This window comes from Chamaesiphon sp. (assembly GCF_041738855.1).
Classification (GTDB): domain Bacteria; phylum Cyanobacteriota; class Cyanobacteriia; order Cyanobacteriales; family Chamaesiphonaceae; genus Chamaesiphon.
Map to the genome: position 1 here is coordinate 1 of NZ_JBGSPA010000206.1, position 57,671 is coordinate 57,671.

Consider the following 57,671-nt stretch of genomic DNA (forward strand, 5'->3'; position numbering starts at 1 on the left):
CTAATCCCTCGGCAAAGCCGAGGAGCGCGAGCCGCTGTCTTGTCTCGCTAATCCCTCGGCAAAGCCGAGGAGCGCGAGCCGCTGTCTTGTCTCGCTAATCCCTCGGCAAAGCCGAGGAGCGCGAGCCGCTGTCTTGACTCAAACGCTGAGCACGAGGAAACCTCGGCGTGATTTGGGTCGCTGCTTGGTGCGCTAAAGCCTCAAGCCTAAAACTTCAGTATCTTAGCAACCGTCTGCACATCCTTATCGCCACGTCCCGAACAATTGATGACAATTTTGGGACTACCAGCGAGTTGCGGGCAGAGTGTTTCGAGATATGCGATCGCGTGAGAGGTTTCGAGAGCGGGGATAATCCCCTCTAGCTTGGATAATAACTGAAATGCGACCAGAGCTTGAGCGTCGGTGACACTATAGTATTCAGCTCGTCCCAAATCTTTGAGATAGCTATGTTCTGGTCCTACTCCAGGATAGTCCAATCCAGCACTGATCGAATGGGCTTCGGTGACTTGTCCATCATTGTCTTGCAATAGATAACTCATCGCCCCATGTAGTACCCCAGGGCGACCTTTGGTGAGTGTGGCAGCATGTTTGTCAGTATCGACGCCTTCGCCAGCCGCTTCGACACCTATCAGGCGGACACTTGGCTCTTTGACAAATTCATGAAATAGTCCCATCGCATTGGAACCACCACCGATACAAGCTAGCAGAATATTTGGTAAACCGCCCCATTTCTCGATCGCTTGGGCGCGTGTTTCTACGCCGATAATCGCATGAAAATCGCGGACGATCATCGGGTAAGGATGCGGGCCAGCCACCGATCCGAGGATGTAGTGGGTGGTCTCGACATTGGTAACCCAATCCCGAATTGCTTCGGAAGTCGCATCTTTGAGTGTGCCAGTTCCGGCAGCGACCGGACGCACTTCTGCACCTAGTAGCTGCATCCGAAACACATTTAGTTCCTGACGTTTCATATCTTCAACGCCCATGAAAATGACGCAATCTAGCCCAAATCGCGCACAGACTGTCGCTGTAGCTACGCCATGCTGTCCCGCGCCCGTCTCGGCAATTACTCGCTGTTTGCCCATCCGTTTGGCAAGGAGCACTTGAGCCAAGGCGTTATTGATCTTGTGGGCACCAGTGTGATTGAGGTCTTCGCGTTTGAGGTAAATCTGGGCACCAGTGCCATCTGGGCGCGCATAACGTGCAGTGAGGCGTTCGGCAAAATAGAGGGGGCTGGGTCTGCCTACATAGTCGCGGAGCAGTCCGTTGAGTTGCTGGTGGAATTCAGGATCTTGAGTGTGGCGACGGTACTCGGCTTCAAACTCCAGCAAAGCTGGCATCAGTGTTTCTGGGACGTACTTCCCCCCAAACTTGCCAAACCGACCGAGATTGTCTGGCTGTTGAAGCGGTAACTGACGATTTTGGCTGGGTGAGAGGGGCGTCTGAGTCATAAGGTTGGGTAGTGGGGATCTGCTGAGGCGTTTACTAGCTAGGCGACTGCGATCGAGACTATGGTCATCGACCTCAATCGACTATTATACTCTTGCTCACTCGTCCCGATCCACGATCGCCAAGAGGACGATCTAAATTTAGATCGTCCTCTCATGACTACTTATTGTCGATCCAATCGGTAGCGAGTGTCGATCTTGACTATTGGAGCCATTTGGAGCAGCTACTTGTCAAGATTTCCCGCATCAATTGGCGATCGTCGATTTCGACCCACTACAGTGACGATTTAGCGATAGTAACGGTAGTCGCGATGATAGTTGCGGTGACCGTAGCCATAGTAGCGATCGCGAGGATAGTAGAAGCGCGACCGCCAGCGGGCTTCACGTTCGCGATGCCATTCCAACCGTCGTCGAAAACGTTCTCTTTCCCAGTCGGAGTAGTAACCTCGATCGCGATATCGAGGGCCGATTTTGAAGATAACTTGAGCGTGCAGATCTCCGGCTGGCTTGGCGATGGTTGCAGCCTTGCTAGTCGCAGCCATCGCTGAAGTTGTAGGAAAGATTGCTACTGCGGTCAGCAATCCAATTGCTAAAGACGTAAGTTTTGACATATATAAATCACCCTATGGTCACGTAAAATGCTTTGTCAAATTAATAGGCTGAATATCATCTGTATAAGTAGATTAATCTCAGTTTATCGCAACCTCGCTCGCATCATCATCCATCCAAAGTCCTAGTTTCGATCGATCCCACTCCATCGAAAGTCATTATCTATTTAATACCAAAGCATGACTATAGTCATACTACCATTTAAATCCAACCATACGTCAGATTTGGGATAAATATTTAGGGTCGATCTCACCTATTCCTTTCTCAGTAATAAATTAGATGACGATCGGGGAAGGTGAATGGTGAATGGTGTAGTTGCTAAGTAATTTATTGCTCTCGGGTTAGCTATTTTTAGGTATGAAGGGAGTAAATTCTCGACTTATCTACGGAGTCAGTTAGCTGGAGCAATCATCCCTGATTTAGCTCATCTCCAACATCCGCTGCATCGGACGCAAAGCTGCTAAGCGGACATCTTCAGGCATGGTGATTTCTGGAGAGCGATTCTTCATTGACAGATACAACTTTTCCAAAGTATTCAATCGCATGTGCGGACATTCATTGCAAGCACAACTATTCATGGGTGGTGCAGGAATAAACTCTTTTTGAGGTTGAGCTTTTTGCATCTGATGAATGATTCCTGGCTCGGTGGCGATAATAAATTGGGTGCTGGGACTCTGCGCCGTATATTTCAATAACGCGCTCGTCGAACCAATAAAGTCTGCATGTTGCAATACTGATTCTTCACATTCTGGATGCGCGATGATTTCCGCAGCGGGATAAGTTACTTTTAATTGCACTAGCTTCTTCTCTGAAAAAGTTTCATGCACCATACAACTTCCTTGCCACAATACCAGTTCTCGCTCGGCTTGCTGCATCACGTATCTACCGAGATTGCGATCGGGTGCGAAAATAATCCCCTGTGCGAGTGGGATCTGCTTGACAATTTTGACAGCATTGGAACTCGTACAAATAATATCGCTGAGAGCCTTGATTTGAGCCGTACAATTGATATAAGAAATCACGATATGGTCTGGATATCTAGCTTTAAATGCTGCAAACTTATCTGGCGGACAACTATCAGCCAGCGAACATCCTGCTGCCAAATCTGGCAGTAGCACTAACTTATTTGGGTTCAGGATCTTGGCAGTCTCCGCCATAAAGTGAACGCCAGCAAAGACGATGACATCAGCATCGGTACTCGCTGCTTTGCGGGATAACTCCAATGAGTCCCCAATAAAATCTGCTACGTCCTGAATCTCAGAGTCCTGATAATAATGTGCCAGAATGACGGCATTGAGCGATTTTTTTAATTCCTGAATTGCTGCGACAACATCAACAGGAAGGCGATCGAGATTGGCAGTCGGACGGGCGGTGACAAACATTTGGGTAGTGGGGATGGAGATAGTGGGGACGCTCTCAATACTTCTCGTTTAAGAACTGCTAGCGACTGTGTCTTGTCGTTTTTTTATTCGGAGGGAACCCTAGACATAAAAACGCCGCTAAACCCTCGGGGAACCCGTAGACGTTGGCGTTGGCGTAGCCTGCCGTAGGCATACGAAGCTCGGCGTGTCGTTGCCGTAGGCATAAACGGAGCGCAAGCCGCAAGTCGCCGCTAGTGATGCAAAGTCCGCCCACGCGGACTAATTAGTTTTTAGATTAACCGAGAAGTATTGGGGACGCTCTATCTTAATTATAGTAAATTTCACCAAAATACCAAGCAATTGACTCCGCGATTGCCGACATGTCTGGTGCATCATGGCTGAAGCGACTCGACTCATCCGCGCTACCGCTCTCGATACCCCTCTTCTGTCACTCTAGTCAGAGCAAAATGAATGAACGCTAAATAAACCCAAAGAATTAAAGGCATGAGAACAGAGATCGACAAAGGCAATCAACGTATTAAAACGTCAGTGTCTCGTTCCGAGAGGCTACGCCAACGGGATAAGAAGAGCCTAGAGACTGGAAGTCTCTGTTCATGGTGCAAAGTCCGCCTTCGCGGACTGAGAAAATAGTCCGCGAAGGCGGACTTTGTACCGTTAGCCCCGATTTCAATCGGCGGCGGTGGAATGAAGCCAATATCCTTAACCCGAACTGACGTTATTAAAACTGATTTTGAATTTTATCCAGCCTAACAATTCGTGGCAGCTTTTTCTCTACTGGTGCCTGTTTATACTTTCCAAACATCCTCTTACATTCTGACCTAACGGTAGAATAGGAGCCACAGGTTTTAATGTGGCCAGCTTTAAGTATCTAATGTGGCCAAGTTCACCTTCAATTCACATGGATGTTAGGGATTGAGGATATATCGATCGCTAGAATTTGAATGAGACTTTGGGCTTCAAGGACACATTTATCCTGGAGACTTCAATCTTGAACTGATGTGATAGTATAAAAAGGCACATCTTTAGGTAACTAATAGTGTCGATTGACTCTACATCTAGCTATCGAGTACAGAAATCGGCAGTAAATCAGAGCGCGAAAACAAGAGCGAAACTGGCTAATGTCAATCGCTTGGTAGCAGTCGCTGAGTCTCAAGTCAGCTATCGAGTCGAGCCAGTTCCCCCAGGATGTCCGCAGCTACCCACAGATCTGCAACTGCGATCGTACCAACAGCAAGCGGTTTCTAATTGGTTCAAAAATCAAGGTCGCGGTACTCTCAAGATGGCGACAGGCAGTGGTAAGACCATTACCGCACTCGCGATCGCTCATCAACTATATCAACAAATCGGACTACAAGTCCTTGTCGTCATCTGCCCATTTCGGCACCTCGTCACCCAATGGGGGCGAGAGTGTGAAAAATTCAACCTTCAGCCGATTCTCGCCTGTGAAAGCATCCATAAATGGCAGAGTAAATTTTCCTATCAACTCGCCAGGATTCATACCGGACAACAAAAATTTCTAACGATCGTCACTACCAATGAAACCCTAATTACACCTGGATTTCAATCGCAGCTCAAATATTTACCCGATCGCACCCTGATGATCGGCGATGAGGTGCACAACCTCGGGGCGAAAAAACGCGAATCTAGCCTCCCGCGCAATGTTGGCTTACGCCTCGCACTCTCTGCGACCCCAGAACGCCACTATGACGACATTGGCACTCAAAACATCCTCGACTACTTCGGAGACATCTTACAGCCCGAATTTACGCTCAAAGATGCGATCGCTTGTGGTGCCCTCGTGCATTATCTATACTATCCGATCTTGGTCGAACTGACTCCAGATGAGAGCGATCGCTACCTCAAACTCACTCGCGCCATCAGTCGCAAACTCCTCTACAACTCTCAAAATCGTCGTAGCCAGGACGAATTCGACACCCCAGATCTGACACCATTGCTGATGCAACGCGCGCGGCTTATCGGTGCTGCCGCCAACAAGCTCGTCGCCCTCAAAACCTTGATGCAAGCGCGATTGGATACCAGTCACACCCTATTCTACTGTGGCGATGGGAGTAGCGACAGTACTCAACAACTTACCGCCGTCACCCACCTCCTGGGTACCGAACTCGGCTATCGTGTCAATACCTACACCGCCGCCACATCGCTACCAGAGCGAGAACAACTCCGCCATCAATTTGAATCCGGCGAACTTCAGGGACTAGTCGCCATCCGCTGCTTGGACGAAGGGATCGATATCCCCGCCATCAAGCACGCCGTCATCCTCGCCAGTAGCTCCAATCCGCGCCAATTTATCCAACGTCGCGGGCGGATTCTCCGCCCCGCGCTGGGGAAGGATCGTGCTACTCTGTATGATATGGTCGTTTTGCCACCAGAGCTAGATCGAGGCACACTGGCGATCGAGCGCAACCTACTAAAAAAAGAACTGCTCCGACTGATCGAATTTGCCGATCTCGCTGACAATGCTGCCGCAGCCAGAACCCAACTGCTGACGCTGCAAAAACGCTATGGATTGTTGGATATCTAACCTCCGGTGGTTGTCCTCAGTCAGGGATCGGTCGATCGGGAAAAAAATATCAATCTTTATGGTAAGCTACAAAAATCTTTGCAAGTCAGAAAACCTCCAGATTACTCGATCGCTTAATGCTGTCAATCCACACTGGCAAGGAGGTTTAAGCGATCTCAACCTTAGCTACTTTAATCGGCAAGATGTTGATTTCTACCCAAAAATTAAGATTTCAGACAAGATCGTCATCATGTACGATCGGTCACAGCACCTTTTCACTGTGCGAAGAGATGATTGACTAGAGCGAAAACTGCATGACTCGTTGCAATTTTACTCGATCGCAGCGGGAATAATAACTATATATTTAGAGCCATATTGCTAAGTAATGAAAGAGATTATTGATAAGCAAAGAATAGCGGTAATTGGAGCCGGAGGCCATGCAAAAGTTGTAGCATCTACACTTATGGCAGTCGGGCACAAAGTGATTGGATTTTATGATGACGACCCGCAAAAATGGGGTGAGTCGATCTTTGGAGTGCCAATCATCGGGCCGATTAGCGATTTAAACCGTGCCAACTGCGATGGCGCAATTATTGGGCTAGGTGATAATCACGTCAGGAAGCAGGTGGCGACGACAATGGATCTCAACTGGATTACCGTCATTCATCCCTTCGCATGGGTTCACCCAGAAGTGCCACTGGGAGCGGGAACGATTGTTTGTGCTGGGGCAATCGTCCAGCCTAGTGCCATCATTGGTGCTCATGTCATCCTCAACACCAAAGCAAGTGTCGATCATGATTGCATTGTCGGTGATTATGTGCATATTGCGGTCGCGCATCTCGCCGGAGGAGCATCAGTTGATGAAGGCGTATTTCTCGCGCTGGGGAGTACCGTATTGCCTGGTTTGAATGTCGGCGCATGGGCGCATCTCGGTGCGGGAGCAGTAGCCACTAAAAACATTCCGGCTGGCTGTATCGCCGTCGGTAGCCCCGCTCGGACGATCAAAAGCGCAGTGGAAGCAGCCTAGTCATTTAATTATGTATCAGCCCAAAATCCACCCAAAATCCTCAAATAAGCAGATAACTCATGGCTAAAGTTGTGATTTTCGGTAGTAGCGAGATTGCCGAAATGGTTCATTTCTATCTAACACATGATTCCGAGCATGAGGTAGTGGCATTTACAGTTGATGAAAACTATCTCAAAGCAGATAGTTTTTATGGCTTACCAATGGTTCCCTATGAAAAACTCGAACAGTATTATCCACCCGATCGCTACCATTTATTCATCGCAATTAGTTATCAAAAAGTAAATAAGTTGCGGGCGCAGAAGTATTTAGATGCGAAGTCGAGGGGATATAGCTTTGTTTCTTATATCAGTTCCAGAGCATGTTATTACAACACGCCAGTGGGTGAGAATTGTTGTATTTTGGAAAATAATGTGATCCAACCTTTTAGCTCGATCGGGAATAATTGTCTGCTGTTGGGACCAAATCAGATCGCCCACCACTGTGTCATCAAGGATCATTGCTTTGTGGCGGCTAATGTCTCGATGGGCGGTGGTGTAGTTATTGGTGAGTACAGTTTCATCGGTTTAAATGCTACCATCCGAAATTACATCAAAATCGGTAAAGAAAACATCATTGGGGCGGGATCGCTCATTCTTGCAGACACGGAAGATCGAGCAGTGTACTCGCCTGGAGGCACCCTCAAAATGGAAGTCCCCAGCAACTTGATTAGAATTTAACTAAGTTGGGTCTGGTGAAATCTATGTCCACTCGCGAGGGGAAACTCTCAAAATGAACGTTCCCAGCAATTCGATCGGAAGTTAAATTAAGTTGAGTCGTGTGAAATCTATGTCCAGTCTTTCCTGTTATGTTGTCGGTGATGGTGTGGTGGTGGTAAGTTGCCTCGAAGTATTATTGCAACAAGGGTGGCAAGTGCTAGGCATCTATTCCGCAGATGGTTCATTGCAAGAGTGGTCTCAAGCACATGACATCTTTTATGCTGCCGATCGATCGACTTTTCAGGCACAGATTCTCAGTAGTGAATATGATTATCTATTTAGCATCAACAATACCCACTGGATCATTCCTGAAAGTGTCGTGACACAGGCGCGCGGCACAGCGATCAATTATCATGACTCGCCACTGCCCAAGTATGCGGGATTGTATGCAACTGCGTGGGCAATCCAGCATGGTGAAACTCACCATGCTGTCACCTGGCATGAAGTTGTCGATGAGATCGATGCAGGTCGGATTTTTCATCAGAAAGTCGTGCCAATTTTGGCGGATGACACATCATTGAGTCTGAATACGCGCTGCTTTGAGGCGGCGGTTGAGTCATTTACCGAACTGATCGGTCGATTGGCGACAGGCTCGATCGAGCCTTACGAGCAAGATCTATCGCAACGCACTTATTTTGGGCCGAGCCATCGTCCCGATGCCTCTTCGCTCTTGTCATTTGAGGTTACTAGTCACGAGATTTGGACGCTAGCGCGATCGCTGGACTTCGGGCACACGCGCAATCCCTTGGGGATGGTCAAAATTTGGTTGCCAGGTGGCGTTATCGTGGTCGAGTCAGCACGGATCGTCACCACTGCCTACGGGACTCCAGGGCGAGTACTGAAACTAGATGCAGATGGATTGTGTATTGCGACGGCAGATGGCGCGATCGAGTTTAGGCGGATGAGTACGATCGATGGTCGAGAGCTGTCAGTAGAACGCGCGATCGAAGACTATGGCATCCGTGTCGGTGGCATCTTGCCAAAACTAGATCCAGATCTCACAGCCGCAATCAGTCAGCGGAATGCCGATATCTGTCGGCACGAACAAGTATGGGCAAAACGGGCAGAGCAACTTGCACCCTTCGAGCATCCTTACTTAACCAATCTCTACGGGAGCGGTAGTCGCCACCAGGCAGCAATTTCTCGCCAGCCGCTCGATCTAAATAATCACCAAGTAGCAGCAACATCCCTACTATCGATGTTTGCCGCCTACTGTGCGCGCCTCTCGCCCGAGCCAAATTTCGATCTGGGGTTACAGACTGAGGCACAGCGGAGCGTTGCCCCCCAAATTTTTGCTCAACGGGTACCATTTCGGGTCAAGGTACAAGCAGGGGAATCATTCAGTCAGTTTCAGATCCGACTAGCAACAGCCCTAGAGCGGACAGCGCGACTGGGAAGTTTTAGACAGACACTATTGAGGCGTTATCTCGAACTGCGAGACAATCCGCTCAGTCGCGCCTTGCCTGTGGCAATTGTGTCGGCACCTAGTCCCGATCGACTAGATTGGCAGAATTTGAATGCCACAATGGCATTGGTTGCTTATGAGGATGGCAGTGCGCCAGAATTAGTCCATGCAGGCTCGCTCGCGCCAGGACAAAGTAGCGCGATCGTCAGCCAGCTCGAAAATCTCATCGCAGCATGTGTCGATCGACCAGAACAGCCGCTAGAGCGATTACCATTGCTTTCTAGTATCCAACAGCAGCAACTGGCGATCGATTGGAATCAGACTGCAACGCCAGTTCCCGATCTCTGCATCCATCAGTTAGTCGAGCAGCAAGTGGCTCGGACTCCCGAGCAGATCGCCGTTGCCTGTTGCGGGGAAGAACTGACTTATCAAGAATTAAACGAACGCGCCAATCAACTAGCTCACTACCTGCGACGCCACGGGATCGGGCCAGATGCCCTAGTAGGATTGTATCTAGAACGCTCTGTATCGATGATGGTGGGGCTATTGGCAATTCATAAAGCTGGTGGCGGCTATCTACCGTTAGACCCCGATTTCCCCGCAGATCGACTCGCCTTCATGTTGGCAGATTCCCAGGCGACGACAATTATCACCCAGGAGCAGCTCATTCCCAAATTGGCGATCGATGCTAGTGTGCGGACGGTCGCGATCGATAGTGAGTGGGACGAAATTGCCCGCCAACCGATCTCCAATCCTGAGAGCGGAGTAATGCCCGCGAATTTGAGCTACATCATCTATACCTCTGGCTCGACGGGGAAACCCAAGGGGGTAATGGTAGAGCATCGCAATGTGGTCAACTTCTGCACGGGGATGGATGCCAGGATCGACCATCAGCCGCCAGGAGTCTGGCTGGCAGTTACTAGCCTATCGTTTGATATTTCAGTCCTCGAATTATTTTGGACGCTAGCACGAGGCTTTAAGGTCGTTATCTACAACGCCAAAGCAGCACGATCGATCGCGCCCTCAGGGGCGACGGTGCGCCACCGCACCAAGCCCGTCGATTTTAGTCTGTTTTACTTCTCTAGTCACGAGCAAGGAGCCGATACTACAGACAAATATCGACTACTATTTGCAGCCACCGAATTCGCCGATCGCCAGGGCTTTAAAGCGGTATGGACTCCCGAGCGTCACTTTCATGCTTTCGGGGGCTTGTTCCCCAATGCAGCGGTGACTAGTGCCGCGATCGCCGCGCGGACAAACCAGATTCAGATTCGGGCGGGAAGCTGTGTCGCGCCCTTACACAGCTCGATTCGGATTGCCGAAGACTGGGCGGTGGTTGACAATATGTCGGGCGGACGAGTCGGGATCTCCTTCGCGGCTGGTTGGCAACCCAATGATTTTGTGCTGCGACCAGAAACCTATGCCAACCGCAAGGAAATGATGTTCGAGCAGATCGAACAGGTACAAGCACTCTGGCGGGGTGAAAGTATCAGCTATCCCAATGGCAAGGGCGAACTGGTAGCCGTACAAACCCTACCGCGCCCCATTCAGTCCAAATTGCCGATTTGGGTGACCGCAGCGGGCAATCCTGAAACATTCCAGATGGCTGGCGCAAAGGGCTTTAATATCTTGACGCACTTGCTGGGGCAGAGTCTGGATGACTTGGCTAGCAAAATTGCCATTTATCGTCAGGCATGGGCCGAAAATCACCATCCCGGACAGGGGACGGTCACATTGATGATCCATACTTTCGTCGGCGAAAATGATGCCGCAGTGCGGGAAATTGTCCGCCAACCGATGCGTCAATATCTGGCGAGTTCGCTGGATCTGATCCGCTTGGCAACTTGGGAATTCCCCACTTTCAAGCAGCAGACTACCGATGAAAGTGGGAAGTTTTCAGTAGATCATCTGTCCGAGCAAGCTCTCGATGAGCTGTTGGATTTCTCCTTCGAGCGATACTATGAGACTAGTGGTCTGTTTGGTACGGTCGAAACCTGCCTCAAGATGGTCGAGCGGATTATGGACGTGGATGTGGATGAGATCGCCTGTCTGATCGACTATGGGGTCGATACCGATCTGGTATTGTCGCAACTGCCACTACTCGATCGCGTCAAGGTCGAATCTCAGGCTCGCTCTACCACCGCCATTGCCGCCCAGGATCATTCATTCTCAGGATCGATCGATCGCCACCAAGTTACTCACCTCCAATGCACTCCGTCGATGGCAAGTCTGCTCCTTGCCGATCCCGATACCCGTCAGGCACTCAGCCAGATACAGACGATGATGGTGGGTGGAGAAGCCTTGAATGAATCCCTTGCCGTCCAGCTCCAGCGACTGATATCGGGTCAAATTCACAATATGTATGGCCCGACCGAAACGACAATTTGGTCTACCACTTATCCACTCGATCGGGTCGATGGGATCGTACCATTGGGACGACCGATCGCCAATACCGAACTATATATCTTGGACAAATACGACCAGCCCGTTCCGGTTGGCATCGCTGGCGAACTGCTCATTGGCGGCAAAGGCGTAACGCGTGGATATTTGAATCGGTCGGGCTTAACCCAAGAACGGTTTATTGCCAATCCATTTAGTACCGATCCCAGCGCGCGGCTCTACCGGACTGGTGACCTAGTTCGGTATCGAAGCGATGGCAATCTGGAATTTTTGGGACGGATCGACTTCCAGGTCAAAGTGCGCGGCTATCGGATCGAACTGGGCGAAATCGAGACGATTCTGAGCCGACATGAGGCAGTCTCAGCAGCGACGATCGTCGTGCGCGAAGATATCCCTGGCGACAAGCGGCTAGTCGCCTATGTCATCCCCCAACCAGGACAGGAACCGACAACTGCCACCATGCGGGCATATTTACGCTCCCAACTGCCTGAATATATGGTGCCCTCTAATTTTGTCCTGCTCCAATCATTCCCTCTGACTCCAAATCAGAAAGTCGATCGCCAAGCACTGCCAATTCCTACCTTGACAGCACCACCTGTCGCAGCACCACCAGCCCCACCAGCCTCAATCCCAGCAACCTTGCCGATCCCACGGGTCAGCAACTCTAAAGATAGCACCGAGCAACATTTACGGGAAATTTGGCAAAAAGTGCTTCAGATTCCAGTAGTGCAGGGCGAAGACAACTTCTTCGATATCGGGGGTAACTCACTTGTAGCTGTGGCATTAATTAGCGAAATTCGCTCGAAGTTTGAAGTGAAACTACCTTTAATTAGTTTATTTCGCTCTCCAACTGTCGTCGGTCTGGCTCAGGAAATCACCGAATTTAAAAATTAGCAAATAGGAGCTGTTTAAGTGGAATTATCGTGGCAGATTCTCAAAGATTTGGAGGAGAAATATGGAGAATGTTTCTATCTATTAGATCTCGATCGCTTCAAAAATAACTATTGCGGATTCTTGGATTGCTTTCGATCGATCTATCCAAATACTAATATTGGGTATTCCTACAAGACCAACTATATTCCCCAGCTCTGTAAATCGGCTTATGAGCTAGGTGGGTATGCCGAAGTCGTCTCTCAAATGGAATATGACTTAGCCACACTCCTGGGCGTACCAACATCGAGAATTATCTTTAATGGGCCAATGAAACGTCCACAGGAGCTAGCCAAAGCTGTCTTAGCTGGTTCGATCGTCAATTTGGACTCACTCCAAGAGGTACAAACGATAGTTGAATTAGCTAAAAGGTTACCAGAACACCAAATAAATGTCGGCGCGAGATGTAATTTTGATATCGATTCAGATCGGATTTCACGATTTGGTTTAGATGTCGAAAATGGCGATCTAGATTATATATTTAAAACTTTTAAAGAACTAGGTAATTGCCAAGTAATCGGATTGCACTGTCATTTCAATACCGAACAAAGAAGCTTGGAATCTTATGCTCTCAGAACCAAGAAAATTATTGCGCTCAACGATCGTTATTTTCCAGACCAACCGCCAAAATTTATCGATGTTGGCGGTGGCTTCTTTGGGCACATGACCGAAAATCTCCGCTCACAATTTAACTTTTATATCCCTACCTACCAAGAATATGCTGATGTAATTGCCACCCAACTCAGCCAAAGATTTGCTGGAGATTTGCAGCCAGAACTGATCGTCGAGCCTGGAGTCGCACTCGTTGCCAATGTGATGAAGTTTGTCGGCAAAGTAGTCGGACTCAAAACCATGAGATCCCGACATTTGGCGTTGATTACAGGTAGTATCCATACCGTTAAGCCCAGTAAACAGTTACCATTGACAGTGTATAAAAACGAACTCGATGATACACTAGTTGCTTCAAATACGCCGATCGATTTGGTGGGATATACCTGTATGGAACATGATTGCTTGTACCCAGCCTACCCCACGGCGGTCAGTGTCGGTGACTACACGGTGTTTGATAATGTCGGAGCTTATTCGATCGTGTTCAAGCCACCATTTATCTGGCCGAGTCCGCCAATCGTCAGCTATAGCTCAACCACCAACAGCTACGAGCTAGCTAGAAGACAAGAGACAACTCAGGATGTGTTTGCTACTTACGAACTTTAACTACTACTCATTGAGATGAATATATTACTAAGCTGTTCTGGCTCTCGCAACTATCTGATTAATTTTTTTAAAACAGCAATCTCCGGTCATAAACAGGTATTTGTCTGTGATTCCAACCCCGATGCTGTATCGCTCCAAGAAGGAGATCGATCGTTTATCGTGCCAGCTACAACCGATAGTGGCTATTTCGATCGATTGTTGGATATCTGCGAACAAAATCAGATCGGGTTGTTAATCTCTCTCAATGATTTGGAACTACCACTATTGGCACAACAACGCGATCGATTTTTGAAGATCGGTACCGTACCGATTATTTCCGATCCAGCGACGATCGATATTTGTTTTGATAAGTGGAAGACATTTGAGTTTCTCAACCACCATCAGATCCCCTGCCCCAAAACTTACCTGTCATTGGAAGCTGCGCGCAAGGCGATTGCTAGTGGGGAGCTGGCGTTTCCATTGGTAGTCAAACCGAGATGGGGTACTGCCTCGATTGGGATTGAATATCCCCAAGATGATGAGGAACTAGAATTAGCTTATCGATTAGTTCAAAAGCGGCTGACTAGGACAATTTTAGCTGATATTAGTGCGATCGATGCCGATCGCTGCGTCCTCATTCAAGAATGCATTATCGGTACAGAATACGGACTAGATATTCTCAATAACCTTGAGGGTGAATACATCGCTACCTCCGCCAAGCGTAAGCTCTCAATGCGTGGCGGTGAGACAGATCGAGCGATTACCATTAGCAGTCCTGAACTCACCCACATCGGTGAACAAATCGGTCGTACGCTCCAGCATATCGGTAATCTCGATTGTGATGTCTTTGGTGATACCCAGGGTTATTATTATGTCCTGGAAATGAATCCTCGCTTTGGTGGCGGTTATCCATTTTCTCACGTAGCTGGAACTAATTTTCCCGCAGCGTTGGTGGCTTGGGTCAAAGGACAATCTCCCGATCCCAATTGGTTTACAGTCACACCCAATGTGATGAGTTCAAAATGCGCCCGTTTGGTCATTCACAAGCCGCATTACAATATTGAATCTGCTCCTGTCCAAACCGCCCTCCATCCCGAACCCTGTATAATTGAAGGATAAACCCAGATTGTACCTGTAAGAATACATTGTCCCTGTTCCAACTGTGGCTATATTTGACCCCGCCTCTGGCTGGTGCTGTTGTCGGCTATTTTACCAATGATGTCGCGATCAAGATGCTATTTCGTCCCTATACGGCGAAATATATTGGTAAATACCAGCTGCCGTTTACGCCTGGATTGATTCCTAGCAATCAGGAACGATTGGCGTCGCGGATTTCTGATACGATTATGGGTTCGCTGCTGACACCAGTGGAGCTACAAAAGATCGCCAAGCGATTGCTGGAGGTAGAGCGGGTCCAAGCTGCGATTACGTGGCTGCTACAACTAGCTCTAGATCGGATTCAGTCAGATAAGGAACAGAAAACAGTCAAAGTCCTCGCCAATATTCTCAAAGACTTGTTGGGCGAATCTTTTCCGCGTTGGTTGAGAGTTTTGGCACGCAAACCGGATTTTTTGGAGCCACAAATCAACCAGATCTTCGATCGCTTAGTGTTGGAATTCGAGCTGACAGAGGGACAAGCCGCACAACTCGCCGATTGGGCGATCGATGTGATCTTACCACCAGAAGTATTGCGATTGGCGATCGTCGATTTTTTGACCGATCGGAATATTCAAGTCATTGATGAAGGCTTGCGCGAACAAAGTAGTGGTACTTATTGGGTAGTCGCCAATCTCTTTGGGGTCAAAAATGCACTCAGTCGGTTTCGCACCTTCTGTTTGGACGATCGCGACAAAGCCAATAAAATTATTTCCCAACTGATTGTCACTCTCAATATCCGCAATCGCGTTCGTGAATTGTTACGCGATCTTTCACTCCAAAATCTCCCCGTCTCCACTGTCAAGCAACTCAGAAAAACGATCGGCAGCAGCATTCGCAGTTATATTCAGACCAAAGGTGTCGAACTGATTCAAGGCTTGACAGATTCGGTTGATTGGGATGGAATTGCCAATGTGGCGATCGGTCGGCTGCGAAATTCCACGATTTTGACGTCATCTTTGGATGTCGTCAGTGCCGAACTAGCGATTATTATCGATCGCTATCTGGAGCGCGATCTCGAACAAATTGTTACGCAAGTAATTCCGATCTTAAATATCGACCAAGTGATTATCGATCGGGTGAAAGCGACTTCTCCCGCCGAACTAGAGGCGGGAATTCAAGGGATTGTCAAAAGCGAACTTCAAGGCATCGTCAATCTCGGCGGTGTCCTCGGCTTTTTGGTTGGTTTAATGCAGACAGGCTTCCTCTGGTTTCAGAATTAGGCTTTAGGCTTTAGGCTTTAGGTTTTTGTTACGCCCAAACCCTAGAAAATCCCCCAAACCCCCTTAAAAAGGGGGCTAAGAAGGGGGATTCAGATCTACGGTCGAGTACAAATAATCTTTTCAGGCATCCTCTCAAGCCTAAAGCCTAAAACCTAATTTCGGAGAACATTAACATCCTGACTTGCGTCTGAGTTCCCAAGGCAGCCGAGTCAACCCCAACTCAAATCTTGCCGAGATGACATATCGACCACTCATCTAGCAGCTCAGCTCAACGCGATCGTCAGATTTTGAAGATCCTTTGCGGAAATCGAGTAGCAGGCTGTGAAGATAAACTAATCTAGTGTGGAAAAAGTTTTACCAGCCACTTGTAAAGGGAGTTAAATAGCAACTCATGCCTAGTGTAAAAACTCGAACGATCGCTCAACCCAGATATACAGGTGATATGGTGCGTACCTATCTCCATGAAATCGGTCGCGTTCCATTGCTCACTCACGAGCAAGAGATTTGCTACGGTAAGCAAGTGCAGCAAATGATGCTCCTCCAAGGCGTCAAAAATCGCCTAGAGCAATCCCTAGATCGTCCACCGACGATGACAGAGTGGGCGAGTGCTGCGGCAGTCACAGCAGCCGAAATCGAGCAAGTACTGCGATCGGGACATCAAGCCAAGCAGAAAATGATCGAAGCCAATCTGCGCTTGGTAGTCGCGATCGCCAAGAAGTACCAAAAGCGCAACCTCGAATTTCTGGATCTGATTCAGGAAGGTTCGCTGGGCTTGGAACGGGGCGTAGAGAAATTCGACCCCAGTCGCGGCTACAAGTTCTCCACTTATGCTTACTGGTGGATTCGGCAAGCCATCACTCGGGCGATCGCTCAACAAGGTCGATCGATCCGATTGCCGATTCACATCACCGAAAAGCTCAACAAAATCAAAAAAACTCAACGGGAGTTGTCCCAACAACTCGGACGGAGTGCGACATCAGCCGAGATTGCCGTCGCCCTCCAACTAGAACCCGCGCAGATTCGCGACTATCTCAATATTTCCCGCCAACCGATCTCGCTCGATGTCAAAGTTGGCGACAGGCAAGATACCGAACTCTCGGAGCTGCTCGAAGACGGGGGAATATCGCCCGAGAAATTCACCGCCCAAGAATCGCTCCGTCAAGAACTCAAATCCACTCTTGAAGAACTTACCCGTCAACAACGAGATGTGATTAATTTACGCTTTGGTTTGGAAGGTGGGGCGGAGCTATCGCTGGCAAAGGTGGGCGAAATCCTCAATCTCAGTCGCGAACGCGTCCGTCAACTAGAGCACCAAGCTCTATCGCACTTCCGCCGTCGTCACAGCAGTTTTCGCGACTATGTAGCGAGTTAGACAGCACAGCGATTAAAATCGCCGCTAGTGCTGCAAAGTCCGCCTACGCGGACTGAGATCTAGAGTGTCTTAACCGATGTGGCGACTGCTATACTTACAAAAACCCCGACCTTGTGAGAGAGATCGGGGTTTTGTTCGATGGCAACCGCCACTGTGCTTACTATCGCACAGCGATTGAAATCGCTGCTAATGCTGCCAAGTCCGCCTGCGCGGACTAATATCGACTATTCCGCGCAGGCGGACTTGGCGACACTAGCAGAGACTTTAGTCTCTAAGCAGTTCGGGTTCAGAACTGACACCCGATTAGTGTCACCGATCGCGCCGATATTTATCGCTGTCTCGATCGACGCTCGGATAATTCGGGGATATTCGGTGTAGCTTCTTGGCGTCCGCGTTCTGGACGGAATAGTTGTGATGGAGTGGCGCGATCGAAGACTGGTTGCCGATCGATCTCCGGTCGTTCGTGACGGGAGCGATGCTCCGATGGCGCGGTATAGATGGATCGGGGAGTGGTAATGGTTAGTTGTCGTTCGCGACGCTCTGGCATGGTGATGAGACTGGGATTGAATTGGGGACTGACTGGAGTGGTAATGGTTACTTGTCGTTCGCGACGCTCTAGCATGGTAGCGCTGGGTCGAGGATTCACATTATTGGTAGCTTTATCGATCGTCCGCTCTTGGATGATAATCGTGCGGGGTGCGCCGTCACCACGACGCCGATGACTGGGAGCGACCTGAATAATCGGGCTATGATAAATGTTGATAACTGAAGGTCGATTGCGGTATCGACCCACATGGAAGGGATCGAAAAAAATTCCCGTGTTGTAGTAAACTACGGCACCACTCCGATAATAACCGCCGATATAGTACGGACTATAGATAATAGTGGGACTGTAGTAGGAGATCGCAACTCGATAGTCTTTGTGGGCGTACTGAGGATCGAGCAATACCGATCGCTCGTAGTCAGATGTCGCTGCCTGACGATCGCCTAATTCCCACTCGATCGCCCCGCGATTGTAATAAGCACTAGCATACTCAGGATCGAGTGCAATGGCGCGAGTATAATCATTAATGGCACCTCGCTTGTCGCCCAAGTCGGCGCGAACTACCCCGCGACTGTAATAAGCCGCACTGTATTCAGGATCGATCGCAATTGCCCGATTGTAGTCGTCCAAAGCACCTCGGCGATCGCTCAATTCGTAACGGGTAGCACCGCGATTGTAGAAAGCTGCGGCAAATCGGGGCGAAATCGCGATCGCCCGATCGTAATCAGCAATCGCACCATGTTTATCGCCGATTTCATATCTAGCCGCGCCGCGATTATTATAAGCTTGGGCATAGTTGGGGTCGATCGCGATCGCCCGATCGAAATCCGCGATCGCCCCTCGTGGATCTCTTAATACCGAGCGAACCACGCCGCGATTGACGTATGCCAGTGCATAGCGTGGATGGAGTTGGATCGCCCGATCGTAATCTGCTAATGCACCCTGATTGTCGCCACTTTGATATTTACGCACTCCCGCCGCTAAAAATTTCGCGGCGGCAGAGACTTGACTACCTTTGACCTCCGCAGCTATTGTCGCAGGTTGAACCAACGCAATAATCACAATTCCCAATCCAGCGGCGATCGATCTATTCATGATGTCTAGTAGTGATGGATATAGTGCTCAAAAACCGCAGCTCCAGCGGAGAGATCGGGATAAGAGTTCCACTCCGATGAGAGTTGCTCAGGCATTGGTTTGGTACACTTAACTTGACTACAATCTTGTCGTCCTCGTTTCCGTATTTTCGCTAGCTCCGATCTGACTGTGACCATCGCCAGAATTTACGGCAAGCACAATTCGCCATCGACGATCGACTATTTTTCTTGTCGATCGCTAATTTAAGATCGTAAAATGGATGTACAGATGGGTGAAATGTTCATATTTAACGGTTTGACACAATTGGATGTGCGACGCTCATAAGTAAATCGACATTATTTTGGTGAGAGGTAGGATCGTGTTTGAAATGGTGAGCTATAAAAAGTTTCGTGACACGCCGAGTGTCCGCTTTTTTGATATTACTGTCCCCGAATCCAATGTGCGGGATTTGGTAGTCCATCAAGGTCCTGCGGTCAGTCCCCCTGATAGCAACGAAGGCTACTGGCAATTTTATCTACATCCTCATCAAGAGGACAATCTGCTAGCGATCTCAGGTGGGAGGACATTCTATTTGGTCAACTTTACTTGGAACTATCCATATCATATTGTGCGGTTGGAGACCGATCGCGAGATTTTGCGAATTCCCAGAGGGACATTCCATCGCTCTGTTTCCGATCGAAATGGCTCGACGGTGATGAATCAAGCGGTAAGGGACATTGAGGCGACGGTAGAGAGTGAGTTTCGCGTCTACAATAGTGGCAAGATTCCGCGCTTATTGCGGGTGACATCGACTTCGGCACCATTGCCAAAGCTACACGGTTTTCAGTGGTGACAGTAGTAAGTGATGATGCGGACGATCGAGCTAGGTAGCCGAGGTTATCTAGCTGTGATGATGACTTTACTTGGATGGGGTCAAAGGTTCACCAAAGCAAAGAGCGATACTAATGGTAGTTCTATAAATACTAGAGCTGGCTATTTGACGATCGATAATTGGTGACAATCCAAACCATATAGTATTGTAGTTCGCTGGCGGCGGCGTGCGATCGGCGTCACCAAATACTCAGGTGCTAAGTGTTTGGTGAGATGAGTGTTGTTGGCAAATCCACACCGGAGAGCGATCTCTCCAATAGTAAAGTCACAGCGACGCAGTAGCTCTTGAGCGCGCTGGATGCGTTGGGCGATGACATACTGATAGATGGATATTCCTATCAATTTTTTGAACAGGTGACAGAGCTAATATTGACTATAACCACCGATCTTGGCTAGTTCAGCTAGATTGAGATCGTCATGGAGCCGATCGTTGATATACTCGATGACGCGATCTAGATTTTGGTTGGGCATGCAGATCGCCGCCCATAAGCTTGGGAGCGATCGTGCCATGATTTTTCAACAGCCGGACGGGGAAACTAGCTGCCAAAGACTGGGTATAAAGAGTACCCATACTCCTACCTTCGATCGCATCATGTTTGATTGCCATGCCGAGATGATATAGCGATCGATCTTCAGTCTGATGCTGCGGAATTAATTCAACTCGTTGGCTACTAAGCAGATTTTCAGCAAGTCGATCGAGAAACTGAGGATTGACAAACATAATAGTCACATCGATCGAAGTATGCCAAGCTCCCCAACGATCGACTCCCGCCGGAATGATGCCAATACGGTTCGGTTAGCTAGCGACTGAAGTCGCTGCTAGTGATGCAAAGTCCGCCTACGCGGACTAATATACGATCGATGATTTATTAACCGAACCGTATTGGGAATGATGCCACCTTCGCCATGCCCAAAGTTAGTTGGTGCCATCTGCTACACATCCGATCGATCTTAAATATTCTACACACTCCACAATAATCCCCGATGTTAAAAGCTGTCTGGTTGACTAATGTTGATAGTCAAGTGATGAATGCTCATGCCAATCTAGCGGAGGGATTGCAGCGGTTGGCAGCGTTGGGATTTAATACGATTTATCCGGCGGTGTGGCAACGTGGGTACACATTATATCCAAGTGCAGTCGCTCAGGAGTTGACGGGAGCCTCGGTATTACCAAATAGTCCATTCGAGGGGCGAGATTTATTAGCCGAAATAATTGAGCTGGCGGAACCGTTGGCAATGCGGGTGATTCCGTGGTTTGAATATGGATTGATGGTACCGCCACAGTCAGCATTGGCGCGTCAATATCCAGATTTACTCAGTTGTGACAAATCTGGAAACTTACAGAGAAATGTCAACGGGAAGCCAGATCCGCAGGTATGGTTAAATCCTTGTCACGATCGAGTCCAGCGATTCATTGCCGATCTGATTGTGGATGTTGTCGATCGATATCCCGTGACAGGTATCCAATTAGACGACCATTTCGCCTTTCCAGTGGAGCTAGGTTACGACCGATTTACACAGCAGTTATTTCAACAGGATCGTTGCGCTGATGTCAACTGGAATGATTGGAGAGCGGGACAGTTGACAGCGTTATTAACAGATATTGTTAGTTCGTTAAAATCAATTCGGCGCGATTGCATCGTGTCGATTTCTCCTAACCCATTGAGCTTTTCCAAGAGTCGTTATTTGGTAGATTGGCAGCAGTGGGCGGAGTTAGGTTTAATTGATGAGTTGGTACTGCAAGTTTATCGCGACAGGTTGGATATATTTAGTCACGAACTTACCAAGCCAGAAGTCAGAGCGATCCAGACCAAAATCCCGACCCTAATTGGAATTTTAACCGGATTGAAGACCCGCCCGATCGCGACTGAAACGATCGCTCAACAAGTTGCTATGATTGGTGCCAAAGGATTTGGCGGTTATGCTTGTTTCTTTTATGAAACTCTGTTCGATCGACAACTATCGCCAATATTAGTAAGTAGAAACCAACAGCAATTAATCGAGATCTTTAGAGATAGACAATTGACGATCGATAATTGCGACTCGATCGGTTAAAATCCTGGTAGGCGAGTTTTAGTCGGTACGATCGACGATCCATCAACGTACTAGCTCAACTGTAAAAAACGCGACTATATCCTACATCGAAACTCATGCAACTAGCTCCCTTTGGTTCCTGGATATCACCGATTACGGCTGAGGCGATCGTCGCTGATAGTATTGGACTGGGTTCCATCGTCCTCGACGGGACAGATATCTATTGGTTGGAGTCTCGTCCTCAAGCAGCAGGACGGAGCGTTATCGTTAGGCGCACCAAAGATGGGACGACTACCGACATCACTCCGCCGGAATATAATGTCCGCAGTCGCGTGCATGAGTATGGTGGCGCACCCTATACCGTTGTCGATGGACGGGTTTATTTCAGCAACCATCGCGATAATTGTCTCTATATCCAGGATCTCACCGCCGCCGATCCCACGGTAGTGCGACAACTCACCCACGATCCCAAAAAAAGATATGCGGACTTGAGTGTCGATCCGCAGCGTCAGCGGCTGATCTGCGTCCAAGAAGAGCATGACTCAGCAGACTTCGAGGCATTAAATACGATCGTCAGTATTAGTTTGACTCAACCAAACGATGTTCAGGTGCTAGCTGGGGGATGTGATTTTTATGCCTCACCACGCCTGAATACCGATGGTACCAAACTAGCTTGGTTGAGTTGGAATCACCCCAATCTCCCCTGGGACGGTACCAATCTCCAAATGGCGACATTGAGTGTTGACGGCTACCCGTCAGCACCCACTCTGATTGCAGGTGGTGCCCATGAGGCCATCTTTCAGCCGCAATGGTCTGAAGATGATACTTTATATTTTGTCAGCAATCGGACAGGCTGGGGGAATATCTATCGCTGGCGCGATCGCCAAGTCACGGCTGTATGTGAGTTGGCGGCTGAGTTTGGGCTACCACAATGGGTATTTGGGATGTCTACTTATGCCATCACTGGCAATCGGCGGATTGTCTGTACTTACAGTCAGCTCGGCGTCTGGTATCTAGCATCGCTCAATACAGTCAGCGGACATCTGACTCGTCTCAACGTCCCCTACACCGACATTAGCAACGTTCGCGCGGCGGGAAATTTGGTCGTCTGCTGTGCGGCTTCAGCAACCCAGACAAATGAAATCATCGCGATCGATCTCCACACCGAATCCCGCGAAGTACTCCAACGCTCCAGCCAACTGGCGATCGATCCTGGCTATCTATCCACCCCTGAGTCGATCGAGTTTCCCACTACCGACGGAAACACTGCTTATGCGTTTTATTATCCACCGACCAATCACGATTATCAACCATTACTTGGCGAAAACCCGCCATTGCTCGTCAAAAGTCACGGTGGTCCCACCGCCGCCACTTCCAACCAACTCAGCCTCAAGACTCAATATTGGACGAGTCGCGGTTTTGCTGTCGTCGATGTCAACTATGGTGGGAGTACTGGCTATGGCAAAGCCTATCAGCAGCGGCTCGATGGCAAGTGGGGGATCGTTGATGTCGATGATTGTACCAATGCCGCACTATATCTGGTCGATCGCGGTTTAGCCGATCCCCAGAGATTGGCGATTTCGGGCGGGAGCGCGGGCGGTTATACGACGCTGGCTGCGCTAACTTTTGGGGACACATTCAAAGCTGGTGCGAGTTATTATGGCGTCAGCGATCTAGCCGCACTCGCCAAGGATACTCACAAATTTGAATCTCGCTATCTCGATCGATTGGTCGCACCCTATCCAGCACAAGCCAATCTTTATCAAGCGCGATCGCCTCTTTATTTTACCGATCGCTTGTCCTGTCCGATCGCTTTCTTCCAAGGATTGGAAGATAAAATCGTCCCTCCCAATCAAGCGGAAATGATGGTAGCCGCCCTCAAATCCAAAGGCATTCCCGTCGCCTATGTCACCTTCCCCACCGAACAACATGGCTTCCGTCAAGCCGAAAATATCCAACGCGCGCTCACTGGTGAGTTTTATTTTTATGCCCAAATCTTCGGCTTCCGACTAGCAGAAGCGATCGCACCAATCGAGATCGCCAATCTCCAGCAGTAGCGATCTGTTGGGTTAAACGCATGTGCAACCCAACATCCACACTAATGTGGTTTTTTTGATGATACGCGACTGGGAATCCCGTCACAGCCACCTGGAATAGTCTTGCGGGAATTGTCACCGCACCAGGTGCAGCAGTATTTTCGCTGTTCTTCAGACATTTCCTGGACGTTGGTAAAATCAGCATTTTCGACTACTGCACCTGTAAACTCACCCGTTGTATAGTTGGGAGTCTCATTGCGACTGCGGGGACTAGCATGTTCGGCACTACCATAAAAAAAGCGCGTCCCTTTGACATCGGCACCAGTCAATCTCGCTTCATAGAGAATGGTACGGGATAAATTGGCTTTGACCAAATCGCAGCCACTGAGATCGGCACGAATGAGATTGGCATCGCTGAGATCTGTCCACCGTAGATCGGTTTGAGTGACATCGGCACCTGCCAACATCACCCCCAAATCGATTACCCGCACTCCATGCAGGCGATCCTCGTCGTAGCCACCATCACCATCCAATATCGCTCTACCGAGCCGGCGATCGCGTCTGAGGGGCGTCAGGAGTTTGGACTGAGAGAGGAAGCGGAGGACTTTGGCTTTCCCCCCTGCATCGATGCTACCGAGCAATGCCGCCGTCCGTCCAGCGGCGAATGCTTGTTCTTGCGGCCAATCTTCCAAGAAACCATCATCATCCAAGACTAGATCGGAAATCCCTTGAAAATAGGTATCGATCGTCTGTTGCTGTGTGAGCACATTTTGTTGGGTAGTCAGGCGATTTTGCTCGATCGTCAGGTCGCGCGAGATAATATATTGTCGCCAAGCGATATATACTGCTAGGATAGCAATCAAAATTTGACCGAATGCGCCACCCCACTCGCCTGACGCACCGACAGCATTCCAATCAATCCGATCGGAAAAACTGCCGACATACTCAAAAAATTCGAGAATCTGGAGTAACCCCACCAACGCAATCAGTACGGTAATCGTGGCAACTAATTGTAATCGTTGTGCGGGCGAGAGTGAATCGAGGAGTTCTTGCCGAACTCCTCGGTAGATAATTGGGAGCGATAATACTAGAGCGATCGCACAACCTACTGTGGCAATCCAGGTGTTATTGAGCCATAATCCGAACACCATAATGGCGATCGCTATCAGATTTCCCCAGATTGTCATGTTCAATGCAAAATCTCTAGCTGGTCAGGTCAAAGTGTCTCGATTTTTTTGCCGATATGATATTATAATAACATTTTTTGTTCGGATTGAAGGAATTATTTTTTAGAAGATGCAGAAAATTATAATTAAGTTGCTAGGTGTGATTTTAGTTGGCGCGATTGGCGGGGCTTACTATATCTGGCAAGAGGCAATAAAGGTGCCAGAAGAATATATTAAAGCTAGCACTGAAACTAAAGCAGATAGTCAATTCCCATTACAGCCTAGTCAAATTACCGAACGTGCAGCTGTCAGTAAAAAGAAAATAACAGCCCCGATCGCATCAGCTCGATCCGGTCAACAAGTGCAAGTCAAACTCAACAGTACAGATCTCAATAATCTCGTAGTAGCCAAGCTGGCAAAGTCCCAACCAACCAAGCAAGTTCCAATTGGAATTAAAGGAATTAGGACTAATATTAAAGATGGCAAAATCTATACAGGTGCAATGGTGAACCTCGACCAACTAGTACGCAATGGCAAGCCAGGTAACCAAACAGCGACATTAACTAAGATAACTAATAAATTAACATTTTTGAAAGGTCGCGATGTTTATATTGGAATTGTTGGAAAACCAACGATTCAAGGTAGTAAGATCGAATTCGATCCAGATACTCAAATCAAAATCGGGAATATGAATTTTACCATTACCCAGCTTGCTGAAAATCTGGGTATATCTCCAGAAAAATTGCAACAAACGATCGATCTCCAGATCCAGCAACAAAATTTTAAAGTCAATCGCATCAATATCGAAAATAATGGACTGGCGATCGAAGGAGCAAAGAAGTAAGTAAGTAATTAACTAATTGCTTAATATCGCACCCCTAAATGAGCAGCTACGTTGATTTAGGATGTGTTAGGCGCAACTGTAACGCACCAGTATTCGCTCTTAACGCTCTGATGTAGGATCGCTATAGTCAATGATATTGGGATCGAAGGAAAAGGTCAAAAATTAGTCAATCTCAGCCGATCGCTCGAAATAGCTAAAACCTAAAACCTCAAGCCTAGAGCCGAAAACCCCAAGCCTCAAGCCGAAAACCTAAAACCCATCTCAAAGAGCGCGAATAGAACTATAATTTGTGGTTGGTAAGATCGTATATATTAACAGGAGTTCACGGTGGAACGGACATTTCTCGCAATCAAACCCGACGGCGTTCAACGTGGCTTAGTTGGCGAAATCATTCGTCGCTTAGAAACCAAAGGCTTCACCCTCGTTGGCTTAAAATTAATGCACCCCAGCCGCGAATTAGCCGAGCAGCACTACGCAGTACACCAAGAAAGACCCTTCTTCGGTGGTTTAGTTGATTTTATGACTTCTGGGCCAGTAGTGGCAATGGTCTGGCAGGGTGATGGTGTAGTTGCAGCTTCTCGACTGGCGATCGGTACTACCAATCCGCTAGTATCGCCGCCAGGTACCATTCGTGGCGATCTTGGCATCAACATCGGACGGAATCTCATTCATGGTTCTGACGCTGTTGAAACCGCTCACAGTGAGATTGCGTTATGGTTTAAAGAAGAAGAATTAGTGGATTGGACACCAACTGTTTCGCCTTGGCTGTCGGAATAGACAACGACTGAAGTCGTCGCTGGGGCTACAAAGTCTGCCTACGCAGACTAAGATTTCCAAATAAGTAGGGTGGGCACTGCCCACCATCTAGGTTAGAGCCAATATCCATCCATTCGCGAGCGTACCGAAGGTAATCGATATCTGCATTTATTTAGGCTTGACATGTTCGGAAATTAAAAAGACACTCGTACCCTAACATCTAAAACCTCAAGCCTCCCCCCACTAGCCGCCACATCATCACCAACACCCTAGATGCAACAGGTTGACTTCACGACATTGACGGCGGCGGTACGGGAGTTACAACTAGATTGGATACCCGCACGCGTCGAGACTGTCTACCAACGCGATCGCTATACCCTCGCACTTGGCTTACGCACGCTCGAAAAAAAAGGCTGGATCGCCATCTCCTGGCATCCTCAAGCCGCCCGGATCGTCCTTACCGATCCCCCACCCCGCATTCCCGATACTTTTACTCTCAGCCAGCAATTACGCTCCGTTTTGGGCGGACTGGCGATGACACAGATGGAGATGCCCACACAGTGGGAACGCTTAGTGCGCCTTGCTTTTGCCCAGAAACCTGGGGCTGATACTCTGTACTATCTGTATGTAGAACCGATCGGTAAATACAGCAATCTCACCCTTACTGATGCCGACAATCTGATTATCGCTACCGCCCATCAAGTCAGCAATAAACAGTCTAGCGTGCGGACGATCGAGACTGGCAGACCTTATGAAATACCGCCCTCATTAACCGATCCAATGCCGAGTTTGGAAGAGTCGCTCGATCGCTGGATCGAGCGTATCAGTCTGATTCCCGACAAGCTCAATCAACGACTCGTCCGTAGTTATCGCGGCGTGAGTACGATCTTGATGAACGAGCTGATTATCACCGCCGGACTAAGTCCGATTCAAACTACCGATACATTAGCTCCCGCAGACTGGGAAAAGTTATTTGAATACTGGCAAATCTGGCTCAAAACCCTCACTCAAGCCGCAGGATATCAATTTCAACCGCATCTGACAACTAACGGCTTCAGTGTCCTGGGATGGGGCAATATTGGTACTCCAGTTGCTACCGTCAATCAAGCAGTTGAGACTTACTATACACAGATACTCGATCGCGAAGCCTTCAACCAGCTCAAGCACCAACTCACCCAGAAGCTCAGCACGATCTTAGCAAAATTACGCCTCAAAGCTAATACCTTCAAAACCAAACTGCAAGAGTCTACAGGTGCCGATGAATATCGCACCAATGCCGACTTATTAATGGCATATCTCCAGGAATGGGAACCAGGGATGAAACAAATCATCCTGAATGATTTTGAGACGGGGGAGCCAGTCAAAATCAAACTTGAACCCGAAAAAAATGCGATCCAAAATGCTCAATTCCTCTACAAACGCCACCAGAAACTCAAGCGCGCCAAACTCGCCGTCGATCCATTACTTGCCGAAGTCCAAGCCCAAATCGACTATCTAGAACAAGTCGAAGCTAGCATCCTCCAGACTGAAGAAGATAGCGCAAATAATGTACGAGAAATGCTGCAAACGCTATTAGAAATCAAGAAAGAATTAATCGATACCGGATATTTTCCCGCCGCAGATCGGATCGCCAAAGCCGAACTAGCAGAAACAAAACCTCGCTCTCTCAAAACTCCTAGCGGCTTTGAATTACTAATCGGACGCAACAATCGTCAAAACGATTTACTCACATTTAAAACAGCCACCGAATACGATCTTTGGTTTCATGCTCAGGAAATCGCGGGTAGTCATGGGTTATTAAGAATTACGCCTGGTGCAGTAGCAGAAGAAGCCGATTTACAATTTACCGCTAATGCAGTGGCTTACTATAGTCGCGCCAGACAAAGCCAAGCCGTTCCGGTGGTGTATACAGAAACCAAACATGTGTATAAACCAAAAGGTGCAAAACCAGGAATGGTTATCTACAAGCACGAACAGATTATCTGGGGACATCCGCAGACTCTAGATGCTAGTTTGAGTAATTAATCTAAAATAAAAGTATGGCGGCTCTGCTTGAAAGACTCGATCGTCACTAAATAATCGTCAGGATACATCATGTCTCTAATCGTCGAAACCGATCTCAAAGAAATTCTCACCAGAATAGACCAAAAACTAGATGGTCTCCAAAGAGATGTCACAGAACTAAAAATTAGTGCGACTGAGCTAAAAGGAGATATTAGAACTTTAGATGAAAGACTTAGCGGGCAGATTAATACCCTTGATACTAAAGTCGAGGGACTATCTACTAGGATTCAAAATCAAGAGTTCACATCAAGAGCGATACTAGGTGGCTTACTATTAATCGTTCTTGGTGGTGCTGCAAAAATGTTTAATTTTATGCCATCTGGAAACTGAAATAGGGTATAAGTCTCGATCGAAGCATTCCTAAGATCTAAATTGTGAGGTAGATCGCTCGATTGCTGTCTTTAAGCGATTTGCCAAGGTGATAATATCATCTTGACGGGCGATTGCAATCATCCGATTTCGCGACTAAATACTCGATCGATTCAAACACGACGGAAACAGATAAGCACGATCCAAATTGCTTCGGATCGTGCTTATCTCTAAATTAGCCGATCGAATGGCTTTAACGGCAAGTACGGTACTTGATGTGATAAACCAAACCACGATGAGCGAGATCGAAAGAATCTACAGTCGCAGAACCCTTGCCACGGGCAGCCATTGAAGCATTGACTCGCATGTTGGTGCTATCACCACAAGCAGACCAAACGTCAGCAACAGTAGCTAAACTATCACGAACGTTGTAATTATTTTCACCATTAAAAGTTCTTTGAAATACTGGGCCGCGATTGCCAGCGAAGAAGTATTCTGCGCGGAGAGTGCCTTGAGTAGCCGGAGCTACATAGCCCCGATAATCGGCATCATATAGCGAAATTTGAAAGCCTTGGGGGACTTTGATGGGAATGCTCAGATTACAACTTTTCCGACTTTGACTGGCATCGTTGCCCATAGCGATAAATTTATCGAACAAAATGCTCAATTCTTGACCGTCAGGACTCACGCTGACACTTGCAGATTGGGCGGGGCAGCCATTGCCACCATAGTTGGCACCCATAATTTCCACTTTATCGCCAGCAACAGCTGGGGAGATGGGCATAGTCGCTAATGTGGATAAAATCAGTAATGCTTTGATAAATTTCATAATCCCGTCCAAAAGTGAAGATAGTTTGTGTTAAGGTAATAAAAATTGTGCGCGATCGCTAAAGACTAAATCTTTAGACAATCCACAATTTAGGACAGATTTTGCTTGCAACAAAATTGTGTCAACAGAAGATAGAAGACATCAGCCTCAAGCTGAGACTATTGCTTTTACAATTGGGTTCAACGATGTAAAAGCTTTTGTTTTTTCCATGTATACCAGTTAGATGTAAATTGAGTTTCAGAGGTTCCCCATTTTTAAAATAAGTATCCAGTCATCTGAAAAATAGCTCCAAAATGGCTGAGGTGTAAGAAGTGGTTAGTGGTGATGAGTACCACCCCCCGAACGGCGTGAGATTGGCGATCGAGTGAAGCTCATTCGGTTATTACCGATCGAGTCGATCGCGCGAACCTTTATAATTGAGGATGCTAGTTGTGGACGCTTCAAAAACTGAGATGGTAAATTTAAATCCTACTTCTTCCTTTAGTATTTCCATGCACCTGGAAGTGCCCAATCGAGCTGGTATGCTGGCGAGTATCGCTCAGAGTATCGCTTCTGTCGGTGGCAATATCAGCACGCTGGATATTACCGAGCAAACGCGGGTGCTATCGCAGATCGATGTGACGGTTGATGCGACTAGTACCGAACATGGAGACCAGATCGTCGAAGTTGTCAAGTCGATTCCGGAAGTACGCCTGACAAGCACATGCGATCGGACGATGCAGCTCCATCGCGGCGGTAAAATTCGGATGGAGAGTAAGATTCCGCTGACGCGTCAGTCAGATCTGGCGATGGCATATACACCAGGGGTGGGACGCGTATGTATGGCAATCGCCAAGGAACCCGAACGAGTTTATGAGCTAACGATCAAGTGTAATACAGTGGCGATCGTCACTGATGGGAGCGCAGTATTGGGATTGGGCAATCTGGGTGCAGCCGCTTCGATGCCTGTGATGGAAGGCAAAGCGATGTTATTTAAAGAATTTGCGGGACTCGATGCGTTCCCGATCTGTCTGGATACCCAAGATACCGAAGAAATCATCAAAACTGTCAAACATCTCGCGCCTGTATTTGGCGGGATCAATCTCGAAGATATTGCCGCGCCGCGTTGTTTTGAGATCGAAGCACGGCTACGGGCAGAATTGGATATTCCCGTGTTTCATGACGATCAACATGGTACCGCGATCGTCACCCTTGCAGCTCTATTAAACTCGCTCAAACTGGTCAAAAAATCCCTCGATACCGTCAAAGTTACCATCAATGGCGCGGGTGCTGCTGGCATTGCGATCGCCAAATTGTTCACTACTGCCGGAGTCAACCATATCTGTATCTGCGATTCCAAAGGGATTATCTCCCATAGCCGCACCGATCTCAATCCTGAAAAACTAGAATTTGCCGTCGAGCAAACTGGCACCCTCGCCGATGCGATGGTGGGTGCCGATGTCTTCCTCGGTGTCAGCGCACCTGGAGTAGTCAGCGTTGAGATGGTGCAGTCGATGGCAAAAGATGCAATCGTCTTTGCGATGGCGAATCCGATTCCTGAAATCCAACCAGAACTAGTCAGCAACGACGTAGCCGTCATGGCAACTGGACGCAGCGACTATCCCAACCAAATCAATAACGTCCTAGCCTTCCCCGGCGTCTTCCGAGGCGCGATCGATTGCCGTGCCAATCAGATTACCATCAATATGTGTCTCGAAGCCGCCAAAGCGATCGCCTCACTCATCAATCCCAACGAACTCAATCGCGAATACATCGTCCCCTCCGTCTTCGACAAACGCGTCGCTACCGCCGTCGCCTCCGCAGTCCAAAAAGCCGCCAGAGAGGAGGGGATTGCCAAGTATTAGGCTTTAGGCTTTAGGCTTTAGGCGATCGATCGCGACCCCAAAACCTCAAGGCTACTCGTATCGTTTTCCATCGAGATCGATCGAGACCTTGACTAATTATGAGAGAATGATAACTCATCACTTTGTCTTTGCCGATTGAGGTAGATTGGATGAGTAGAAATACAACTCGATCGACTCAAAGACAGCGCACTTCATCAATTTTCAGTAGCTGAGGTTTTTAAAAAACATGCAAGTAGGCGATCGCGTTCGTGTCAAGACATCTGTAGTTATTTATCATCACCCCAAACATCGCAGTCAAGCGATCGATATCCTCAACCAAGAAGGGACGATCGATAAAATTGCCACCGAATGGAAAGGTCGCCCCATCAGTGCCAATTTTCCGCTGATTGTCAAGTTCGATAATGATAAGCTACGCGCGCACATGCGGGAAGAAGAGTTGGAAGTGATTTGAGCAGCATTCGGTATGCTCGGTTCGATCGATCGTTGCCCTCAACCCAGATGCTAGTAAGAGTAATTCATGAATTGCTCCTACTAGCGCAAGAGTCATCAGTTATTCAATTTTCACCATCTACCATCTACTCAGGTTGCCAGGAAAAGAATAATCACCAATTCTCGACCAAACCATGAGTTATCTGGGCGATCCACTGTTTTCCAAAATGGTGCGGTACACTATAGGATGATATGACCAGCAGCACGAGCGTGGGAGGAAGTTGCTTTGGATGAGTTACGAACGGCTTTAGAATTGGCTACCGAAGACGAACTACAGCAACTAACGAGGATCCTCTTTAGCCGTAAGTTTAACCCCTTAGACTACGTTCGCACCCCAGATCTAGTAGAGATTCAGAGTCAGGATCGGGATCTGTGGCTAGACTCGATCGAGGATCGGTTTCGATTCTTGGCGGCTGACGGCATTACAGTTTTACAAGGACGCACACAGGGAGTCAGCTATCGTCAAACATTGGTGCAAGTGTGTCGATATCTGAAAGTTCCCTATTCCAAGGAGCTAAGTACCACAGAGATCGAATCCGAGGTATTCCTGCATCTGATGGGCAAAAGTTGGCACAAGTTACCGTCTGGAGATCGGGACGCACTCACAGTCAGAGTCCAGAAATCCTTAGCCACTACCCGTTTCGACCAGCCTTTACCCGCACACATTCAACACGATCCGATTAAATTAATTTTAAAAGGTAGTAGCGCGATCGTCGTTAGTTCGGCGATTAAACCATTAGTACTCCATCAAATCGCTCGTCAATTTGCCTTTCACTTTGCTAGCTACGAAGTTGCCAAACAAACGCTAATTCGGGGCGGACTGGCGGCTAGTAGCCAGTTGCAAAGCTATATCTCACTCTACATGGCAAAACGCGGCATGATGCTCTCCACGACCCAGCAAGTGGCTGTGCGTGGTGTATTTGCTGTTTTAGGACCAGCGATGTGGGGCTGGTTTTTTGCCGATCTTGGCTGGCGATCGATTTCGACCAACTACGGGCGCATCATCCCCACAATTGTGGCATTGGCTCAAATCAGATTGACTCGATCTGATGATTGGGAACCAGCTTATAGTTGATATCCAACATCTATGTAGATTTGTCGGTTGGGTAGAGCAAGGCGAGACCCAACGCACCATATAGGTTGGGTAGAGCGAAGCTCTACCCAACCTACGCCAGTGGTTTAACTCTCGTTCCTAGCTTAATTGCGTAATCCGATTGAAGGCGCGATCTACATCCTGCCATAATTGACGATTGTGAGGATCGACCTTGAGAGCTTTCTTGAGATAGATCCGCGCTTTGTCAAACTCTCTGCGATGCACCAATTGATGCCCGTATTGCGAATAAATAATCCCTTGCCACTGACAGATCTGGCGATCGTCTGGGGCATGATGCGCCAAACCTTCGATTAAAACGATCGCTTTCAAAAATTGTTGTTGCTTTAGTAATGACTGCAACTCATAATATAATTGCCACTTGAGTTCGTGCTCATTCTTACTTACTGGAGTACTGGCGGCTGGCTGGGGACTAGGGCGATGAGTACTAACTCGGACTGTCGTCGGTGTGGTGGCTGGCGTTGCGGAGGCAGCTGTGTGCGGCTGTGTAGGCGCAGCGATCCCCACGAGCAGCACTTGGTAAGCTTGGTTGAGGGTGATAAAGCGTTGATGTGCTTCGAGATCGTCAGGGTTGAGATCGGGATGCCATTTGCGAGCCAATGAACGGTACGCAGCTTTTAACTCATCGAGTGATGCTCCCCTGCTGATGCCCAGTAACTCATAGCATTGGTCTAGATTGGTGGTAGATGCAAGCATTTATTTACCAGAACACTAGGATTGTACATTTCAAGTCATACTCGCTAGTATGCCCCGTAATTCGATCTAAGTAGCATACGTATATCTTACACGAAAAACATAGTGTATTCAATTACCGATCGCGATCTCTAAACACCTTGCAGCGTATCACTATCAATCCCAGCCAAATCCACGGCAGCCATATCGCGATCGACCCTGCCCAAGATCGCTATCTCACCCGCGTCCTCCGGCTCCAACCAGGCGATCGATTTCAAGCGATCGATGGAACTGGTAAGCTGTACTTGTGTGCGATCGCCGCGAGTAGTGCTCAGCCTGGTGCAGAAATTATTGAGATCGGGATTCCTGCCGCGCAACGCGATGGCGGATCTTTCCCGCTCATAACGCTGATCTGCGCGCTCCCCAAAGGCAATAACTTTGACGATCTCGTTCGCGCCTGCACCGAGCTAGGTGTCACGACGATCTATCCCGCCATCAGCGATCGTACCCTCCTCAATCCCAGTCCTCAAAAGCTCCAGAGATGGCGCAAAATCGCCCAGGAGGCCGCCGAACAATCCGAGCGACTTACTATTTCGACAATTACCGAACCACAGACACTAGCGACCATTTTTGCCCAACTGCCCACCATTGAAGACTCCGTACAGACTCATAGTGCCCGATATCTATGTGAAGCTAGAGGCACACATCCGCACCTACTAGAGTGCCTACAATCCACCATACCAACCGCCAGTGATATTATCATCGCGATCGGCCCTGAAGGTGGCTGGACACAGGCCGAAATCGAGCTAGCGATCGAGTATGACTTCCGCCTAGTATCTCTCGGACGCCAGATCCTCCGCACCATCACCGCACCAATTGTCGCCCTCGCGATCGTTACCGCCGCCACCAATGCGAATCCGCGTCCCCAAGTCTTGATATAATAGCCAACTTCACACAGTGTGTTTAGGCTTTAGGGGTAGAGGACAGAGGATGAGGGTATTGAATTTGCAACTTAGTACGGTGGTTAAACAGTTGACACTTGACAGTTGACAGTTGATAGCGAAGTTTTTATGACGGGGATTTAAACCCCTGCGCTTTGTTAAGTGATTCATTTTATCAAAAACTTAAAGTCTTCCTACCCCTCTACCCCTTACTATCCTCTAAGCCTAAAACCTAAAACCTAATACCTAAAGCCTAAAGCCTTCCCACCCCCTACCCCCCATTCCCGTGCAGATAAACTTAATAGATCGAGTCAGATTGGGAATTGCGGTATTTGCTGCCAAAACAATTACCGCCACAATTCGCACCTTCAAACTAGGTGCTGCGAGTGTGCTGCCTGGTACGATCGGCAAACGGCTGCATCCGCAGATTCTCACGATGCTATCCCAACAGATTAAATATGGAGTAATAGTCGTCGCTGGCACCAACGGTAAAACCACAACGTCATTATTGTTACGCGATATTTTAGAAAAAGATGGCTGGAAAGTAGTTCACAATCAAGCCGGAGCCAATCTCGTCAATGGTTTAATTACCACATTACTAGAAAACACGAGTTTGACAGGCAAACTCAAAGCAGATTATGGCATTCTCGAAGTCGATGAAAATGTCATCCCGATCGTCATTCCCCAGCTCAAACCCAAATATATCCTCGCCCTGAATTTATTTCGCGATCAACTCGATCGCTATGGCGAAGTAGATACAATTACCTATCGCTGGGGCAAAGCGATCGCGGCACTAGATAGCGATACAATCCTCGTCACCAATGGCGACGATCCAGCTTTGGCGCATTTGGGTCAACAATTAGCCACTGGTGATAAGCCCAAACAAGTCAAATATTTTGGATTGAGCGAACCAGAATTATATCTCGATGAAATCCCTCACGCTGTAGACTCGATCTACTGCCCCAGTTGTGGTACTGCACTAACATACAAGGGTGTTTATCTCTCCCACCAAGGTGACTTTGATTGTCCCAAATGTGACTTTACCAAAAGCAAGCTATCGATCGATAGTAAAGAATGGCCGCAGGTACTCATCGGTGTTTACAACAAATATAATACCCTCGCCGCTGTCACAGTTATGGAATCGATCGGGATTGGTAAACCAGTCATTCTCGACACTATTAGCAACTTCCAAGCTGCCTTCGGTCGATCGGAAGAACTAGTTTATAACGGTAAAAAAGTGCGGATTTTGCTAACCAAAAATCCCGCTAGTATGAACGAAACTATCCGCGCCGTCTCTCAAGTCAATCGATCGGATCGCAGCTCCGTCAGCCTGATGATCCTCAACGATCGCACTCCCGACGGTACCGATGTCTCGTGGATTTGGGATGTCGATACCGAGAAATTTGTCAACTCAGGCGGGACAATCGTCGTCAGTGGCGATCGCGTCTACGACATGGCATTGCGTCTAGAATACAGCAAAACCGACCCTCATAGCGGTGCTAAAATTATCGTCAAAGAAGACCTTAAAGATGCGATCGATACTGCTTTGGAACTAACCTCGCCAAATGATATGCTCCATATCATCCCCACCTACTCCGCCATGCTAGATGTTCGTGAAATTTTAACAGGTAAAAAGATTTTATAATAATTAGCTACGATCTCGCGATCGCAAGTTAGAATCACTCAGAATGTAAAATTAAATGCAATCCAAAATTTTCTGGGGCTGCTTACTATCTACCATTTCCCTATTAACCAATTCTAAAATACTCGCTCAAACACTACCGTTATCACCACAACTGATTCCGTTTAGTTCTAGTGAAGGCGAACAACTCTTGGTCGAGAGTAACGCCAGACAAGATTATTTCCTATTGAGCAATCAATTTGTTACCCAAATCAATCAGGCTTATTGTGGAGTAGCCAGCAGTGTGATGGTATTAAATGCCTTGGGACTACCCGCACCAGAATCCACTCAATATAAACCTTTTAATATATTTACTCAGGAAAATTTTTTCGATCGGGTAGAAACTAAAAAAGTGATATCTCCCGAGCTAGTCTCGCGGCGAGGTATGACATTAGCACAGTTGGGAGACTTGTTAAATAGTCACGGTGCAAAAGTTCAGGTCTATCATGGCGCGGATGTCGATCTAGATCGATTCCGATCGCTCATTGTGCAAAATCTATCAAAACGGGACAATTTTGCGATCGTTAACTACTTGCGAAAAACGATCGGGCAAGAGCGCGGCGGTCATATCTCACCCATCGCCGCTTACAATCAACGTACCGATCGCTTTCTAATTTTAGATGTGTCTCGCTATAAATATCCCCCAGTCTGGGTTAGAGCGGTAGATTTGTGGTATGCAATTAAAACAGTCGATACTGATTCCGGTAAAACCAGAGGCTTTGTCCTCGTAACCAAATAGAAAAATATAGATTAGTGGTTAGGCTTTAGGCTTTAGGTTTTAAGACGCTTGGCGTCCTCTCTATCTACCATCCACTATCCACCATTCACCATCCACCCACACCCCTATGACCCAAGCACTAACACTAAAAATCGGCTGGCTCTATCCTACCCTGATGAGTACCTACGGCGATCGCGGCAACGTCATCGCCATTCAACAACGCGCACAATGGCGGGGTATCAACGTCGCAGTCATCCCTTACGATCGCGATTCCCCTCCCGATCTGATCCACGAAGTCGATATCATCGCAGGTGGCGGTGCCCAAGATCGCCAGCAAGAGATCGTCATGCGCGACCTCGCAGGTGCCAAAGCCATAGCCATCAAAGCTAAACTCGATGCAGGCGCACCTGGCGTATTTACCTGCGGTTCGCCCCAACTCCTCGGCAGATTTTACGAGCCAGGATTGGGCGAAAAAATCGAAGGGATGAACATCATCGATCTTGAAACCAAACATCCTGGGATCGACACCCAACGGTGCATTGGCAACGTCGTATTTGAAATAACTGCTACCCGACTCGCCGCCGAACTTACCCAGCTATTAGGGGGCAAAAAACCCATCATCGTTGGCTTTGAAAACCACGGTGGTAGAACCTATCTCGGCCCCAATGCTGAAGCTCTGGGCAAAGTAATCAAAGGCTATGGCAATAATGCGGAAGATGGTACCGAAGGCGCATTCTATCACAACGCGATCGCCACCTACTCTCACGGCCCACTAATTCCCAAAAACCCCTTCATCGCCGACTGGATGATTAAGACTGCACTCCAAAATAAATACCAAACCGAAATCGATCTCACGCCGCTCGATGATAGTTTAGCCGATCGAGCGCGGGCAGCGATGCTCAAGCGATGGGAAATTAATTGATAACTAGGTTGATGTAGGGTACGTTAGGCGTAAGCCGTAACGCACCACTACTGATATCTTTTCAAGACAGCCTCTCAGTGACTATCTGAATTCAGCAAATTTGAGTCATAGGCTTATTTAGAATTTTTGCCCATGTGATTCCTGTGAATATGAACGCGCGATCGCGCTTTTACCCTGATGCAGCCTAACGACTATCGCATCAATCAGCTCATGCCAAAATACTCATTAGTTATTCCGGTTTACAACGAAGAAAGTACGATCCCTGAGCTATACCACCGAGTTAGTACAGTGATGGATGGGCTTGATGATACCTCAGAAGCGATCTTCATCAATGATGGTAGCCAGGATCGCACTTTACAATTGTTGAGAGAACTGCACGATCGCGATGAGCGAGTGGTATATCTGAGTCTGGCACGTAATTTCGGTCATCAAATTGCTGTCACTGCTGGGTTGAACTACATACGTGGTAAGGCAATTGTCATCCTCGATGCCGACTTGCAAGATCCACCAGAATTAATTCCGGAGCTGATCGCGCTGTGGCGACAGGGATATCATGTCGTCTACGCTCAACGTACCAAAAGAGTCCGCGAAAGCTGGTTTAAACGCCTGTGTGCATACGCGTTTTATCGCATCCTCAAACAACTTGCCAATGTCGATATTCCAACCGATACAGGCGATTTTTGCTTGCTCGATCGCCAGGTGGTAGATTTACTCAATCAGATGCCCGAACGCAATCGGTATCTACGCGGGTTGCGATCGTGGGTAGGTTTCAATCAAATTGCTTTCAAATTCGAGCGCGATTCGCGGTTTGCAGGGGAGGTAAAGTATACATTTGCCAAGAGCTTTGCGCTGGCAATTAATGGTTTGGTTTCGTTTTCGAGTGTGCCGCTGCGGTTGTCTACTTACTTGGGGTTGTTCTCAGCAGTTGTGGCGATCTTGATGGCGATCCTCGTCCTCTACTGGCGGATTTTTACGCCCCACTCGACACTAACGGGGTTTGCGACGATCGCCATCGCGATTTTCTTTCTGGGTGCGGTGCAACTCATTAGTATCGGGATCTTGGGTGAATATATCGGGCGGATCTATGAGGAAGTCAAAAATCGACCGCTGTATACTCTGTCGGAAGTCGGACATCAGAAGCCGCGATCGTCTCAGCCGCCCGATCGATCGCGATCCTCCTCATAAAGGCGGTACCTTCACAGCTACCGCCTTGATATTGAATTCTCCATGGGCGATCCTGACAACTCGATCCCCACTCAGAGTGGCAATTAGTCTGCGTTGACTTCCGGCGAAGACATGGGCAACTCGATCGCTTGTTCGCCCTTGACTGGCATCGCCAAAATTGGGTCGTTCAATGCCACCATCATTGGTGCGGGAGTATTGGCTTTATTGGTGGCAAATTGCATTTGAGGATTGTTGTCGCCAAGTAAGCCACTCAACCAAGTCATCGCCGCGATCGCTGTCGCGGCAATCGCCCCACCACCAATCATCACTAGTTTGCGATTGCGCTGACGATCGAGTTTGGCAAATACGCCTGTAGCTAGAGCATTCGTGGATTGACTGCTCGGTACTGTCAGACGCGGAAATACTTGATGGATTTGTTTGAGCTGCTGGTATTGATGTTGAAATGCGCGATCGTTAGCTAGCCATGTTTCCACTTGCTGGCGTTCGGGCGTAGTTACCTCACCATCTAGATAAGCACTGAGTAACTCGAACCGTTCGTCCAAAACGGCACCAGATCGCTCCTCATCGAAATTGTCTGTCATGTTCCGAGCCTCGATTCTCCTGTGTGTGTCCTGACTTTAGATAATTTTTTGGTGCCAGCCAACCTAACCTTAGACTAACTCTAAATATATTGCTAATATTCCCAGCTAGGCAAGCTTAGTTACGATTCAAAGTAACCTGTCAACTGAGATTGTAGTCCTGCTCTGGCTCTAGCAATTCGCGACTTCACCGTCCCGATCGATACTCCTGTCACATCAGCAATCTCTTCATATGACAAACCCTCGATTTCGCGAAGGACGATCGTGGTGCGAAAAGCTGCGGGAAGATTGGCAATTGCCACTCTCAATTGTTCGTAGAACTCAACCGTACTCATGTGTTCGGAGGGATTGGGCGTATCCGAAGCAATATCCCAATCGATCGAGCCATCCCCAACAGCGATTGGTGCATCTAGCGATAACGGCGGAGCTACCCGCTTGCGCTTGCGTAGCTCATCATAAAACAGATTAGTAGCAATCCGGCTCAACCATCCCCGAAACTTTTCAGGTTCATTCAGGCTTTTGATATTTTTGTACACCCGAATCCACACTTCCTGAGCTAGATCTGCTCGATCTTGCCAGTCTGGAGCCAAGTGATACAAAATCCGATCCACATGAGACTGATGCCGACGCATTAGTTCGGCTAAAGCTGCTCGCTCTGTACGTAATCCAGACTGAGCGAGCAAAATCAGCTCATTGTTCGGTAATTTATCTAATTTAGCTACTTGCACTCTGGTTCGAGGGAGGTTTTCCTCAAGCTGGGACCAAGATATGGAAAGTGATTGACTCATGGTGACAAGGGCTTACGCAAAACATCCTCTCTCTCCATGACAATCATTGAGCCAGTGATGTTCCCAAGTTTGGGTCGGGGAGTGTGAGGTTGGACACTTGATGACACCTCAGCACACCGATCCTCTAGCTCTTGATTTTCAACAGTTCTACATCAAAGATGAGAGTAGCATTGGGAGGGATCGCACCGCCAGCACCGCGCGCGCCATAGCCGAGATCTGCGGGGATAATCAGCTTGCGACGACCACCTGGTTTCATCGTACTGAGTCCTTCATCCCAACCTTTGATGACTTGTCCCTCACCGATTTGGAACTCAAATGGTTGGTTGCGATCGCGAGAACTGTCAAATTTCTTGCCGCTCTCTAGTGTGCCAGTATAGTGAACTGATACAGTTTGCCCCTTGGTGGGTGTATCTCCGGTACCTTCAGCAATCTCGACATACTTTAGTCCCGAAGACGTTGTGACCTGGTTTTCGTTGTTCTCCATGGCGATTAAGTTAGAGGGCGTAGGTGTGGACTGACTGGCAACTGATACCGATCTGGTTTGGCTGTCTGTATCCGCAGTTGCATTTGGGGCAATGACAGCAAACTGAAACACTAGGATTAGAATACCGCATCCGAGCATCAATCCTAAACTGACTAAGATTTCTTTCATACTCACTTTGATTTGAACCACTATCTGATTATAGTCATCGGTGGCTAGTGGGATTGAGTCATCATCTTTGGCGATCGCTACTCAGTGCTAGGTTCAGTGGTGAATTGCGATCGAGACATACCGTTTAAATCTCCGCACCGTATCACTTAGCTGTCAACTGTCAACTGTTTCCTACTTCCATGATTTATTTTCCATCTCGCGGATCTGACGTTCGAGCCTGTCGATCCGTCCGCGCAATTCGTCCATCTCACTCTGACGCGGTACGCCGAGATCCTGCATCGTGTTGCGAATTAGCCGCTGCATCTGAGCTTCAAAGTTCGCTGGATCGAGCTTCATTTGCCCCATCAGGTCATCGACAAATGTCTTCGCTTGGTCGGAGTCGATCTTTCCTTCTTTGACCAGTTGTTCGCTGACTTCGCGGACGCGATCGGCAACTAGGGAAGTCGTGCCGATCCCGATCGTTAAAATTTGTTGCAGCCAGTTATTATTATCCATACTCGGTATTTTTCGTCACTACCCTTATTTTAAGCGGGCGGACGCTGGGCGATCGGGGAGATATCCGAATACGTTCGCAACTATTTAGTAAAATATCTCACCCCAATGTCCTCACACACTGAAGTTATCACCCGCGAGATCGCCTGTTATCGCAATTGGAAAGTCTGCCCATCCCAGTCAGGTGAGTAAATACCAATCTCAAACTGGCTGACTGTCTCCGGCCAGATCCAGCGAATTTCGTTACTAATTTTTTGATGTTTTTGGATCAGACGTTTGTGGACAATCTGATTTGGACACAAGATCTCCAAGCCAGTCACGAGCGAATGCTGTGCCACTTCTCGAAACAGAGCATCATCTAGTAAGGCGCGAGTGCTGCTATTAAATTGACTGTAAAAAAGTCGTAACCTGTCGCCAAAAGTTTCCTCTGTATATAGATCGTCCCAATCCAAGGCTGGGCAAAATAAATAATCTTCTTCTTCTGGTTCCAGAAAATGCATACAAAAGATTTAATGGTGATGCAACAATATTTGGTCTAGAACATATATTTTTGACCTAATATTATTTTCACTGAATTTCGATCGAATTAGATCGGACTTTTGTATGATGTTTAACAGTAATACTAGCGACTTTTATCTGAAAATAGCTCTGATTGAGTCAAGAGCGGGTAATATCTTGGCGATCGGTCGCAAATCTGGCGGCGACAATGCCGCTCAAGAAACCAAATAGGTGTCCTTCCCAAGAAATCCCAGGTACCGACGGTAACACACCCCACAGGACGCTCCCATAGGTAGTACCGACAAATAACGCTACCAGCCCAGAACTCAAGCGGCGATCGAAATAATAGCGCGCTAATAGAAACCCGAGATAACCAAAAATCACCCCGCTAGCACCGATATGTAAGCCACTGGCACCAAAGACCCAAGTTCCCACACCGCCTAACACCGCACAAATGACTGAAACGAGGACAAAGTTGGTAACACTTTGAGCCATAATCAGCCAGCCGAGGATGACAAAGGGGACGGTATTGGCACTCAGGTGATTGAAGTTGGAATGTAAGAATGGTGAAAAGAAAATCCCACGCAAACCGATCGGTTGACGGGGTAAAATCCCGAAGGTGTCGAGTGCGCGCCCAAATACGAATGTATCCAAAACTTCCAATCCCCACATCAAGCCAACGATTGTCCCCAATATCAAAATCTGGGTTCTAATTTCGACAACCACTCCTTTCATATTTTTTACCTAAGTACTCACGACGATCGAGACTAACTACCTTCTCTATGTTAACAATTCCAGATTTATTTAGAGGATGGGTCGATCCGACTCTACCCTCTACCCTACAGCTCTCGCATCATCGAAATCGATCGAGCTTGATAGCCTAGTTGCTGATATAAATCGATCGCGGGTTGATTGGTTGTAAATACCTGGAGACCAATTTGGGTATAGCCTTGAGCTTTCGCCCACGTTTGAGCGTATTCCATCAAGGCGCGACCGATCCCTTGACGACGATGAGTTGGTGCGACGTATATTAGAAAGATATTTGGATGACGAATACCAGTAGCTTGATCGATCGCGATGCCCATCCACAAGCAGGCAACTTTGGTCTGAGCGGTAGTGACAAACCACAGCGGAGTCTCAGAGCTAAAATAGCGATCGACTGTTGATTGAAGATACCGATAATCCTGCTGTGGGGAGGATATTTCCCCATAAGTAAGTTGGAGAAATCTGAGCAGAGTTGCTAGATCGATCGATCGACCAGCGATCAGCTGATATGTGGTTGAATTGGGCAATAAGTAAGTAGTCACATTTAGCGTAGCAATCCTAGATAGTCAAACATTTTATAGCGATCTCGATCGCCGATCGACAGTTGAGAGTCGATCCTACTCATACTGTACCGAACTCCGATCGATATTTGACGATGCCACTACATGCCACCAATGCGTTACTTGCCAACTCCAACACCATAAATGCCTCATCTGGGACTGCATACTCACAACTCAATCCTTTCGCCTTGGCGGACACAAACCCAAATCGTGAATAGTATGTCGGCGAACCTAGTACTACCACCGCGCCAACACCACACCGAGTACACTCTTGCAAACTATACCGAATCAGCACCGAGCCGATACCTTGTCGCTGATAGTTGGGTAATACCGCGACTGGTGCTAATCCCAAGATGATTAGATCTGGAGGACATTCACTAGCAATTTTCACAGGACTGAAGAAAATGTGTCCGACGAGGCGATCGGATCTCACCGCAACAAAGGAAAATGTTGAAGCAACGCCTCGCAATTTATCTACTAAATCTGCTTCGTTATCTCGCCCAAATGCTGCAACATTGAGATCGTGAATGGCTGCTACATCTCGTGCATACTCAGCTCAAACTTCCATAATTAATACATTAAAAGTTAAGTTTCTGACTAGCGATCGCGGGAACCGAGATCTAGTTTGGTACTCTGAAGAAATCCTCAGCTTGAAAGCTACTCCCAAATTTTATGCCATCCTCCACCTCTGAGTTAGCCCAAGTCGGTTCGGAAATTCCCAGTATCTGCGGACGGGAAGCGGAGATTAGTGCTGCTATCAACCATGACGAGCTGGTATTTCTCTCGACTAGCAATCTGCATTTAGCAGACATGACAGCGGGATTTGCGTGTGCGCTACACATGCACCAACCCACGATTCCGGCTGGCGCACAGGGCGAACTCATCGGACATCTGCAATACATGTTCGAGCATCAAGGTGAAGGTGACAATCATAATGCGGGTGTGTTTGCCTGGTGTTATGCACGGATGGGTGAATTTATCCCTGATTTAGTTGCTGCTGGTTGCAACCCCCGCATCATGTTGGATTATTCAGGAAACCTGTTGTGGGGATTGCAGCAGATGGGGCGCAATGACGTGCTAGACCACTTGAAAAGGATTACCTGCGACGCACAGTATCAGCCCTATGTCGAGTGGCTGGGGACGATGTGGAGCCATGCTGTGGTACCTTCGACGCCGACACCCGATATCAAATTACAGATCCAAGCTTGGCAACATCATTTCGCCGCGCTGTTTGGGATCGAAGCACTCCAAAGAGTCAAAGGTTTCTCACCACCTGAGATGCACCTCCCCAATCATCCCGATGTCCTATACGAATATATCAAAGCTCTCAAGGAGTGTGGTTATCGGTGGTTGATGGTGCAAGAGCATTCCGTCGAGCAGCTCGATGGTGCCAGTCTCTCTCAAGACAATAAGTATCTGCCCAATCGTCTCGTCGCACGCAATTCTCAAGGCGAGACAATTAGCATCACGGCATTAATCAAAACCCAAGGCTCTGACACCAAATTAGTCGCTCAGATGCAGCCTTATTATGAAGCCAAAAGTCGCGGCAGACAGCAACTTGGCGGCAAATCGATACCCTGTTTGGTTACCCAAATTGCCGACGGTGAAAATGGTGGCGTGATGATGAATGAATTTCCGCGCGATTTTCCCCGCCCTTGGCAAGAAATGAAAGAGCAACGTCAGGGTGTTGTCGGTTGTAATGGGACTGAATATTTGGAACTACTCGCCAGTATCGGAATAACCGAGGCAGATTATCCGGTTTGTCAGGGTGTCCAACAGCACAAAATTTGGCAATTAGTCGATCCCGCACAATCGGATACTAGTTCTGTCGAAAATGCGATCGCGGCACTCAAAAAAACCGACCATAAATTTCACATGGATGGCGCGTCTTGGACTGACAATCTCAGTTGGGTGCAGGGCTATGATAATGTCCTCGAACCAATGTATCAACTCAGCGCACTATTTCATCAAAAGTTTGATGCATTGGTAGCCGCAGATCCCACAGTTACGACTCGATCGGATTATCAAACAGCTTTGCTCTACAATTTATTGGTACAAACTAGTTGTTTTCGCTATTGGGGACAGGGGACTTGGACTGAGTATGCCCGCGAATTGTATCGGCGGGGATTGGCGTTGGTAAGCTAGTCGATAGTTGAGAGCAAAGTTGTTGGTAGGCAAATAGTGAGCGGAGGGTGTGTTAGGCGACAGCAGTAACGCACCAAGGATGAGAGCTGAAAAGTCTCAGCTCTCATCTCAATTTGACAACCCGTTGAGAAATCGATCGACTATAAAGGCCAAACCCGCACTACTCAGGGGCACTGTCAGATTATCCAAACCCCATTGCGCGATCGATTCTACACCTGTAGCGACGATTGCTACCGGAATCCCTACTACCCAAGTTTGCCAGATGTTGCCATTGACAGTTAGTAATACTAGTGAGACGATCGCATAACTCACTACTAGCATCGTCAGTGTCCCTTCCCAGCTTTTGGTATTGCCAAAAACAGTGTAAGGATGTTTGCCAAACCGCTGTCCGATAATCGCCGCTAAACCATCGCCCCAAGCCATTACCAAGATCCCAATTACCCCATAGTAAGGCAGATCCAGATTCCAAAATACTGCACTCACAATCCCAATACTGACAGCGTAAAAAAATGTCCCCAAACTTTTGCGCCCAACACTATTGACCCCTGGTAAAATCGGTAAGCGATAAGAAATCAGCGTTACTATCCCCGCCAGCACCCCAGCAATCATCCCCACCCAAGCAGGCAGATCGAGCAACCACGCTAGGATAATTACATTACCCGTACCGATATGGACGACTTTACGAACTTGTTCGGGATGGGTATCGGTATAGCGGTGGAGGAGTTCGGCAGTCAAGACGATCGCGCCAACATATACTGGAACTGTAGCAATCCGCAACCAGAGATTGGTATCGGCGAAAAGTGTTTGCATGGGCAGTGACGAGAAATCGAACTAAAAACATGATCCCATGAAATCTAGCCTAATCCGATCGATCCGCATTTATCGGCGATTTATTTCCCCTTTATTTCCCCCGAGTTGTCGATTTACCCCGACGTGTTCGCAATATGCCCTCGACGCGATCGATCGTTTCGGCGCACTGCGCGGTACTTATCTCGCCACCATGCGAATTTGTCGCTGTCACCCCTTCCATCCCGGCGGCTACGATCCCGTCCCTGAAATTTTGGACAAGTAAAATTTCGTAGGTTGGCTAGAGCAACACGAAACCCACCTAACACCTAACACCTAAAGCCTAAAGCCTAATCATGAAGCCTTATCGTCAAGTCCCGATTGAAGAATGTCACGAATCATTAGTCGCCATTCCGTTGGAATTATTTGCGATTGAGACACCGCATCCATATATCAAATGTGGGGCAGACTATCAGGGTCGATCGCCTTATTATCTCAGACAAAAGGTACTCGATCGCGTTATTCAAGCGCAAGCCGGATTGCAACAACTACATCCTGGTTGGCGCATCCAAATTTTTGATGCTTATCGTCCGGTGGAGGTGCAGCAATATATGGTGGATTATACTTTTCATCAGACATTGGCGCAGCGCAAGTTGGATTTAGCCCAACTTGCCGAGGCGCAGATCGAGCGAATCTGGGAGGATGTATATACCATCTGGGCGATTCCCAGCTTCGATCTCCAGACGCCACCGCCACATAGTACCGGAGCGGCGATCGATATTACCCTCGTCGATGACCGTGGTAATCTAGTCGATATGGGTGCCCCGATCGATGAAATGTCCGATCGATCGCGCCCCGCATATTTTGCCAATTCGCAAGATCCAGCGGAGCAACAATATCATTACCACAGACAACTCCTGTTTCAAATCATGACTGATGTGGGATTTGAGCGTCATCCAGATGAATGGTGGCATTTCTCCATCGGCGATCAACTGTGGGCGTGGTTGAGCGATCGCGATCGCTCTGAGTCGAAGACTGTGGCTTATTATGGTAGAGCAATGTAGCTACTCCCTTCCCACCTCCAAACTAGACAACCCGAGATCGATAACTTGCGGGACACCATCCACTATCCACCATTCACTATCTAATTATCGATCGCCGCGATCCCCGACGCCTGATTCCAGCGTATGATGGGGTGGGCTAGCGATTGTTCAGTAAATAGTCGTAGACTAGGTAACAAATAACAAACCACAAATTCCATGAGTGTTTTTGTCTTATTATTTAATGCGCGAACTGATAATGAGGGGATTTATTCAACTCAGGTTGGCGATCGGAATGTGATCCTCATGTTTGAACAAGAGGACGATGCTGTGCGTTATGCCGATCAATTGGAAGCGGAAGATTTTCCCAAGCCGACGGTAGAAGGGATCGATCCTGAAGAAATCGAAGAATTTTGTCAAGATTCAGACTATGACTGCATCCTGGTAACTGCGGAGATGCTGGTAACGCCACCGACTCTCAGTCTCGAAGAGACAGATTGGCAACCAGAGGGGCGCAAGCCGGAGCCAGTAGCAGATGGCGATATCGATCTCGAAGCCATGCGGAAACGGTTGGAGCGATTATTGTAAATTACCGCTCGAAAAATTGCATTTCGGCATCGTGACTCAAGTAGGGGCAATTCATGAATTGCCCCTACTTGAACCATAGCTCAGATGGTGGTAGTTCTGAATCCGATCTAATCCTCATTCATTAGCTAGCTAAAGGTGAGATCAAGCTTATGAGTTTCTATACTTATCAATGTCCGTGCGGAAGTGAAGCCAAGGTGTGGTTTGGGGATCGTTGTTATTATGGGCAGATAATGACATCATTAAGTTCTCGCTGCGAAAACTGTGGTGCGGCATGGGAAGGAGATGATGGGAGAATTACAGGTAATCTACGTGTCATGCACCTAGAACAAGAAGGTACTTGGGGCGTGCAATTGTCGAATTTGAAAGATAGAGTCTGGGTATTAAAAATAATGAGAGAAGAATTTAATTTTTCCATGAATGATGCGCGGACGTTTGTTAAAACTAATAATGATGTTTTGAAGGTTGGGACAAAAGCAGAATCATACTATGTGCAAGATAAGCTGAAATTCTATCAGGTTAATGTATCAATTACTCAAGTTTACGTAAAACTTGAAAACTAATCTGTATGGGCGTATGGGGAATCGATAACTATCAGCCGCGCTGGTGAAATACCATGCGCTGTCCAACTTATTAATCAAAACTTCACCAATAGGGCTGCAAATTCGCTCGATCTGGAGTTTTTGTGATAGGGAAGAAGATGAATGGTTTGATGATGCTCCTGTCGTAATTTGTACCAAACAAGTTCAGCTTGAATTTTGCGCTACTAAATTGGATGAGTTTTCGTTTTCGCTTTAGTCGAGGACAATATCTAGCAAAGAGACAATCGAGCATCGCTAAGAATTATCAGCTAAAAATCGTGTTATGCTCCTAACTATTTCTACTACCCATCAACCCGCTACAGATTTGGGATATTTGTTATTCAAACATCCCGATAAATGTCAGGCGTTCGATCTCGCCTTTGGTACCGCACGAGTCTTCTATCCCGAAGCTAGCGAAACAAGATGTACGGCGGCGTTGGTACTAGATATCAATCCTGTGGATCTCGCTCGGGGTAAGGCGGGAGCAAAAAGACAGACACTAGCAGCATACGTGAGCGATCGACCTTATGCAGCATCATCTTTTCTGAGTGTCGCGATTTCGCAAGTGTTTCGCACGGCGATGACGGGTAGGTGTGCGGAAAAACAGGATTTAGCCGATACCCCGATTCCTTTAGTAGCCAAGATTCCAGTCTTGCCCAGTCGGGGGCGAGAAGGCTTTTTACGGGGTTTATTTGAGCCTTTGGGTTATGAAGTTGATGTGCGTCGATTGGCTCTCGATGAAGCCTTTCCTGATTGGGGTAATAGCTCTTATTTTGATGTCGAGCTGCGTCACACGATTAAGCTTTGCGATTTGCTCAGTCACCTCCATGTGATGATTCCAGTACTAGATGATGACAAGCACTATTATGTTAATGAAGACGAGATCGAAAAATTGCTCCGTCATGGTGAAGGGTGGCTGAGTACGCATCCACTCAAAGCAGAGATTACCAGTCGCTATCTCAAACATCAACGTGGCTTAACTCGGGATGCGTTGGCACAAATTGCGATCGAAGAAATAGTAGCAGAAACATCAGAGCAAGAAATATCTGAAGACATCATCGAACAGCCCATCAGCCTCAATCAGCAGCGGATGGAAGCCGTCATCGCCGCATTGAAAGCAAATGGCGTGCAAAAGATTGTCGATTTGGGTTGTGGTGAAGGAAAGCTGCTCAAATTATTACTCACAGAGCCAACTTTCCAAGAGATTTTGGGGATGGATGTCACTTATCGATCGCTAGAATATGCCCAAGAGCGCGTACTAGATCGATTACCCACACATCAAAAAGGACGCTTGCAATTAATCCAAGGATCGCTCAATTATCGCGATGCTAGAATTGCAGGTTATGATGCGGCGACAGTAGTTGAAGTTATCGAACATATGGAACTCGATCGACTCAAAGCTTTCGAGCGGGTATTATTTGAATTTGCCAAACCAAAAATCGCGATCGTCACCACACCAAATATCGAGTATAATGTCAAATTTGAAAATCTCCTCGCAGGTAAATTACGCCATCCCGATCATCGGTTTGAGTGGACGCGCTCGGAGTTTCAAAACTGGGCGCGGGTGATTTCCGATCGATATAAATATAGTGTGGAATTTGGATCGATCGGAAACGTCGATCATGAAGTTGGTTCCCCTACCCAGATGGCAATCTTCAAAGCGATCGGTTAATTAAATTTATTACTAGTAAATTCTCTGATGTGGTGATGAGAAAAGTAGAAGTCGTTCCGCACGATCGTCATTGGCAGAGTATGTTTGAAGCTGAGTCGCAGCAATTAGCGATCGCCTTTGGTGACAACGCGATCGCGATTTATCATATCGGTAGTACCTCTATTGATACGATTTATGCCAAACCGATTATCGATATTTTGATAGCAGTAAAAGACATCGGCAAAGTTGACAATCGCAACACTCAGATCGAATCTTTAGGATATATCGCTATGGGTGAATTTGGAATTGCCGGGCGGCGTTTTTTCCGAAAAGATAACGAACTGGGAATTAGAACGCATCATATTCATACCTTTGAGGAGGGTTCAGCGCAGATCGATCGCCATTTAGCATTTCGCGACTACCTGAAATCTCATCCTGAAGCAGCACAAGCATACAGCACACTCAAACAACAACTCGCCCACCAATTTCCAGCCGATATGGAGAAGTATATGGATGGAAAAGCTGACTTTATCCAACAGATAGACATTAAAGCAGGGGAATGGTGAAAGAGTAATCATTGAAGAATGTAACTAATGGAACTTTCTCGATCGAGCCAGTGTCCTTATCTAAACAAAGATAAATTAGTCAAACCCTCACCCCAGAGTGAAATCAAACCTATGAAAATATCTCTCAAAATTTGGAGCTGGGCGATCTTAGGTGCTGTATTGACAGCAAGTAGTGCTGGGGCACAATATGGCCCGCCTACGCCACAGACGAGCGTGCCAGCAGGTGGCAATCAAACTCGGTTTAGATGTGAATCAATTAACAACGAGTCTACCGTTACTTATCACCCGATCGATCGCTATGGCGACAAATATCCGTGGGCGGTTCCCAGCACGATGGGCAATAATTGGAATGCTAACAGACGGTGTACTGAGATCGCCCGGAGATTGGAAGCATATCGTCGCGATGGACTCAAAGAACTACGGACGGAGGTCAAAAATCAGTATGATACCGTCTGTGTCACCACCGAACGCAATAATGAGTGTCGGATCGTATTTACGATCCCACGCGGTCAAGATGCGATCGCGACTAGAGATGCAGTTTTTCGCAATTTAACTATCGCTGACAGTGGACAAAGAACTACAGGTGTCAATACTTTTGCCGAAAGTGGTAATAGTGGCTTTGGGAATATTTTAGGTACCCTCGGTGGCAATAATAATTATAATCCACGACCCACGCAGAGTAGAGCCAGCATCGATCTACGTCCGTTCCTCTCCACAACAGATGGTGGTACAGCTACCCAACTACGTACGCCAACAGCGAGTCAGCAATCGACAACTGACGATGCCAAACAACTCAATCCCGATCGATTTCGGTAGAGAATATTAACCACAGATCTTACTCCTTTGCAAAAATCTGTAAAAAAGTAAACAAATGTTGCAGTCTATTTGTTAGGCTTACCTAACAGATGTTTTGTGGAAGAAGGTCGGATCGATCGTGGATATTCAAATTGGGAAAGGGAAAACAGCTCGAAGAGCATACGGCTTTGATGAAATCGCCCTAGTGCCAAGCGGCAAAACACTAGATCCCAGTTTGGCAGATACTAGCTGGCAAATTGGTGGCATCAAGCGCGAAATTCCAATTATTGCTAGTGCAATGGACGGGGTAGTAGATGTGCGGATGGCTGTAGAGTTGTCAAAACTCGGTGCCCTCGGCGTACTCAATTTGGAAGGGATTCAAACTCGGTATGAAGATCCCAACCCAATTCTCGATCGCATTGCGGCAGTGGGCAATGATGGCTTCGTGACGCTGATGCAGGAACTCTACGCCGAACCCATCAAACCAGAATTGATCGAACGCCGGATCGCGGAAATTAAAGCTGGTGGAGGCATTGCGGCAGTAAGTGCTACCCCCGCAGGTGCGGCAAGATTTGGGGCGGCTGTGGCGAAAGCAGGTGCAGATCTGTTCTTTATCCAAGCTACTGTCGTCTCAACAGAATTTCTCGCGCCAGAAGGCATCGAACCGCTAAATTTGGCTAAATTCTGTCAAGAAATGCCAATGCCTGTAATTTTGGGCAACTGCGTTACTTATGACATCACGCTCGAATTGATGCAAGCAGGGGCAGCCGCTGTCCTCGTCGGTATCGGCCCTGGAGCGGCTTGTACTTCTCGGGGGGTGCTGGGAGTCGGCGTGCCGCAAGCGACTGCTGTAGCAGACTGTGCGGCGGCGCGAGATGAGTTTTTCAAGCAGACGGGCAAGTACATTCCGGTGATTGCTGATGGCGGCTTGGTGACTGGTGGTGATATCTGTAAATGTATCGCATGTGGAGCCGATGGGGTGATGATTGGTTCGCCATTTGCGCGCGCAGCAGAAGCTCCTGGGCGCGGTTTTCACTGGGGGATGGCGACACCTAGTCCAGTGCTGCCCAGAGGCACGCGGATCAGAGTCGGTACGACTGGCTCTCTCCACCAAATTCTCCGAGGGCCAGCCAAACTAGACGATGGTACTCACAACCTCTTGGGCGCGCTCCAAACGAGTATGGGTACTCTCGGTGCCAAGACTATCCAGGAAATGCAGCAGGTGGAGGTAGTGATTGCCCCCTCACTCTTGACAGAGGGCAAGGTGTATCAGAAGGCGCAACAGTTAGGGATGGGTAAGTAGCTAGTCAGTTGACAGTTGCGGATGCTGTTCAGGCGGAGGATACCTGGCGCATGTATAGCAACCGCCAAGGCTGTTAGGACGGAACAGCGATTGAAATCGCCGCTAGTGGTGCAAAGTCCGCCTACGCGGACTAATTGAAAAAATGTCCTAACGATCTTGGCTATTGCTATATTGCACCAAGCAGACAGTTGACAGCAAATATTTAGCTTAAAACATTGGCGATATCTTTACATGGATGCCAGATTCTCCTCCCCCATTTTTGGAGGTACTGTTACAATTAAGATCGACGGGAGCTGATGTTTCCGTTCACTCCTCACACCACATTCCGCCTGAGACACTTAATTGTGTCTTGGGCGGTTCCTTTTTAGGCTTTAGGTTTTAGGCTTTAGGCTTTAGGTTTTAGGTTTTAGGCTTTAGGGCTTAGAGTCGTCCTAATACTTCTCGGTTAATCTAAAAAATAGTTAGTCCGCCTACGCGGACTTTGCACCACTAGCGGCGACTTCAGTCGCTAGCAGTTCTTAAACGAGAAGTATTGAGAGTCGTCCCAGTCGGGCGGGCACTGGCCACCCTCTGGGTTTTAGGCTTAGTAGATATAATAGAAGGAGGGCGATCGATTCGATCGCCCTCCTTTGCTATCAAATCGGGTTATTTCTAAAATAGTAACAATCGTTACAAGTTTAAATTCTAAAGTCTAAAACCTAATCTTTAACTGCGAAAAAGCTCAGGTGATAGGGAAAGTTTTTCCAAGGATGAGTTTGGATTTCCTTAATCACAGTCGTACCTTTCCAATCCAATTCAGGGATGCTGACTTCGACTGGAGTTTTACCAATCCTAGCTTTTTTGATCAGATTCTCAACACTTTTGGCATCCAGTGTCAATAGCAATGATTTATCACCATCGTGCCCGTAGAGATTGACGGGGATATGTCCAGAACGGCGCAGTGCGTTGGGTTTACTGCCAGCAGTACGTTGCTTTAATTCGACTGAGATTTCCATGATTTTTAGTAGTTATTGAGGATGATTTCTAGTGACGATCGAGTCCAAATTTTGCGATCGAACTTGGACTCGCTCCTATAGATGGCGGCGTGTTTGCAGAGGTCACTGGAAACACGACGCCATCGACAGGAGATTAGCCGATGGCAGTACCATCTGCCGATAAGAGTCCACGCTTGGGGCCGTGAATCGGGTCTTCGACGATGATGGTTTGGTCGCGGCTGGGGCCGAGTGAGACGATCGAAATCGGTACTTCCATCAAGTCAGCGAGGAATTTGAGATAGTTCAATGCTGCAACTGGAAGATCTTCGAGCGATCGACATTCTGCGGTATTCTGTTTCCAGCCAGGTAGCGTTTTGTACACGGGGCGACACTTGGCAAAATCTCGCGCTGAGTTGGGGAAATCAGTGGTTTGCTGACCATTAATTTCGTAAGCAACACAGACTTGGACCTCGTCAAACTCGTCCAAGACATCGAGCTTGGTAATTGCCATACAGTCCATCCCATTGATCCGCACTGCGTAGCGACCGATGACGCCATCAAACCAGCCACAACGGCGTTTTCGCCCCGTTGTGGTACCAAATTCGGCGCCGCGTTCGCCCAGAATGTCACCGTTGATATCCGCTAGCTCGGTCGGGAATGGCCCTTCACCCACGCGGGTAGTATAGGCTTTGGCAATGCCAATCACGCGATCGATCGTCGTCGGACCGATCCCCGTACCGATACATGCTCCACCTGCAATCGGGTTGGAGGATGTCACATAAGGGTAGGTACCATGATCGAGGTCGAGGAGCGTCCCCTGAGCACCTTCAAATAAAATGTTCCGACGGTGACGAACTGCATCGTAGATTTTGAGTGAAGTATTGACGATGTGCGGGCGCAATCGCTCGGCATATCCCAAATATTCGGTCACTACCTGCTCTGGATCTAGCGGTGGTAAATGATAGAGCTTTTCAAGGATCTCATTTTTTTGACCGATCGTCCAAAACATTTGTTCGCGAAATGACTCAGCATCCATCAAATCTTGGATGCGAATACCGATTCGGTCGGACTTATCCATATAAGTCGGCCCGATCCCGCGTCCGGTCGTCCCAATTTTGTGAGTACCTCTGACTTCTTCTGATGCAAGATCGATCGATCGATGATACGGCATCGTGACGTGAGCTGTTTGCGAAATCAACAGCTTGTCAGTGGGGATGTTGAGTGCGACGAGTCGATCGAGTTCTTCAATTAAGACTTTGGGGTCAATGACTGTTCCACAGCCAATGATACATTCTGTTTCGGGATACAAAATCCCTGAAGGAATCAAATGTAGTTTGAAAGTTTGACCATCCACGACTACTGTGTGACCAGCGTTGACACCCCCTTGGTAACGCACGACCACATCCGCTGACTTACTCAATAAGTCAGTGATTTTTCCTTTTCCTTCATCGCCCCATTGGGCACCAATTACGACTACGTTAGCCAAGGGTTATTGCTTGTCGATCTAAATAAAGTTAACACAATCTAAAATCCTACCATGAAGACCGCTGAATGTCAAAAAAGTATTACTTTGAGGATCGCTGGCGATCGACGGTGACCTGCAAACTAAAAAGACACCGTATCTACATACAGTGTCTGTGCGATCTTCGATCGATGAAGCCTCAGATTTAGCTCAGCAAGCTTCCGAACTGGGTGTAAACTGCTGCGTTTATACTTTGGTGGATTTGAGCTTTTTTCTCATCCGCAGTGCTGCGGTACCACCGATGAGCGTACCGATGATGGTAAAAGGTTCGGGAACCGCTGTGGAAGCTGGTAAATTGTATGGTTGACCTGCTGCGACGATGTTGCCACCACTGAGCCTAAAGCTAGAGATGATAGCAGAGTCTTCAGCGATACCACGGAATACAAACACATTTGTCTGACCAGGAGTAGAAATCTTCCCGCCAGGAGTAGTTTCTAAATCAAAGATCGATAGCTGATTACCTGCGCTGTCGTAAGTACCGATCGTGGGAGAATTGAATCCAGGTTGAAAATCAGGAGCATAATTCAAGAATGCACCAAACTGTTGAACTGGTGTGGCGAAGCTGAATTCCATGTAAGCGGCTTCAGGGATAGTTTGGTCGAGTCCAGCAAATACTGGGATCGAATCAATTATGCCATTGGCACTCAATGAATAATTAAACCCAGGAATGTTCTGTCCGAGTGTAGAACCGTTTGTTGCAGTTGAGGTGAAAGTAATCCCACCAGGAATAGGTAGAGGACCATTGGTATAGTTGTTGTCGCCTATGGCGTAGTCACTCAGATCGAGAGGTAGTCCAGTGTATCCAACTTCAGTGGTGAGGAGTGTACCGACCGCGTAAGCTGGAGTAAATGCTCCCATCGCCACAAGCCCACTGACTGCAATACCTGTCACTAATGAAAAAGATCTTAATTTCATGATTGGGGTTCCTGATTTTCAGTAAAAAGTATCAATACTACTCAAGTTGTTCGATCGATGCCCCTAGCAGTGTGAGCCATGACATCTGCAACAAGATAGGGGCATTTGGCTGAATGTGAGCTGAGAATTGAACGAAGTTTTGAAGTAATGAATTGCCTTAATTCTAGAATGCCCAAATTTCACTATTTAGTACCACGATCGATTTACTCGATCGTGTTAACTAGAATAACGTCAGTGTCCCGTTCCGAGACACTGACGTTAAAATAGAACGCTCAAAAAGTGCTAGAGCGCGGATTTAGGAGTCGGTTTTGCTGGTTTGGTGGGGCTGGGTGCTGGCTTTATTTTGGGCGGTATGGTGGGAAGTTTGGCGACTCCAGGGATTTTTTTGAGGGCGACGAACAGATCGAACCGATTGGTGGATTCATCTAAAATCGTGCTGGTGACACCCAGACTAGTGACGGCTTTGAACCCCGCTGCAACTTCTGGGGATAGATAGGGTAATGGTAAATTTCCAGCATTAATCGTTCGATCGATATCGATGAAAAATTGACCGTTGTGGGCGTTCAAACTCGAGCGAGTCGATTGTTGAAATAGGGGCGTATCCGCAAGCCGTTGCTGGGGTTGTGGGATCAAGGTACCGCCCACAGGTGCGCCCAAGTTGATAAAGGCGAGTTGACGATCGAGCCAGCCATGTGTAGCATTGGCACCACCGAGCGGCGATGTCCAATTAGTTACATCTTTACCACCTAGTTGCGCTGTAGCGATCTTGAATGCGTACTGCTGCTGCATCGTTCGATCGAGTTTGGCAATAGCCCGCTCGGCGGCAGGGCGATCGCTCACCTGCTGAAATAGCACCAATCCCGCGCCCAATGACGTATTGGTATTGTCTAGCTTGGGAATCATCGCGACGCCAAATGCCCCTTTGCTCCAGGTGAGGATCTCTG

Annotated in this window: 55 protein-coding genes (1 of these 55 running past the window's edge); 33 read left to right on the plus strand and 22 right to left on the minus strand. The window is 47.9% G+C overall.

Annotated features, from left to right (window positions below):
* Positions 1 to 206: 206 nt before the first annotated feature.
* From trpB to nadA, 3 genes are all read right to left on the minus strand, one after another.
* A complete protein-coding gene (gene trpB / locus ACEW9I_RS22370; protein ID WP_373542536.1) occupies positions 207 to 1,451 on the minus strand; it encodes a tryptophan synthase subunit beta in 1,245 nt (414 codons plus the stop codon).
* A 284-nt stretch (positions 1,452 to 1,735) separates the two neighbouring features.
* Complete coding sequence (locus ACEW9I_RS22375) at positions 1,736 to 2,059, minus strand: hypothetical protein (protein ID WP_373542537.1); 324 nt, start codon at positions 2,057 to 2,059, stop codon at positions 1,736 to 1,738.
* A 417-nt stretch (positions 2,060 to 2,476) separates the two neighbouring features.
* Positions 2,477 to 3,439 (minus strand): quinolinate synthase NadA, encoded by a 963-nt coding sequence (nadA, locus tag ACEW9I_RS22380; protein ID WP_373542538.1) that lies wholly within the window; start codon positions 3,437 to 3,439, stop codon positions 2,477 to 2,479.
* A 1,111-nt stretch (positions 3,440 to 4,550) separates the two neighbouring features.
* Between nadA and ACEW9I_RS22385 the strand changes: the two genes are divergently transcribed.
* The 8 genes from ACEW9I_RS22385 (at position 4,551) to ACEW9I_RS22420 (ending at position 17,421) form a co-directional block, all read left to right on the plus strand.
* Positions 4,551 to 5,981, plus strand: coding sequence for a DNA phosphorothioation system restriction enzyme (locus tag ACEW9I_RS22385; RefSeq protein WP_373542590.1), 1,431 nt, complete (start codon positions 4,551 to 4,553; stop codon positions 5,979 to 5,981).
* Between the two features lie 364 nt (positions 5,982 to 6,345).
* On the plus strand, positions 6,346 to 6,987 hold the full coding sequence (locus tag ACEW9I_RS22390; RefSeq protein WP_373542539.1) for an acetyltransferase: 642 nt from the start codon (positions 6,346 to 6,348) through the stop codon (positions 6,985 to 6,987).
* Between the two features lie 59 nt (positions 6,988 to 7,046).
* The gene (locus ACEW9I_RS22395; RefSeq protein ID WP_373542540.1) at positions 7,047 to 7,703 is read left to right on the plus strand and encodes an acetyltransferase; all 657 of its coding nucleotides are present in this window, start codon (positions 7,047 to 7,049) and stop codon (positions 7,701 to 7,703) included.
* 109 nt (positions 7,704 to 7,812) lie between these two features.
* Complete coding sequence (locus ACEW9I_RS22400) at positions 7,813 to 12,441, plus strand: MupA/Atu3671 family FMN-dependent luciferase-like monooxygenase (RefSeq protein WP_373542541.1); 4,629 nt, start codon at positions 7,813 to 7,815, stop codon at positions 12,439 to 12,441.
* Positions 12,442 to 12,459: 18 nt separating this feature from the next.
* Entirely contained in the window at positions 12,460 to 13,692 is a 1,233-nt protein-coding gene (locus ACEW9I_RS22405) for a decarboxylase (RefSeq protein WP_373542542.1), read from the plus strand.
* Positions 13,693 to 13,707: 15 nt separating this feature from the next.
* The gene (locus tag ACEW9I_RS22410) at positions 13,708 to 14,790 is read left to right on the plus strand and encodes an ATP-grasp domain-containing protein (RefSeq protein WP_373542543.1); all 1,083 of its coding nucleotides are present in this window, start codon (positions 13,708 to 13,710) and stop codon (positions 14,788 to 14,790) included.
* Between the two features lie 26 nt (positions 14,791 to 14,816).
* Entirely contained in the window at positions 14,817 to 16,049 is a 1,233-nt protein-coding gene (locus ACEW9I_RS22415) for a DUF445 domain-containing protein (protein ID WP_373542544.1), read from the plus strand.
* A 391-nt stretch (positions 16,050 to 16,440) separates the two neighbouring features.
* Entirely contained in the window at positions 16,441 to 17,421 is a 981-nt protein-coding gene (locus tag ACEW9I_RS22420) for an RNA polymerase sigma factor, RpoD/SigA family (protein ID WP_373542545.1), read from the plus strand.
* Between the two features lie 328 nt (positions 17,422 to 17,749).
* On the opposite strand, the gene ACEW9I_RS22425 is transcribed toward ACEW9I_RS22420, so the two are convergent.
* Positions 17,750 to 19,060, minus strand: coding sequence for a tetratricopeptide repeat protein (locus ACEW9I_RS22425; RefSeq protein WP_373542546.1), 1,311 nt, complete (start codon positions 19,058 to 19,060; stop codon positions 17,750 to 17,752).
* Between the two features lie 358 nt (positions 19,061 to 19,418).
* Here ACEW9I_RS22425 and ACEW9I_RS22430 point away from each other — a divergent pair, with 358 nt between their 5' ends.
* On the plus strand, positions 19,419 to 19,892 hold the full coding sequence (locus tag ACEW9I_RS22430; protein WP_373542591.1) for a redox protein: 474 nt from the start codon (positions 19,419 to 19,421) through the stop codon (positions 19,890 to 19,892).
* A gap of 140 nt (positions 19,893 to 20,032) precedes the next feature.
* Here ACEW9I_RS22430 and ACEW9I_RS22435 read toward each other — a convergent pair whose 3' ends face one another.
* Both ACEW9I_RS22435 and ACEW9I_RS22440 read right to left on the minus strand, forming a co-directional pair.
* Positions 20,033 to 20,284, minus strand: a complete 252-nt coding sequence (locus ACEW9I_RS22435; RefSeq protein ID WP_373542592.1) for a helix-turn-helix domain-containing protein — start codon at positions 20,282 to 20,284, stop codon at positions 20,033 to 20,035.
* A 61-nt stretch (positions 20,285 to 20,345) separates the two neighbouring features.
* Complete coding sequence (locus ACEW9I_RS22440; RefSeq protein ID WP_373542547.1) at positions 20,346 to 20,651, minus strand: hypothetical protein; 306 nt, start codon at positions 20,649 to 20,651, stop codon at positions 20,346 to 20,348.
* Between the two features lie 263 nt (positions 20,652 to 20,914).
* On the opposite strand from ACEW9I_RS22440, the gene ACEW9I_RS22445 reads away from it, so the two are divergent.
* Both ACEW9I_RS22445 and ACEW9I_RS22450 read left to right on the plus strand, forming a co-directional pair.
* Entirely contained in the window at positions 20,915 to 21,985 is a 1,071-nt protein-coding gene (locus ACEW9I_RS22445) for a glycoside hydrolase family 10 protein (RefSeq protein ID WP_373542548.1), read from the plus strand.
* A 95-nt stretch (positions 21,986 to 22,080) separates the two neighbouring features.
* Complete coding sequence (locus ACEW9I_RS22450; protein WP_373542549.1) at positions 22,081 to 24,021, plus strand: prolyl oligopeptidase family serine peptidase; 1,941 nt, start codon at positions 22,081 to 22,083, stop codon at positions 24,019 to 24,021.
* 41 nt (positions 24,022 to 24,062) lie between these two features.
* Here the strand turns inward: ACEW9I_RS22450 and ACEW9I_RS22455 are convergent, their stop codons facing one another.
* Positions 24,063 to 25,187 (minus strand): pentapeptide repeat-containing protein, encoded by a 1,125-nt coding sequence (locus ACEW9I_RS22455; protein ID WP_373542550.1) that lies wholly within the window; start codon positions 25,185 to 25,187, stop codon positions 24,063 to 24,065.
* 109 nt (positions 25,188 to 25,296) lie between these two features.
* Here ACEW9I_RS22455 and ACEW9I_RS22460 point away from each other — a divergent pair, with 109 nt between their 5' ends.
* From ACEW9I_RS22460 to ACEW9I_RS22475, 4 genes are all read left to right on the plus strand, one after another.
* On the plus strand, positions 25,297 to 26,010 hold the full coding sequence (locus ACEW9I_RS22460; RefSeq protein WP_373542551.1) for a hypothetical protein: 714 nt from the start codon (positions 25,297 to 25,299) through the stop codon (positions 26,008 to 26,010).
* Positions 26,011 to 26,337: 327 nt separating this feature from the next.
* Positions 26,338 to 26,787 (plus strand): nucleoside-diphosphate kinase, encoded by a 450-nt coding sequence (gene ndk, locus ACEW9I_RS22465; RefSeq protein ID WP_373542552.1) that lies wholly within the window; start codon positions 26,338 to 26,340, stop codon positions 26,785 to 26,787.
* Positions 26,788 to 27,039: 252 nt separating this feature from the next.
* Positions 27,040 to 28,791, plus strand: coding sequence for an NFACT family protein (locus ACEW9I_RS22470; RefSeq protein WP_373542553.1), 1,752 nt, complete (start codon positions 27,040 to 27,042; stop codon positions 28,789 to 28,791).
* 69 nt (positions 28,792 to 28,860) lie between these two features.
* Positions 28,861 to 29,160: a hypothetical protein gene (locus tag ACEW9I_RS22475; RefSeq protein ID WP_373542554.1), complete on the plus strand. Its 300-nt coding sequence runs from the start codon at positions 28,861 to 28,863 to the stop codon at positions 29,158 to 29,160.
* A gap of 232 nt (positions 29,161 to 29,392) precedes the next feature.
* Here ACEW9I_RS22475 and ACEW9I_RS22480 read toward each other — a convergent pair whose 3' ends face one another.
* Positions 29,393 to 29,968: a DUF4360 domain-containing protein gene (locus ACEW9I_RS22480; RefSeq protein ID WP_373542555.1), complete on the minus strand. Its 576-nt coding sequence runs from the start codon at positions 29,966 to 29,968 to the stop codon at positions 29,393 to 29,395.
* 452 nt (positions 29,969 to 30,420) lie between these two features.
* On the opposite strand from ACEW9I_RS22480, the gene ACEW9I_RS22485 reads away from it, so the two are divergent.
* The 3 genes from ACEW9I_RS22485 to ACEW9I_RS22495 all read left to right on the plus strand — a co-directional run bounded on the left by ACEW9I_RS22485 (position 30,421) and on the right by ACEW9I_RS22495 (position 33,376).
* Positions 30,421 to 31,812, plus strand: a complete 1,392-nt coding sequence (locus ACEW9I_RS22485; protein WP_373542556.1) for an NAD-dependent malic enzyme — start codon at positions 30,421 to 30,423, stop codon at positions 31,810 to 31,812.
* Positions 31,813 to 32,038: 226 nt separating this feature from the next.
* Entirely contained in the window at positions 32,039 to 32,263 is a 225-nt protein-coding gene (locus ACEW9I_RS22490) for a ferredoxin-thioredoxin reductase variable chain (RefSeq protein ID WP_373542557.1), read from the plus strand.
* A 264-nt stretch (positions 32,264 to 32,527) separates the two neighbouring features.
* On the plus strand, positions 32,528 to 33,376 hold the full coding sequence (locus ACEW9I_RS22495; protein ID WP_373542558.1) for a YaaW family protein: 849 nt from the start codon (positions 32,528 to 32,530) through the stop codon (positions 33,374 to 33,376).
* A gap of 117 nt (positions 33,377 to 33,493) precedes the next feature.
* Here the strand turns inward: ACEW9I_RS22495 and ACEW9I_RS22500 are convergent, their stop codons facing one another.
* On the minus strand, positions 33,494 to 34,108 hold the full coding sequence (locus ACEW9I_RS22500; protein WP_373542559.1) for a DnaJ domain-containing protein: 615 nt from the start codon (positions 34,106 to 34,108) through the stop codon (positions 33,494 to 33,496).
* A gap of 137 nt (positions 34,109 to 34,245) precedes the next feature.
* On the opposite strand from ACEW9I_RS22500, the gene ACEW9I_RS22505 reads away from it, so the two are divergent.
* The 5 genes from ACEW9I_RS22505 (at position 34,246) to ACEW9I_RS22525 (ending at position 39,531) form a co-directional block, all read left to right on the plus strand.
* The gene (locus ACEW9I_RS22505; protein ID WP_373542560.1) at positions 34,246 to 35,025 is read left to right on the plus strand and encodes a 16S rRNA (uracil(1498)-N(3))-methyltransferase; all 780 of its coding nucleotides are present in this window, start codon (positions 34,246 to 34,248) and stop codon (positions 35,023 to 35,025) included.
* A gap of 286 nt (positions 35,026 to 35,311) precedes the next feature.
* A complete protein-coding gene (locus ACEW9I_RS22510) occupies positions 35,312 to 36,670 on the plus strand; it encodes a MurT ligase domain-containing protein (protein ID WP_373542561.1) in 1,359 nt (452 codons plus the stop codon).
* Positions 36,671 to 36,725: 55 nt separating this feature from the next.
* Complete coding sequence (locus ACEW9I_RS22515) at positions 36,726 to 37,445, plus strand: phytochelatin synthase family protein (RefSeq protein ID WP_373542562.1); 720 nt, start codon at positions 36,726 to 36,728, stop codon at positions 37,443 to 37,445.
* Between the two features lie 106 nt (positions 37,446 to 37,551).
* A complete protein-coding gene (locus tag ACEW9I_RS22520) occupies positions 37,552 to 38,346 on the plus strand; it encodes a type 1 glutamine amidotransferase (RefSeq protein WP_373542563.1) in 795 nt (264 codons plus the stop codon).
* 210 nt (positions 38,347 to 38,556) lie between these two features.
* Positions 38,557 to 39,531 carry a glycosyltransferase family 2 protein gene (locus ACEW9I_RS22525; protein WP_373542593.1) on the plus strand — a complete coding sequence of 325 codons (975 nt, stop codon included), beginning with the start codon at positions 38,557 to 38,559 and terminating at the stop codon, positions 39,529 to 39,531.
* A gap of 83 nt (positions 39,532 to 39,614) precedes the next feature.
* On the opposite strand, the gene ACEW9I_RS22530 is transcribed toward ACEW9I_RS22525, so the two are convergent.
* From ACEW9I_RS22530 to ACEW9I_RS22565, 8 genes are all read right to left on the minus strand, one after another.
* Complete coding sequence (locus ACEW9I_RS22530) at positions 39,615 to 40,112, minus strand: anti-sigma factor (RefSeq protein ID WP_373542564.1); 498 nt, start codon at positions 40,110 to 40,112, stop codon at positions 39,615 to 39,617.
* Positions 40,113 to 40,231: 119 nt separating this feature from the next.
* A complete protein-coding gene (locus ACEW9I_RS22535) occupies positions 40,232 to 40,897 on the minus strand; it encodes a sigma-70 family RNA polymerase sigma factor (RefSeq protein WP_373542565.1) in 666 nt (221 codons plus the stop codon).
* A gap of 124 nt (positions 40,898 to 41,021) precedes the next feature.
* Positions 41,022 to 41,549, minus strand: a complete 528-nt coding sequence (locus ACEW9I_RS22540) for an FKBP-type peptidyl-prolyl cis-trans isomerase (protein WP_373542566.1) — start codon at positions 41,547 to 41,549, stop codon at positions 41,022 to 41,024.
* 171 nt (positions 41,550 to 41,720) lie between these two features.
* Positions 41,721 to 42,044, minus strand: coding sequence for a phasin family protein (locus ACEW9I_RS22545; protein ID WP_373542567.1), 324 nt, complete (start codon positions 42,042 to 42,044; stop codon positions 41,721 to 41,723).
* A 146-nt stretch (positions 42,045 to 42,190) separates the two neighbouring features.
* Positions 42,191 to 42,541, minus strand: a complete 351-nt coding sequence (locus tag ACEW9I_RS22550; RefSeq protein WP_373542568.1) for a hypothetical protein — start codon at positions 42,539 to 42,541, stop codon at positions 42,191 to 42,193.
* Positions 42,542 to 42,698: 157 nt separating this feature from the next.
* Complete coding sequence (locus ACEW9I_RS22555; RefSeq protein ID WP_373542569.1) at positions 42,699 to 43,274, minus strand: rhomboid family intramembrane serine protease; 576 nt, start codon at positions 43,272 to 43,274, stop codon at positions 42,699 to 42,701.
* A 104-nt stretch (positions 43,275 to 43,378) separates the two neighbouring features.
* The gene (locus ACEW9I_RS22560; RefSeq protein ID WP_373542570.1) at positions 43,379 to 43,846 is read right to left on the minus strand and encodes a GNAT family N-acetyltransferase; all 468 of its coding nucleotides are present in this window, start codon (positions 43,844 to 43,846) and stop codon (positions 43,379 to 43,381) included.
* Positions 43,847 to 43,925: 79 nt separating this feature from the next.
* Positions 43,926 to 44,393: a GNAT family N-acetyltransferase gene (locus tag ACEW9I_RS22565; RefSeq protein ID WP_373542594.1), complete on the minus strand. Its 468-nt coding sequence runs from the start codon at positions 44,391 to 44,393 to the stop codon at positions 43,926 to 43,928.
* Here ACEW9I_RS22565 and ACEW9I_RS22570 point away from each other — a divergent pair.
* Together ACEW9I_RS22570 and ACEW9I_RS22575 are read left to right on the plus strand one after the other, a co-directional pair.
* On the plus strand, positions 44,392 to 44,556 hold the full coding sequence (locus ACEW9I_RS22570) for a hypothetical protein (protein WP_373542571.1): 165 nt from the start codon (positions 44,392 to 44,394) through the stop codon (positions 44,554 to 44,556). The two genes, ACEW9I_RS22565 and ACEW9I_RS22570, sit on opposite strands and share 2 nt — an antisense overlap.
* Complete coding sequence (locus ACEW9I_RS22575) at positions 44,537 to 46,009, plus strand: glycosyl hydrolase family 57 (protein ID WP_373542572.1); 1,473 nt, start codon at positions 44,537 to 44,539, stop codon at positions 46,007 to 46,009. Before ACEW9I_RS22570 ends, ACEW9I_RS22575 begins: the two co-directional genes overlap by 20 nt.
* A 108-nt stretch (positions 46,010 to 46,117) precedes the next feature.
* Here ACEW9I_RS22575 and ACEW9I_RS22580 read toward each other — a convergent pair whose 3' ends face one another.
* On the minus strand, positions 46,118 to 46,819 hold the full coding sequence (locus tag ACEW9I_RS22580; RefSeq protein WP_373542573.1) for a diacylglycerol/polyprenol kinase family protein: 702 nt from the start codon (positions 46,817 to 46,819) through the stop codon (positions 46,118 to 46,120).
* Between the two features lie 37 nt (positions 46,820 to 46,856).
* On the opposite strand from ACEW9I_RS22580, the gene yidD reads away from it, so the two are divergent.
* The 8 genes from yidD (at position 46,857) to ACEW9I_RS22620 (ending at position 53,316) form a co-directional block, all read left to right on the plus strand.
* Positions 46,857 to 47,081 (plus strand): membrane protein insertion efficiency factor YidD, encoded by a 225-nt coding sequence (yidD, locus tag ACEW9I_RS22585; RefSeq protein ID WP_373542574.1) that lies wholly within the window; start codon positions 46,857 to 46,859, stop codon positions 47,079 to 47,081.
* A 70-nt stretch (positions 47,082 to 47,151) separates the two neighbouring features.
* The gene (locus ACEW9I_RS22590) at positions 47,152 to 47,859 is read left to right on the plus strand and encodes a M15 family metallopeptidase (RefSeq protein ID WP_373542575.1); all 708 of its coding nucleotides are present in this window, start codon (positions 47,152 to 47,154) and stop codon (positions 47,857 to 47,859) included.
* Between the two features lie 195 nt (positions 47,860 to 48,054).
* Complete coding sequence (locus tag ACEW9I_RS22595; protein ID WP_373542576.1) at positions 48,055 to 48,423, plus strand: DUF3110 domain-containing protein; 369 nt, start codon at positions 48,055 to 48,057, stop codon at positions 48,421 to 48,423.
* Between the two features lie 230 nt (positions 48,424 to 48,653).
* Positions 48,654 to 48,983: a hypothetical protein gene (locus ACEW9I_RS22600; RefSeq protein ID WP_373542577.1), complete on the plus strand. Its 330-nt coding sequence runs from the start codon at positions 48,654 to 48,656 to the stop codon at positions 48,981 to 48,983.
* A gap of 301 nt (positions 48,984 to 49,284) precedes the next feature.
* On the plus strand, positions 49,285 to 50,673 hold the full coding sequence (locus tag ACEW9I_RS22605; RefSeq protein WP_373542578.1) for a 3' terminal RNA ribose 2'-O-methyltransferase Hen1: 1,389 nt from the start codon (positions 49,285 to 49,287) through the stop codon (positions 50,671 to 50,673).
* Between the two features lie 35 nt (positions 50,674 to 50,708).
* Positions 50,709 to 51,218 carry a GrpB family protein gene (locus tag ACEW9I_RS22610; protein ID WP_373542579.1) on the plus strand — a complete coding sequence of 170 codons (510 nt, stop codon included), beginning with the start codon at positions 50,709 to 50,711 and terminating at the stop codon, positions 51,216 to 51,218.
* Positions 51,219 to 51,329: 111 nt separating this feature from the next.
* The gene (locus tag ACEW9I_RS22615) at positions 51,330 to 52,034 is read left to right on the plus strand and encodes a COP23 domain-containing protein (RefSeq protein ID WP_373542580.1); all 705 of its coding nucleotides are present in this window, start codon (positions 51,330 to 51,332) and stop codon (positions 52,032 to 52,034) included.
* Between the two features lie 118 nt (positions 52,035 to 52,152).
* A complete protein-coding gene (locus ACEW9I_RS22620) occupies positions 52,153 to 53,316 on the plus strand; it encodes a GuaB3 family IMP dehydrogenase-related protein (RefSeq protein ID WP_373542595.1) in 1,164 nt (387 codons plus the stop codon).
* Positions 53,317 to 54,014: 698 nt separating this feature from the next.
* On the opposite strand, the gene rplY is transcribed toward ACEW9I_RS22620, so the two are convergent.
* The 4 genes from rplY to ACEW9I_RS22640 all read right to left on the minus strand — a co-directional run.
* Positions 54,015 to 54,311, minus strand: coding sequence for a 50S ribosomal protein L25 (gene rplY / locus ACEW9I_RS22625; RefSeq protein ID WP_373542581.1), 297 nt, complete (start codon positions 54,309 to 54,311; stop codon positions 54,015 to 54,017).
* Positions 54,312 to 54,444: 133 nt separating this feature from the next.
* Positions 54,445 to 55,776 carry an adenylosuccinate synthase gene (locus ACEW9I_RS22630; RefSeq protein WP_373542582.1) on the minus strand — a complete coding sequence of 444 codons (1,332 nt, stop codon included), beginning with the start codon at positions 55,774 to 55,776 and terminating at the stop codon, positions 54,445 to 54,447.
* Between the two features lie 222 nt (positions 55,777 to 55,998).
* Positions 55,999 to 56,727, minus strand: coding sequence for a PEP-CTERM sorting domain-containing protein (locus ACEW9I_RS22635; protein ID WP_373542583.1), 729 nt, complete (start codon positions 56,725 to 56,727; stop codon positions 55,999 to 56,001).
* 282 nt (positions 56,728 to 57,009) lie between these two features.
* Positions 57,010 to 57,671, minus strand: partial view of a DUF3352 domain-containing protein gene (locus ACEW9I_RS22640; protein WP_373542584.1) — the final stretch only. Its footprint extends 1,111 nt past the window's final position; the window shows 662 of its 1,773 coding nt (coding positions 1,112–1,773); its start codon lies beyond the right edge, outside the window; the stop codon is at positions 57,010 to 57,012.

Coding starts and splice junctions, on each gene's coding strand:
- ACEW9I_RS22420 (WP_373542545.1), top strand. CDS start 16,441: ATGCCTAGTGTAAAAACTCGAACGATCGCTCAACCCAGATATACAGGT.
- ACEW9I_RS22500 (WP_373542559.1), bottom strand. CDS start 34,108: ATGCTTGCATCTACCACCAATCTAGACCAATGCTATGAGTTACTGGGC.
- rplY (WP_373542581.1), bottom strand. CDS start 54,311: ATGGAAATCTCAGTCGAATTAAAGCAACGTACTGCTGGCAGTAAACCC.
- ACEW9I_RS22395 (WP_373542540.1), top strand. CDS start 7,047: ATGGCTAAAGTTGTGATTTTCGGTAGTAGCGAGATTGCCGAAATGGTT.
- ACEW9I_RS22570 (WP_373542571.1), top strand. CDS start 44,392: ATGGCTGCTACATCTCGTGCATACTCAGCTCAAACTTCCATAATTAAT.
- ACEW9I_RS22580 (WP_373542573.1), bottom strand. CDS start 46,819: ATGCAAACACTTTTCGCCGATACCAATCTCTGGTTGCGGATTGCTACA.
- ACEW9I_RS22450 (WP_373542549.1), top strand. CDS start 22,081: ATGCAACTAGCTCCCTTTGGTTCCTGGATATCACCGATTACGGCTGAG.
- ACEW9I_RS22610 (WP_373542579.1), top strand. CDS start 50,709: ATGAGAAAAGTAGAAGTCGTTCCGCACGATCGTCATTGGCAGAGTATG.
- ACEW9I_RS22390 (WP_373542539.1), top strand. CDS start 6,346: ATGAAAGAGATTATTGATAAGCAAAGAATAGCGGTAATTGGAGCCGGA.
- ACEW9I_RS22490 (WP_373542557.1), top strand. CDS start 32,039: ATGCAAGTAGGCGATCGCGTTCGTGTCAAGACATCTGTAGTTATTTAT.
- trpB (WP_373542536.1), bottom strand. CDS start 1,451: ATGACTCAGACGCCCCTCTCACCCAGCCAAAATCGTCAGTTACCGCTT.
- ACEW9I_RS22530 (WP_373542564.1), bottom strand. CDS start 40,112: ATGACAGACAATTTCGATGAGGAGCGATCTGGTGCCGTTTTGGACGAA.
- ACEW9I_RS22460 (WP_373542551.1), top strand. CDS start 25,297: ATGCAGAAAATTATAATTAAGTTGCTAGGTGTGATTTTAGTTGGCGCG.
- ACEW9I_RS22525 (WP_373542593.1), top strand. CDS start 38,557: ATGCCAAAATACTCATTAGTTATTCCGGTTTACAACGAAGAAAGTACG.
- nadA (WP_373542538.1), bottom strand. CDS start 3,439: ATGTTTGTCACCGCCCGTCCGACTGCCAATCTCGATCGCCTTCCTGTT.
- ACEW9I_RS22635 (WP_373542583.1), bottom strand. CDS start 56,727: ATGAAATTAAGATCTTTTTCATTAGTGACAGGTATTGCAGTCAGTGGG.
- ACEW9I_RS22480 (WP_373542555.1), bottom strand. CDS start 29,968: ATGAAATTTATCAAAGCATTACTGATTTTATCCACATTAGCGACTATG.
- ACEW9I_RS22520 (WP_373542563.1), top strand. CDS start 37,552: ATGACCCAAGCACTAACACTAAAAATCGGCTGGCTCTATCCTACCCTG.
- ACEW9I_RS22555 (WP_373542569.1), bottom strand. CDS start 43,274: ATGAAAGGAGTGGTTGTCGAAATTAGAACCCAGATTTTGATATTGGGG.
- ACEW9I_RS22475 (WP_373542554.1), top strand. CDS start 28,861: ATGTCTCTAATCGTCGAAACCGATCTCAAAGAAATTCTCACCAGAATA.
- ACEW9I_RS22550 (WP_373542568.1), bottom strand. CDS start 42,541: ATGCATTTTCTGGAACCAGAAGAAGAAGATTATTTATTTTGCCCAGCC.
- ACEW9I_RS22605 (WP_373542578.1), top strand. CDS start 49,285: ATGCTCCTAACTATTTCTACTACCCATCAACCCGCTACAGATTTGGGA.
- ACEW9I_RS22485 (WP_373542556.1), top strand. CDS start 30,421: ATGGTAAATTTAAATCCTACTTCTTCCTTTAGTATTTCCATGCACCTG.
- ACEW9I_RS22595 (WP_373542576.1), top strand. CDS start 48,055: ATGAGTGTTTTTGTCTTATTATTTAATGCGCGAACTGATAATGAGGGG.
- ACEW9I_RS22600 (WP_373542577.1), top strand. CDS start 48,654: ATGACATCATTAAGTTCTCGCTGCGAAAACTGTGGTGCGGCATGGGAA.
- ACEW9I_RS22545 (WP_373542567.1), bottom strand. CDS start 42,044: ATGGATAATAATAACTGGCTGCAACAAATTTTAACGATCGGGATCGGC.
- ACEW9I_RS22400 (WP_373542541.1), top strand. CDS start 7,813: ATGTCCAGTCTTTCCTGTTATGTTGTCGGTGATGGTGTGGTGGTGGTA.
- ACEW9I_RS22590 (WP_373542575.1), top strand. CDS start 47,152: ATGAAGCCTTATCGTCAAGTCCCGATTGAAGAATGTCACGAATCATTA.
- ACEW9I_RS22540 (WP_373542566.1), bottom strand. CDS start 41,549: ATGAAAGAAATCTTAGTCAGTTTAGGATTGATGCTCGGATGCGGTATT.
- ACEW9I_RS22535 (WP_373542565.1), bottom strand. CDS start 40,897: ATGAGTCAATCACTTTCCATATCTTGGTCCCAGCTTGAGGAAAACCTC.
- ACEW9I_RS22515 (WP_373542562.1), top strand. CDS start 36,726: ATGCAATCCAAAATTTTCTGGGGCTGCTTACTATCTACCATTTCCCTA.
- ACEW9I_RS22375 (WP_373542537.1), bottom strand. CDS start 2,059: ATGTCAAAACTTACGTCTTTAGCAATTGGATTGCTGACCGCAGTAGCA.
- yidD (WP_373542574.1), top strand. CDS start 46,857: ATGAAATCTAGCCTAATCCGATCGATCCGCATTTATCGGCGATTTATT.
- ACEW9I_RS22455 (WP_373542550.1), bottom strand. CDS start 25,187: ATGACAATCTGGGGAAATCTGATAGCGATCGCCATTATGGTGTTCGGA.
- ACEW9I_RS22615 (WP_373542580.1), top strand. CDS start 51,330: ATGAAAATATCTCTCAAAATTTGGAGCTGGGCGATCTTAGGTGCTGTA.
- ACEW9I_RS22410 (WP_373542543.1), top strand. CDS start 13,708: ATGAATATATTACTAAGCTGTTCTGGCTCTCGCAACTATCTGATTAAT.
- ACEW9I_RS22575 (WP_373542572.1), top strand. CDS start 44,537: ATGCCATCCTCCACCTCTGAGTTAGCCCAAGTCGGTTCGGAAATTCCC.
- ACEW9I_RS22470 (WP_373542553.1), top strand. CDS start 27,040: ATGCAACAGGTTGACTTCACGACATTGACGGCGGCGGTACGGGAGTTA.
- ACEW9I_RS22445 (WP_373542548.1), top strand. CDS start 20,915: ATGTTAAAAGCTGTCTGGTTGACTAATGTTGATAGTCAAGTGATGAAT.
- ACEW9I_RS22440 (WP_373542547.1), bottom strand. CDS start 20,651: ATGTTTGTCAATCCTCAGTTTCTCGATCGACTTGCTGAAAATCTGCTT.
- ACEW9I_RS22425 (WP_373542546.1), bottom strand. CDS start 19,060: ATGAATAGATCGATCGCCGCTGGATTGGGAATTGTGATTATTGCGTTG.